Below are 57,671 nucleotides of genomic sequence, written 5' to 3' on the forward strand. Positions count from 1 at the left end.
ACCGCTCCCACGGCTCCCAGAGGAGCCCGGCGTCATCTCGGCAACGTCCCTGAACCCCTCCCCCTCGAACCCCAACCCCAGCCGATGACGCACCGTCTCCACGCCTGCTAGCGCCTCCACGACCTCCGCCCGCAGGGACTGGTGGGCGACGACTGCCGTTGGGGCTGCGTCCTGGAGGATGAACTGCATCTCCTGGGGGCGCAGGCGGATGTTGATGGGCAGAGCGATGGCCCCCGCGCGGATGGCGCCCAGGTAGCAGATGATCGAGTGCAGGCAGTTGGGCATGACCAGCGCCACGCGGTCGCCAGGCTGCACGCCCAGGTCCGCCAGCCCCGCTGCGAATGCGCGGATCATCGCGTCGAGTTCGCGATAGCTCGTCGGCTGGCCCTCGAAGATGACGGCCGTGCGGTCGGCAAAGAGCCGCACCGCGCGGTCCCACAGCTTGTTCAGGTTGTGGAGGCTCTGCAGGTCGTCCATGGGCCCTGCTATTCGCTGTCCGGGTAGGTGTGCGTGAACTCGCGGTAGCCCGTCATGTCGAACCAGTCGGTCGCGACGGCCCAGGGCGCGCCCACCTCGGCGTAGGTCTTGCCGGCGGCGTAACCGCGGTCCAGCCAGTCGCTGATGTCGTTCAGGCCGGTGAAGATGGACTTCTCGCGCGGCTCGCGGGTGACGAACTCGGGGGCCACCGTCACCGGCGCCCCGGCCGATTCCCACGCGCCGTTGAGCGCCAGCACGTACGGGCGGGCCATCGCCAGCGGGCCGTTCAGCTCCGCGTCCACGCCCTGCATGAAGCGGATGCAGTTGCGGAAGACCTCGTCATGCTCGCGGGTGCCGTCGTCGGGGATCACCTCCTGGGTGCCATCGGCCCAGGTCACGGTCGCGTCGCCGCTGATGGCCCAGTCCACGGCCCCCTGCTCGCCCTCGATGTGGCTCCACGGCCCCCGCGTCTTCCAGCCGGCCAGCGTCGTCAGGTACGTGACGTCCACGCCGCTGGCCGTCTTGACCGCCACGGCGCTGGTGTCCACGCTCTGGATCGGGTGGGCGTGGTACAGCTCGCCGCGCACGCTCAGCGGGTCGCTGGCATGGCCCCACTCGGACGAAGCCCAGTACAGCGCGTTGAACAGGTAGTGGGCCAGGGCGTTGCAGGTGGGGCCGTCCAGGCAGATCTTGCCCTCGTGCATGATCCGCCCGGCCCAGGCGTTGCGGGCGTAGTAGGCGTCGTCGCGGATCCACTCCGCCATGACATTGATCCGCCGGACCTGCCCGAGCTTCCCGTCGCAGATCAGCCGCTTGACGGCGCGGGTGGTGCACTTGGACTGGTTCTGGAAGCCCACGCAGCAGAAGTGGCCGGTGCGCCGCTCGGCCTCGATCATGGCATCAATCTGCTGGATGACGGGGGCCGGGGGCTTCTCCAGCAGCACGTCATAGCCGGCCTCGAGGGCCGCGATGGTCGTCTCCGCGTGGTCGGGGATGGCCACGGGGAGAGCCACAAGCTGCGTGTGGCCGTGTTCGGCCTGCAGCATCTCCGCATAGGAGTTGTAGACCTTCACCCCGCGGGCTTCGTACTCCGCCACCGCCGCGGCGTATACGTCCGGCCGGCGGATGACGGCACAGGTCTGCCGCGCCAGGCCCTCCTGCTCCATCTGGCGGATGGAGCGCGCGTGGCTGGCCGCGAAGTTGTTGGTTCCGACGAGACAGATGGTGATCGGCTCGGGCAAGAGAGTGTGCTCCTTTGATGACAGGCTAGCGCGGGGTGGGCCTGAGCTTGAGAGGACGTCGAGGGTGAGAGGCAGACCAGAACCATCCTCTTCATCCTTCCCTTCATCCTCGCCATCCTCTCCGTCGTTGCCGTTGCTTCAGACGCGCCCCCGCGTGCGCTCGTAGTTCAGGGCCGCTTCGCTGCGGATGTCGTAGGCGGGCTCACTGACGGCCAGCGTGCCTTCCCGCACCATCTCCACCAGGGGTGAGGTGAGCTTGTCGAAGGGCGGCTCGACAAGCTGGCGTAGGCGCGCCGACGCGTAGATGGCCATCATGATCTCTTCGGTGACGACGGCCCGCCGCCCGGAGTTGCGGTGCTCTGGTCCGCCCTCCATCCACGCGATGAGCTCCTCCAGCGGCGAGGGCTGGGGCAACAGCTCCAGGTCCTGCCAGCCCTTCTGCTCGTCGTTGAGCATGATCGCGTTGTGGAAGTCCGCCTTGATGACGCCCTCGGGGCCGCAGAGCTGATAGGACGTCTGGGCGCGCTCTTCGCCCAGCATGTCCACTTCCAGCACCAACTCGTGATTGCCCTCGAAGCGGATGATGGCGGCGGTCTTGTCTTCGGCAGGCAGGCCGCGCTCGTAGCGGTTGGTGGTGCGCTCGACCTGTGCGATGACCCCCGTCCAGGCCGGGTCACCCAGCATCCAGCGGAACAGGTCAATCCCGTGGCAGCCGTTGTTGAGCATCCCGCCGCCGGTGCGCCAGAACAGGGATAGGGGTGCGCCGATCGCCCCGTGAGCGATGGCCCGCCGCGCCGCCACATACGAGGGGGCGAAGCGAAGCTGGTGGTGCACCGCCAGCTTGGCCCCGTGGTCCTCGGCGGCCTGGACCATGTCGCGGGCCTGGCCCAGGTCCTGGCCCATCGGCTTCTCGGCCAGGATGCCGCGCACGCCCGCTTCGGCGGCGGCGATGCTGATCTCGGCATGGGTGCCGTGCCAGGTGCAGATGCTGAGAATGTCCGGCTGTTCGCGCGCCAACAGCTCCTCGTAGTCCTCGTAGCCGGCGGGGACATCGAACTGCTCGCGGAAGCCCCGCAGCTTCTCGGGGTCAATGTCGCAGGCGGCCACGATGCGCGTGGCGGGGTTCTCGACGTAGTACTTCGCATGGGTGCGGGAGATCCCGCCGGTGCCCACGAAGGCGACGCGATAGACGTCGGGCATGACTTCCTCCAACAACTGGACGTGGCACGCACATTCGCGACCGGCGCCGGCAATCCCTCCGCAGGCAGGAAAGGCCGTGCGAGTCACGGAACCATGGGCCGCAATGGACGACCGCAAGCGCCGGACAATCGTGGTTGTCGCCGCCCTGGCGCTGGGGCTGCCGGTGCTCTTCATGGGCCCGACACTGCTGCTGGGCCGCCCGCTGATCCGTGACGACGCCGCCCAGTACGTCTACCCTCAGTTCCACGCCTACGCCCAGGCCCTGCGGAGCGGCCATTTGTACCTGTGGGACACGCACCAGTACTGCGGCCTTCCGGCGCTGGCCACGGGCCAGAGCATGGGCCTGTACCCGCCGCACCTGCTGCTGTTCCGGGCGCTGCCCTGGCAGTGTGCCATACACATGGGCTACTGGCTGCACCTGGCCCTGGCCTTAGCCGGCTTCATGCTCGTGGCGCGACGGCTGGGGCTGTCCACCGCAGCGGCAGCTCCGGGGGCGTTGCTGTACACGTACAGCGGCTATCAGGCCGCCCACCTCGTGCACTACAACTTCGTGGCCGGAGTGGCACACCTGCCGCTGATGGTGTGGCTACTGGACCGGGCACTGGCCCGGGGGCGCTGGCGCGACTGGGGCCTGTTGGGGCTCGAGGCAGCCCTGGCCTTCCTGGTGGCCCATCCCCAAGTGTTTCTCATCAGTGCCTTCGCGTGTGTGCTGTGGCTGTGCCTGGCGCGGACCTCTCCGAGTAGCGCGGGCGGCCCGCCCGCGCGCGACGAGGGCCGGGCAGGCGAGGCCGCCTGCCCTACTCGCCGCACAGCTCGCCTGTGGGGCCTCCTCGCCGCCGGCGCGGTCTTCCTGCTGCTCATCATGCCCCAGCTTCTGCCGACGGTCGAGATGGCGCGGCTGAGTCGGGAGGCCTTTGCCCACACCTCCATCACCACGGCCGAGTTCGCAGAGAGCTACGGCTACGGGCAGCTTGACCTCATCCGGCTCATCCTGCCCAACCTCTTCGGGACAGTGGAGACAAGCGTCGTGGGCGGGGGACCGCAGTTCCACGAGACCTGCGCGTACGTCGGTGTCGCCGGGTTGCTGCTGGCGCTGGCGGGCCTGGTGCTGGGGAAGGGCAGGCGAGGCTGGTGGTTCTGTGTGGCGGCGGTGGCGCTCGGCGCGGTGCTCATGTGGTCCGGGAACCCGCTGTATGGGCTGACGGCCAAGCTGCCCTTCGTCAGCAGCTTCCGCGCGATGGGCCGGTGGGCGCCTATGCCGATCTTCGCCCTGGCGCTGCTGGGGGCCATGGCCTTCGAGAGTCTGCCCACCGCGACGCCGGAGCGGCGGCACGGGGCGCTGAAGCTGGTGGGACTGGTCGGGGGCCTGCTCACGCTGGCGCTGCTGGCGCTGTGGGTGACCTTCGGGGCCGAGAGCGGTGCTCTGACCCTCCCGGGCCACCCCGACAGGGCGATCCCCGTCGCGAACATGGCCGCGGCCATCTACAACTGGCTGGTCGGGTGGGAACCGGTCGTCCTGCTGGCGGGGCTGGTGCTGACGTGTGTAGGCCTGTGGGGGCGGATGCGGCCGCGCTGGCGGGCGGCCGTCCTGCTGGTGGCGGTGGGGTTGCCCCTGTGGCAGTTCTGGGGTCTGACCAACCACGCGGGGCCCAGGGACTACTACATCCTGAGACCTGACATCCCGTGCGTCAATCGTGTGACCACGCTGCCGCCGGCGCTGGTCCGGCCCGACGGTTGGCCCGAGAAGCAGGACCTGGACCCGGTCTACGGATGGCGCGACCTGCTCACCCCCGCCCTGGGCACGGTCTTCGGCGCCAGCTATGCCGAGGGCTACAAGCAGGGCCTCGTCACACCCTCGACGCTGCGCATGTGGACCGAGTACATCCGCTATGGCACACAGGCTTTCACAGGCGTCGTGGACACCACGGCCGAGACCATCGAGCGCGTTGGCACCCCCGCCGAGCGCATGAAGCGGTTCCACCGGCTGTGCGGGGTCGCCTCCATCGTGACCCCCGGCCGGATCAGTGACCCCGACCTGGTCCTGGTCAAGGACGGGCCCGTGCGGGTCTATCACTACGGTGACGACCGGCGTCTGGCCTGGCTGGTGGGGACGACTATCGTCGTCCCCGAGCCCGAGGAGCAGCTCCAGACGGTGAAGCTGCGTTCGTTCGACCCAATGAAGCAAGTTGTGCTGGACCGCGACGTACCGGGCGTGGGGCAGGAACTGCCCTTCATGAGCGCCGACGTCTACGGCCCACAGGGCGACTTCAGCACCACCAGCCCGCTCCCGGCCGTGCTGGTCGTCTCCCAGGCCTGGTATCCGGGCTGGAGGGCCTCGGTGGATGGGAAGCCCGCGCCGCTGCTGCGGGCAAACTACGCCTTCTGCGCCGTCCCGGTGCCGGCGGGCCAGCATCATGTGCGGCTCGTCTTCGCGCCGCCCCTGTGGCGGCTGGGCCTGCTGCTGGCGCTGGCAGGGCTGATTGTGTTCGTCCTGCTCGTGTGGCGCGGGGCGCCGCGAGGGGACGAGGGGGGCGCCCGGTGAACGTCAACGCAGGCGCCCTGGTCGCTGCGGTGGGCGTGGGCCTGTTCAGCCTCGCCCTGTCCGCCAACCTGGGCTTCTACACTACCACCGGCATGGTGGCGGTGCTGGTGACGGCCGTGGCCGTCATCGCCCTCTGCCTGCGCCGCGAACCCCTGCGCCTCGCCCTGCGCCCCTGGCAGGTCAGCACACTCCTCCTGGCGCCGTGCGTCGCCCTCGCGATCTACTTGTTGTCCCATGTGGCGTCAGCCACCGACCCCTGGCACACGATGGGGTACACGCTCCTGGGCTTCGTCACCGTGCTGGCGCTCCTGGCGGCCTGGCTCACCCGGCGGGGCGCCGCTGACGGGGCCACGGCGGCGCTGATCGGGCTGGGCTGCCTGCTGAGCGGTTGCAGCGCCCTGGCCCCGCAGTTGCGGTTCGGGGAGCCGGACGATCTGCACCTGACGCTGGTCACGGCCCTGGGGATGGCCTCGCTCCTGTCCGCCGCCGTCCTGACGTGGCTGAGCTTCCTGCTGCAGCCTTCGTACGAGCGCAGCCGGCGGGCCTGGATGGCGCGCTGGGGGGTGCTGCTGGTGTTGGGTGGGGGCGTGCGCGTCCTGGCGGTCACGGGATCGCCGGAGCCTGTCATTGATGTACACACCTGGCTGACCTACGCGCCCCGGTTCCTGCTGGCGGGCGAGAACCCCTACAGCGCCTCGTATCCGAGCCCCTATGGCACCGAGCGGGCCGCCCGCTTCCACATCCCCCAGCAGCCGGAGGCCCATCCGGCGTCGTACTCGCCCGGGGTGATCCTCAGCGGCATCCCGGCGGCGCTGCTCGGGTGCGACGCACGCTACACGAACATTGCGGCCGACCTGCTGGCGGCCCTGGCGCTGCTGTTGGTGGGGCGGAGGTGCCGCCGGCCGGATCTGGGGGTGCTGGCCTCGGGTCTGTACTTGTGCCTTCCGCGCGCTCCGTTCATGATCGAGCAGGCCTGGTATGAGCCGCAACTGGCGGCCTGCGCGGGGCTGTTCGCGTTGTGCCTGCCGCAACGGCCGTGGGCTGCCGCGCTGGCCCTGGGGGGGCTGCTGTCGCTGAAGCAGTATGTGGTCGTGCTGGCGCCGTCGCTGGCCGGCATGTGCCGCCGCCACTGGCGGGTGGCGCTGGGGGGGCTGGGTGTCGCTGGCCTGCTCTCGGCGCCGGTGATCCTGTGGGACGCGCGCGCCTTCTGGGAGATCGCGGTCCGGGCCCAGGTCGGCCGGGCCGTCGTAACCCACGCGCTCACCATCCCGGCCTTCCTGAGCAACGAGTTCGGCTGGACGCTGCCCCGGGTCGTGGTCTGGCCGGCGCTGGCCGTGCTGGTGGGACTGCTCGGGTGGCGAACACCGGCAGCGGGGCGAGGGCCGGGCGGGCTGTACCTGGCAGCGGCCCTGCTCGCGTTCAACGTGCTCGTGCAGGGGTTCCCAAACTACTACTACCTGGCAGAGTTCCTACTACTGCTGGGAGTGGTGCAGAGCGGGGGCGGCGAGGGCGAAGGCTCGACACTCACGCCGACGGGCGGGCCACCCGGGGCGTGAAGCGAACGGGGCTCCCGTGTGCGCGGGAGCCCCTGTCGTGTCAGCTATGCGGCGGCCTAGTGGCCGTCGCCGTGCGGGTCTATCTTCTCCAGCTTCTCCAGCTTCGCTTCCAGGTCTGCCGGCATCGTCTTCTCCGGGTGCTTGGAGTAGTAGTCCTTCAGCGCCATGGCAATGCCCTGCTCGCCCAGCACCGAGCAGTGCATCTTCACCGGCGGCAGGCCCCCCAACTCGTCCACCACCGTCTGGTTGTCTACCTGCAGGGCTTCCTGCAGCGTCATGCCCTTGACGAGTTCCGTCAGCATCGAGCTGACGGCGATGGCAGCCCCGCAGCCGAACGTCTGGAACTTGATGTCCTCGATGCGCTCGGTCTCGGGGTCAATCTTCATGGTGATGCGCATCATGTCCCCACACTTGGGGTTGCCCACATCACCGACGGCATCCGGGTTCTCAAGCTCGCCGACATTGCGCGGCTCGCGGAAATGCTCCAGGACCTTCTCTGAGTACACGCGTCCTCGTCCCTTCTCGGCCATGACGGCCGTGCTCTGGGGCGATTATAGCAGCAACGCGCCACCGGGGGCAATCGTTTGCATCATGACAGGTTACATGGTAACATGATCCCGTTCCGGAAGCACACTTGAGGAGGACTGCGCGATGAAGCATCTGCTGCCACTGGCAGTGATTGTGAGCCTCATCCTTGCCTGCTGTGTCACCGCCCATGCCAGCCAAGGCGCCGGACACGTGTATGTCGCCCTCAAGGCCATGGAACAGGCCCCTCCGGCCGTTCGCGCCATCATTGACTCCAACCCCAACGCCTACTTCGCCGGCGCCACCGGCCCCGACATCGCCCTGACGACCTGGCTGATCGCCGAGGCCTTCGGGTGGCACCACCCCGGTGTCGAAGCGCACTACGAGAAGACCGGCCAACTGATCGCGAACATGCTGCGGATCGCATCCACCTACCCGGAGGGCGCGGCGCGCAACCAGGGCCTGGCCTTCGCGCTCGGGTGGCTCACCCACTACTGTACGGACTGCGTGGTTCATCCGCTGGTCAATGAGTGCGGCGGCTCCTTCAGCGCCGGCTCCGAGCACCAGATCCGCCACAAGCAGCTCGAGGTCGTCGAGTGCGCCCACGTCTACGAGAAGAAGTACGGCGACCTCGACACCCAGTACAGCATCAGTTCCCTGGCTGTGCCGATTGACCTGATCCGAGCCGGTTTCTACGCCACCTACCCCGACAAGGTCGTCTACAGCCCCGAGCTGAACGCCATGCAGGGCGCCGGGTCGTTCGTGGCGGACCTCGCGAAGTCGTCCCTGCTGATGGCCCAGGCTACGTCCTGGCTCGTGAGCGCCTACCGCGGGGAATGGAACCCGGCGCGCGGACCGGTTTTCAGCACCGTGCTCAAGGGCTACACCCCTACGCCGGACGAGTACAAGGGCCTGATGAACCCCTTGCGCATTGACCGCGTCGAGCTGGAGGAACCGGACCGCGATGCCGGCGAGACCGAGGGCAAGCTGAAGGTCACCTACAGCATCACCGACCTGAAGCTCTACAAGCTCTTCTGCAACCAGTGGGACAGCCGCATCGGGCGGGCCGTCAGCAACGCGGTGAACCTGTTCAACGCCTATGCGTCCAACCCCGGGGGCTTCATGCCGCCCGACCGAAATCTGGACACGGGCGGGGCCGAGGGCTCCACCTTCGACCTGGCGCAGGAATGGCCAGGTCAGCCGGAGATCAACGAGGTGCTGGCCTTCGCCGACATCACCGGCCCTGAGAACCGCGATGTATCGCGCCTGGACAAGACCGGGCAGTGGTACCCCATCCCCTTCCGTCTGCCGGGCGTCGGCGGCGACAACATCGGCGCAATCAGCCAGGCGAAGGGCTGGAACAGCGGCGAGACCGGTACGGCCTTCCTGAAGATCCCCTTCGACTGCAGCAAGGTGGGCGACTACCATGCCAAGATCCGCCTGGCGTTCGCGCAGAAACCCTCGAAGCGGGTATTCGGTTGGCCGGAGCAGGGCCAGACCGTCGAGGCGACCTGGGAAGGCGACCTGCTGGGCGCCAAGCCAGAGCTGTCCATCCTGTTTCTGGTAGACACCAGTGGGAGCATGGACGGGAGCAAGATCGCCGCCGCTCGGGCGGCGGTGAAGGCCTCCGTGGATCAGACCAATGACGGCAAGACCGAGTGGTGCCTGGTGCGGTTCGGCGGCTGCAGCGTCAAGGTGATCTGCCGCTTCAGCATGGACGCGGCCAAGATCAAGGCTGCCGCTGACCTGCTGGGCGCCGGGGGAGACACCCCGCTGGTCTACGGCCGGGAGAAGGCGCTGGCGTACCTGACGGGCCGGGGCCAGGGCCAGCAGGGCCGTCTCGTGATCCTGTGCGATGGCCAGAACAATTGCACCGAGCACGGTGGCATCACCCAGCCGGAAGCCAGCGCCCAGCTCCAGAGACTCATGCAGGAAGTCCAGACCATGCCGCTGGGAGGTGGCCGCTGATGCGAGTGTGGGCCCTCATCGCTTGCAGCCTCATCCTGGCTGCGCCGCTGTTGGCGCAGGCTCAATACGACTTCGCGGCCGAGGCGGAGGAGCTGGCCGTGCCGGGCGAGACGGTCCAACAGGCCGCCGACAAGACCGCCCAGGTGCTGCGTAACTCGCGCATGAAGGTGAGCATCAGTACGGTCGGGTTCGACATCAGGGCCGGCTCCGAGGCTGAGAACTGGCTCAAGGACACGGCGCGCATCGGCGGCGGCGCGTACTTCACCGCCAGCGACAGCGGCCAACTGGCCCAGGCCCTCGGTAGCGCCGCCTCCGGCCGAACGGTCACGACAGTCGCCTCCAACGTGGTGATGCTGACCCAGCCGCGCGAGAACGACGTGGTCGGACCCAACATTGACATCATCGGCCGGGCCGACCCGACGCAGGTCGTCGTCATCTACACGATCGTGTACGACGCCGCGACCGGCGACAAGCTGCGCACCGTGCCGGGCATCCGCAACCGCCCCAAGGAGACCGGCGACTTCACCTTCCGCATCGCCACACCCCGGGTGAGCTTCGGGATGACGGACAACCCGCCGCCACTGCGGTACGAATTGCACGCGCACACCGTGCAGCCGGACGGGACCAAGGGGCCGGAGGTCATTGTGAACCTGTTCGCCCCGAAGACGAAGTAGGGCCCCATGCGCACCTACAATGCCACCGGCATCACTCTGGCTGTGCACAAGTATGGCGACACGGGACGTGTCGCCACTTTTCTTACCGAGGAGCACGGCAAGGTCGAGGCGGCGGCGCGGGGGGTGGGGAAGCCGGGGAGCAAGCTGGCGGCTGCCGTCGAGCCCCTGACGGTCTCGAAGCTGCAATTCGCCCAGGGCCGGGGGCTGGACCGTCTGGCCCAGGCGGAGGTCATGGAGGCCTACCTGCCGCTGCGTCACGATCTGCAGGGCCTGGCCCATGCCAGCTACCTGCTGGAGCTGACCGACCTGCTGACCGAGCCGGGGGACCCCGTGCCAGGTCTGTTTGCGGACCTGACGGCCGCTCTGGCGGCCATCGTCGCCGGGGATGATGCAGAGCTGCTCGCCCAGGCGTTCACGCTACGGCTGTTCGCCCGGCAAGGCATGGCCCCGGAGTTGCGGGAATGCGTGGAGTGCGGCGGCCCGCTGGAGGGGGAGGCGGGGTATGTACCGGCCCAGGGGGGCTTTGTGTGCCGCCGGTGCACGCCGGGCACGCAGGGGCGGCTGACCGTGTCGGGGCAGTCGCTGGGAGCGCTTCGGTCGCTGCTGACGATGCCGCTCAGTCACTTGAGGCGCCTGAGCCTGACCCCGGCCGCGCGGCGGGAGATGGGGCGGGTCATCCAGGCCCACACGGACTACCATGTGGGCGAGCAGCTCAAGAGCCGCAAGTTCCTCGACAAGCTACACCGGGCGTGAGGAGCCATGGACAACGCCGAGATCGCTCGTTTCCTGGCCGAAATCGCTGACCTGCTCAACATCGCGGGCGAGAACGTCTTCAAGGTCCGCAGCTACGAGCGCGCCGCGGAGACCGTGGCGGCCCTGCCCCAGCCGGTCGAGAAGCTGGCCGCCGACGGCGCTCTCACCGACATCCCCGGCATCGGCAAGAGCATTGCCGAGGTCATCACCGAAGTCGTCACCACCGGACAGTCCTCCTATCGCGAGCAGCTCCTCGAGCAGGCCCCCGAGGGCCTGCTGGAGATGCTGCACATCCCTGGCTTCGGCCCGCGCAAGGCGGGGCAGGTCTACCACGAGTTGGGAATCAGCAGCCTGGCGCAGCTGGAGACAGCCGCGCGAGAGGGCCAGTTGCGGGGGCTGAAGGGCTTTGGGGCCAAGACCGAGGAGAAGATACTGGAAGGCCTGGCGCAATTGCGGGCCGGGCAGGAGCGGGCGCTGTTGGGCGAGGCGCTGCCGTTGGCGGAGGCTCTCGTGGAGACGGTGCGGGCCCATCCGCTCGTGCGGCAGGCCGAGATGGCGGGCAGCTCACGCCGCCGCCGCGAGACCATCGGTGACCTGGACATCCTGGCCACCAGCGACCAGCCGGGGGAGGTCACGGTCTGGTTCGCCGCTGAGGGCGGCCTGGGCCATGTGGAGCTGGCTGGCGACACGAAGGTCAGTGGCCGCACCCCGTCGGGCCTGCAGGTGGACCTGCGGGTGGTACCGCCCGAGTGCTATGGTGCGGCCCTGCAGTACTTCACGGGCTCGATGCAGCACAATGTCCGCCTGCGCGAGCGTGCCCAGAAGCGCGGCCTGACCATCAGCGAGTACGGCGTCTTCGAGGGGGAAGCCGGCGCCAAGGGGCGGCAGGTGGCCGGCGACACCGAGGCGAGCGTCTACGCCGCTGTGGGGCTGCCGTGGGTGCCGCCCGAACTGCGCGAGGACCGGGGCGAGATCGCGGCGGCCGAGGAGGGTCGGCTGCCGGCGCTGATTGATCTGCCCGACATCCGTTGCGACCTGCACATGCACACCGACGCCAGCGACGGGCGCCTGACCCTGGCCGAACTGGCTCAGGCCGGCCGCGAGCATGGCTACAGCCACATCGCCGTCACCAACCACTCCGAGGCCCTGGTGATCGCCAACGGGCTGGACCGGGATCGCCTGCTGGCCCAGACTGACGACATACAGCAGCTCAATGCTCGCCTCCGGGGGTTCACTGTCCTGGCAGGCATCGAGGCCGATATCCTCGTGGACGGCTCGCTGGATGTGCCCGAGGCAGCCTGGTCGGGGCTCGATCTCGTGATTGGCGCCATCCACAGTGGCTTCAGCGGCGATGCGGACAAGATGACCCAGCGGATTGTCACAGCGATGGCGAGCGGTCGCATGGACATCCTGGCCCACCCGACCGGGCGTCTGCTCCTGGGGCGCAAGGGTTACGAGGTGCATGTGGAGAAGATCATCGAGGCGGCTGTGGCCCACCAGGTGGCTCTGGAGATCAACGCCAATCCGCACCGGTTGGACCTGTCGGACGTCAACGCCCGTCTGGCGGTCGAGCGGGGCGCGCTGCTGAGCATCAACACCGACGCTCACGCCGGCGAGGAGCTGCCCCTGATGCGGTATGGCGTGATGACGGCCCGGCGGGGCTGGATCGGGCCGGAAGCGGTCATCAATACCTGGCCCCTGGACGAGTTGCGCCGCTGGCTGCGGGAACGTCGCAGCCGCTGACGAAGTCATATCCCCACCAACTCCCGTGGATGGTCCCTATGCCACTGCTGCTGATCCTGCTGCTGGTCGTGCCCTCCGCCGTCGTGGCGGCCCCGAGGAAGCCGGCGCCGGTCAAACTGGTGAACCCGGGCTTCGATGACGAACTCAAGGGCTGGGACAACGTGGACGCGACCGCCATGGCGGGTGCTTTCAGCCCCGACAAGGAGGTCCAGCGCAACGGCAAGTCGGCACTGCATGTCAAGCCGCAGTCGCCCGACCAGTGGCCGTGGGTGAGCCAGAAGGTCGGTGGGCTGGAGCCGGGGGCGACGTACGTACTGAGCGTCTGGCACCAGGGCGCGACGCGGGTGGACGCTGGCAAGGCCGATGAGAGCAACACCTGCGCCGCCCTGAAGCTGGAGTTCCTCGACGAGGCCGGTAAGTCGCTCGGGGCGCGAGTAGCGCGCCAGCCCCTGAAGATGGCCATGTGGCAGTTTCTGGCCGCAGGTGGCCAGGCCCCCCCGACCACGTCCCAGGCAGTGATCAGCCTCCGCATCATGGGCGACCAGGAGGCCTGGTTCGACGATGTGGAGTTGACGCGCACCGAGGAGGCGCCCCGGCTCGCCCTGACCCCGCCGCGCCTGGCGCTGAACCCCAACGAAGCGGGCACCATCCATCTGCAGGTGACGGCAGCCGCAGATCTGCCCGAGAACGAGCAGGCGACTGTCGAGGTGTTAGGACCGAACGGGAAGGCCGTCAAGGGCGTGACGGGGCAACTGGCGCGGCAGGACACGCGGACCTTCGCGGGTGACCTGGCCGTGCCGGCGCTGACGGCCGGGACGCACACGGTGCGGGTGAAGGTGGGGAAGGAGACCGCCTCCGGCAGCCTGTTCGTCAGTCTAGCCGAGCGTCGCCCCACCGGCCTGAATGAGCGCGGGATACTGCTCGGGGGCGATGGGCAGCCGTTCTTCCCGATTGGCATGTACCACGCCGCCCTCGGTGACTACAAGGGTCTCGCCGAGCAGGGCTTCAACATGGTTCAGGGGATGGGAAGCCACACGGCGCGCCTGCAGCGGCTCTCGGTGCAGGAGGCCCAGGGCCGGAAGCTCGCCCTGCAGATCCCGCTGTACACCGGCGGCATGGTCGGAGCCAACCTGAAGTCCTCCCAGGAGAAGATGGCCTACTTCCGCAAGTCCACGACGGTGCTCGACTGGAAGATCGCCGATCAGCCCGACCAGCATCCTGAGACCGCCGATGAGGTCCCAGTGGTCTATGCTGCGCTCAAGGAGAAGGAGCCCCAGCACCCCCTGGCGCTGACGGTCGCTGACCCCGAGAGCTACCAGTACTGGGGGCACTTCTGTGATGGTCTGCAGGTTGTAGCCATGCCGCTGCCGGACCAGCCCCTGACGGTGGTGGCTGACCGGGTGAAGGCCGCCCGGCAAGCCCTGGCGCCCTGGCAGCACCTGTCCGTCCTGCTCCCGGCGGGGTACCGTGCCGGCGTCGTGGTGCAGCCGACGGCCGATCAGGCGCGGATGATGGTCTACCTGGCGGTGATCAACGGCGCCCGCGGGGTCTGGTGGTATGCTCTGCGCTCCCCGGGCTTCCGGCTGGCGGATACCGAGCTGTGGAAGAGCTTCAAGCGGCTGAATGAGGAGACGGCGGCCCTGGGCGCAGCGGTCGTCGGCGGGACGGAGACGGCCCTGCAGTCGGACAATGCCAGGATGCAGTCTGCGGCGTGGCGTATGGAGGACAAGGTGCAGATCGCAGTCGCAAACCCCGACAGCGGGCCGCAGACGGCGACGCTGAAGCTCGAGGGGGCCTGCGAGAAGGCCGAGATCGTCAAGGGGATCGGCCAGGCGGAGGTCAAGGACGGGGCGGTGCAGGTGATGCTGCGGCCGGGGCAGGCGGTGCTGATCGCGGTCAGCAAGGCCAAGTGAAGGCACTCACTGAACACTTTGACAACCGCTGCCGCGCACGGTATAATGCGGGTCCATTGGGCGGATAGCTCAGCTGGGAGAGCGCGTCCCTCGCACGGACGAGGCCGAGGGTTCGAATCCCTTTCCGTCCACCAGATGATTGCCCGGAACGCCCCTGTACGCAGGGGCGTTCTGCGACTCTTGGCGGCCGATGCACGGGTACCCGTTTTGACTCCCGTCTGCGGCTGTTGCTATAATCGCTCTGCCGCGCAACGTCGCGTACTTCCGCCGGTCTGAAGAGGAGGGCCCAGCGTGCCTCTGGACATCAAGGACATCATGAAGATCCTGCCGCACCGCTATCCGTTCCTGATGGTGGATCGGATCACTGAGCTGGTCTCCGGCCAGCGCGCGGTGGGCATCAAGAACGTGACGGCCAACGAGCCGCAGTTCACCGGCCACTGGCCGGAGAACCCGGTCATGCCGGGGGTGCTGATGCTGGAGGCCATGGCCCAGGTCGGGGGCATCTTCCTGCTGACGGAGGCGGACTCGACGGGCAAGACGGCCTTCTTCGCCGGAATGGACGCGGTCAAATTCCGCCGGCAGGTCGGCCCTGGCGACCAACTCGTCATCACTGCCGAACTCATCCGGCGCAAGGGGAACATGGGTAAGGTGGCAGTCGTGGCGCGGGTGGGCGACGAGGTGGCGGTCGAGGGCGAGTTCATGTTCGCGCTGGTAGACGCGGCGCCCGAGGCGCAGGAGGCCCCGTAAATGGCCATTCACCCCACCGCCATCGTGGACCCCAGGGCCGAGCTGGGGAAAGACGTGGAGGTCCTGCCGTACAGCATCATCGAGGCTGAGACGGTCATTGGGGACGGCTGCGTTCTGGGGCCGCACGCGGTGGTCAAGCGCTGGACGGAACTGGGGGCTAACTGCCACGTCAGCACCGGTGCCGTGTTGGGCGAGGACCCGCAGGACCGCAAGTACGAGGGGGAGCGGTCCTACCTGCGGATCGGGTCCGGCAACCAACTGCGTGAGTATGTGACGCTGCACCGCGCCAGTGGCGAAGAGGCAGCCACGGTCATGGGCGACAACAACATGTTCATGGCCTACTGCCACGCCGGCCACAACGTGCAGATCGGCAGCAACTGCTCCCTGGCCAACTGCGTACAGCTCTCGGGCCACACGGTCATTGAGGACAATGTCACGATCGGCGGCATGACCGGCTTCCACCAGTTCGTGATGGTGGGCAAGCTGGCCATGATCGGCGGGATGTCGCGCGTCAACCAGGATGTGCCGCCCTTCGCCATCGTCGAGGGCAACCCCGCCGAGGTGCGCGGCCTGAACGTCATCGGCCTGGAGCGCCGGGGCATCAGCACCGAGGACCGCACCGCACTGCGCCGGGCCTTCCGCCTGCTCTTCCGCTCCGAGTACAACCTCTCGGACGCGCTGGCGGCGGTGAAGGAGCAGGTGCCGGACAGCCCCGAGTTGTCGTACCTGTGCGATTTCCTGCGGCGGGTAAGCCAGGGGTCCATGGGCCGCCAGCTGAGCCACCGTTAGGCGAGAAGCCTGATGCCACCCCGGGAGATATTCTTCCTGGCCGCCGAGCCTTCAGCCGACTTGCATGTGTCGCTCCTGGCGACCGAACTGCTGCGTCGCGGCGACTACAGCCTCACCGGCGCCGGCGGGCCCCTCATGCGTCAGGCCGGCGTGCAGACCGACTTCGACAGCTCGGGCTGGGCGACGATCGGCCCCATCCAGGCCGTACGCAGGCTGCCGGAAGCCCTGGCAGTGCGGGGACGGCTCTTGCGGCTACTGCGTGAGCGCCGTCCAGACCTGCTCGTCCTGGTAGATTTCGGCGGGTTCAACATGCACATCGGGCGGCAGGTCCGCCGCTTCCCCTGGCACATGCCGATTCTGTACTATTTCCCGCCGAAGTCCTGGGACAAGTCCGAACGCGACCGCTCGCCGCTGGGACAGGTGGCCGACGTCGTCGCGACACCCTTCCGGTGGTCGGAGACGCTGCTGCGCCAGGACGGCATCGAGGCCCACTGGGTGGGGCACCCGGTCGTGGACCGGGTACAGCCCGTGGCCGACCAGGCGGGCCTGCGGCGGCAACTGGGGTTGCCGGCGGCGGCGCGTTACGTGGGGATGATGCCGGGCAGCCGGCGGCGGGAGCGGGCCCTGATGGGCCCAGAGATGATCGGCGCGGCGCTCCGGCTGCTGGCCGAGGGCGATACCCACTTCCTGTGGTCCCCCGGGCCGCCCGGGTCGGTGGATAGCGTATCCATCCCGCCGCCACTGCAGCCGCACCTGACCGTCGTCGAACGGAGTCTCGACCTGCTGCAGGCCGCGGACCTGACCCTCACCTCATTCGGGACAGCGACCCTGGAAGCGACCGCAGCGGAGGCACCCATCATCGGGATGTACCGCGGGACGCTCATCGAGTCCCTGATCTTCCCCCTGATGCGCGTGCCCACGAAGGTCTTTGCGATGCCCAATATCATTCTGGGATATGAAGCCGTACCCGAACTGATCCTGGGGGAAAGCAATGCGCGGTGCCTGGCTGACCGCGCCCGCGGGCTGCTCGCCGACCCACAGGCGTTGGCGCGGCTGAAGGAGCAACTGCGGCAGGCGCGACACGAACTGGGGCCGCCAGGCGCCACCGCGCGCACCGCCGACGTGGTGGAGGCCACCCTGGCGCGGATGGAGGCGAGGGTCTGATGCGCTCCCTGTGGCAGTTGCGCCGCTTCGCTCGGGGCCTTGTGCCGATCATCCTCATCGCCTTGCCCCTGATGGCGGGCGCGGCCTGGCTGAACGTCCGGGCGTTGAGCGCCACCAAGCCTGTGCTCGACGGCATCTTCCCCTCTTTGGCCACAACGCAGACCGCGCCGGCCCCCGGCAGCTCGACGGCCGGCGCCCCGGCGCAAACGGCGGCCGAGCGCCAGGCCGAGGCGATGGCGAAGGTGCGCTGGCACGCGCTGGTGTTCCTGATGCTCACGTTCGCGGCCTCGGTCTCGAACGCGGCTTCGCTGTACCTGGGTGACTTCATCGGCCAGCGGGTGTTGCGGCGGCTGCGGAACACCGTCTTCGCCCACCTGCAGACGCTCTCGATGTCCTTCTATGACCGGCGGCGTTCGGGGGAGCTGATATCGCGGGTCAACAATGACACCCTGGTGCTGCAGCGCGCACTGGGGACGGACATGTTCAAGATCGTCGTGTCCCCGCTGGTCATCATCTTCATGGTTTCACGGATGATCGCGCTCTCCCCGCTCCTGACCGGGGTGCTCGGGGTGGCCGTGCCCATCACGGCGCTGATGACCGGCTTCACCGCGCGCTATGCCAAGCGCTACGGCCGCCGCACCCAGATCAAGATGGCCGACCTGACCGCCACCACCCAGGAGAGCTTCGTGGCGATGCGGGTCATCAAGACCTTCGGGCTGGAGCCACAGTCCCAGTCCCGCTTCGAGCGTGAGACCACCGGGGTGCTCAAGGCGGAGATGAAGACGGCGCTGGTCAAGGCCGTCGGCATGCCCCCCGTGTTCATCATGGTCGGCCTGGTGACGGCAGTGGCGCTGGTGTTCGGCGGCGAGCAGATCGTGGCGGGCCGGGTGGCCCCCTCGACGCTCGTAATGTTCATGCTCTATCTGCAACTGGCGGCGGTGGAACTCACCTCCACCATCCGGCTCTACGTGCAACTGCAGAACGCCGAGGCCGCGGCGGAGCGCACGCTGGCGGTGCTGAACGAGAAGCAGGACGTGGAGGACGCTCCCGGCGCCCCGGACCTGGAGCAGGTCGAAGGCGCCATCACCTTCGAGCATGTGGACTTCTCTTACGACGGCGAGCATCCTGTCCTGACCGACTTCTGTCTGGACATCGCAGCGGGTGAGGTGGTGGCCCTGGCGGGCCCCAGTGGCGCCGGCAAGAGCACCGTGGCCAACCTGGTGCCTCGCCTGTACGACCCGCAGCGGGGGCGGGTGCTCATTGACGGCACGGATGTCAAGGCGGTACGCCAGCAGTCGCTGAAGCGCTTCATGGGGAGCGTGCCCCAGGAGACCATCCTGTTCGGGGCCTCCGTGCGCGAGAACATCGCCTACGGGCGTGAAGGCGCCACAGAAGAGGAGATCGTCGCCGCGGCCCAGGCCGCGTACGCCCATGACTTCATCCTGGAGTTGCCCGAGGGCTACGACACGCAGGTCGGGGAGCGCGGCACGCGCCTGTCGGGCGGTCAGCGCCAGCGCATCGCCATCGCTCGCGCCTTCCTGCGCGACCCGCGCATCCTGATCCTGGACGAGGCCACCTCGTCCCTGGACACCGAGAGCGAGGCGGCGGTGCACGCCGCCCTGGCCACGCTGCTGGAGGGCCGCACCGCCCTCATCATCGCCCACCGGCTCTCGACCATCCGCAACGCCGACCGGATCATCGTCATGGCCGAGGGGCGCATCGTGGAACAGGGCGGACACGATGAGCTACTGCAGCGCGACGGCCTGTACCGACGGCTCTATGAGTCCAAGGAGCTGCTCGGCAGCGGCGGCGACGACGAGGGAGCGGAAGAAGAACCCCTGCCAGGCCCGGCGCCGGAGCTGGACGACGAAGCCCTGATGGACGATCTGGCGTGAACTGAAACGCTGTGACCGAGTGCGCCATGGAAGAGATGCCCCGCCGGGAGCGGCCCCGTTCGCTGGACCTTGCCGCTTTCCTGTACAACCTGGCCATAACCCTCATCGTGCCCCTGCTGCTGCTGTGGGGGATCGTGCGGATGATCCGCGGCAAGTTCCGCGACGGCCTGCGCGACCGCCTGGGGTGGCTGCCGGCGACGGTCATCCAGCTCGGCGCGTCCGGCGACCCGGTCATCTGGGTGCACTGCGCCTCGGTGGGGGAGGTCAACGCCGCTGCCCCGGTCCTGCGCGAGCTACGGGTGCGGGTGCCGCTGGCGCACATCGTCCTGTCCACGATCACCGCGACCGCCCACGATTCAGCCCTCAAGCGCGACCTGGGCGTGGATGCCGTGTTCTACTTCCCGCTCGACGCGCCGCTGATCATGGACCGGGTGCTGGAGCGCATCAACCCCGTCGTGCTGGTGCTGGTGGAGACGGAGCTGTGGCCGAACCTGCTCGCCACCGCCCACCGCCGGGGGGTGCACACGGTGATTGTCAACGGGCGCATCTCTGACCGGGCCTACCCCCGCGATCGCGCCCTACTGCCCGTCTTCCGCTGGGCCCTGCGCAACGTGGACGTCATCGGCGCCCAGTCGGCCCTCGATGCCGAGCGGTTCATCGCCCTGGGCGCCGACCCCGCGATCGTCACCGTCGGCGGGAACTCCAAGTTCGACCAGATCCCGCCCCGCTTGCTGCCGGCCGAGGCCGCTCGCTGGCGGCAGGAGTTCGGCTTTGGCGAAGAGGACGAGGTGTTGCTGGCGGGCAGCACCCATGAGGGCGAGGAAGAGATCATCCTGTCGGCCTTCGACCACCTGCGGTTCTCGCACCGGCAGTTGCAGCTCATCATCGCGCCGCGCCATCCGGAGCGGGGCGACCGGGTGCACCAACTGGTGCGCGAGCACGGCTACGACGTGTACCGGCGCAGCCATGTGCTGCAGGCCCGCGAGGCGGGGGAGGAGATCGGGCCCACCGGGGATGCCGCGGTGCGCGTGGTCATCCTCGACACCATCGGCGAGCTGGCGTCCCTGTACGGCTGCGCCGACCTGGTCATTGTCGGCGGGAGCCTGGTGAAGGGCCTGGCCGGACACAACCTGCTCGAACCGATCGCGCAGGGCAAGCTGGCCCTGTTCGGTCGGTACATGTCAGACTTCCGCGACATCAGCGCCATTGCCGCGCGTGAGGGCTGCGGAGTGCAGGTGCAGACCGCCGAGGAGCTGCAGGAGCAGTGTGACCGCCTGCTGAATGCCCCGGAGGAGCGTGCCCGGGCCGCCGAACGGGGAGCCCTGATGCTGGAGAAGCACGCCGGCGCCTCCATTCGCTACGCCGAGGCCGTGGCGGCGCTGGTCGAAGGGGAAGAGGGGACACCGGCCGCACCCGCCGAGGCTGTCGCGCCGCCCGACGGTGCGACAGAGCCGGTGGCGGACGAAGTTCCCGCTGCCGAAGCCGCCCCCGACGCTCCCCCCACGCCCGACGACGCTCCGACGGTCGCCCCGGCCGACCTCCCCCCGGCGGAGCCGCAATGAGCGCGGAGCAGTGGTGGCAGAGCGTGGTCTCCGGCGCAGAGCCCGGCCTGGGGGGCGGGTTGGCGCGGGGAGCGCTCGCGGGGGCCTCGGGCCTGTACTGGCTGGGCCTGCAGGCGAACCTGGGGGTGTACCGCCTGGGCCTGCGGCAACCGACGCGGCCGGCGCTGCCGACCATCAGCGTCGGGAACCTCACGCTAGGCGGCACCGGCAAGAGCACCGCAGTGCGGTACCTGGCGCGTGAGTTGCAGCGGCGGGGCCTGCGGCCCGGAGTGGTGTTACGCGGGCACGGGCGGGCCGACAGCCGGGCGGCCGTGTTGGCCAGCGATGGACAGGGCCGCATGGCGCCGCTGGAACAGACGGGTGATGAAGCGGCGGAAGTCGCGCGGGCGCTGCCGGAGGCGCCGGTGGCCGTGGGCAAAGCGCGCGAGGCCGTGATTGCCCTGCTGGCCGAAGCGGGCGCGCAGGTGGCCCTCCTGGACGACGGCTACCAGTATTTCCGCATGGCGCGTGATCTGAACATCGCCCTGGTCAGTGCCCGCCTGGACTCGCGGACGGCCCGTCTCTTCCCTCGGGGGCTGCTGCGGGAGCCCTGGGGCCACCTGAACCGGGCGGACCAGGTATGGCTCACCCACGCCGACCAGGTGCCAGCCCACCAACTGGAGGCTGTGCGGGCGCTGGTCGCTCGCCATGCTCCGGGCAAGCCACTGGTGATCGCGCGGCACGAGGCCTCGGCCCTGGTGACTCTGGAGGGGGAGACGGCCCCGCTGGACCTGCCACAGGGGCAGGTGGTCCTGGCGGTGTCGGGCCTTGGTTGCCCTGAGAGTTTCGAGTATACTCTAGCGACGCTCGGCGCACGGGTCGTGCCGCTGCGCTTTGAGGATCATCACCGTTACGCGCCAGACGACTGGCCTGTGATACGCGAGGCGGCCGTGGCTGCCGGTGCGGCCATGGTCGTGACCACCGAGAAGGACGCCGTCAAGCTGCCGGCGGGGCCCCCTTTGCCGGTATGGGTCCTACGCAGCGAGATGCGCCTGGAGCGCGGCGCCGAAGTGGTCGCGGGGGCCCTCAATGAGCTGGCTGCACTGATCTCGGGGATATCGCATGAAGCATCCGCTCCGCCGCCGGCTTGAGCAGGGGGCCTGGGCCGTGGCGGCACGGGCCACCACCCGCCTCGTGGCGCGCCTGCCGCTGCGCTGGCTCCGGTGGGTGGCTGATGACTGGGCGCGTCTCACGCTGCTGTGCGCGCCGCGGCGCCGGCGCCTGGCCGAGGGGAACGTGGCTGCGAGCTTCCCCGACATGACGCCGGCGGAAGTGCGCCGCGTGGTGCGGCGCTCCGTCCGTTCTGTGAGCCGCACCATGATGGAGCTGTTCATGCTGCCCCGGCTGTCCCCCGAGGGTCTGGCGCGCCTGGTCGAGACGCCCGACCTGGGACCCGTGCGGGAGGCCTTCGCATCGGGCTGCGGGCTGATCCTGATCACCGCGCACTTCGGCAACTGGGAGTTCCTGGCGGCTCGTGTCGCCGACGAGATCGCGCCGATGACCGTCATCGCCCGCGATGCATCGCACCGGGGGACGGCCAGTCTGATCAACCAGGCCCGCGAGAGCCACCACCTGAACGTGATCGGCCGACGCGATACCCGCGAGATGCTACGGGTGCTGCAGGGCGGAGGGCTGCTGGGGATGCTGCCCGATCAGCACGCGGCCGAAGGTGGCGTCCGCATGGACTTCCTGGGGCGCCCGGCCTGGACGTTCACCGGCCCGGCGGTCCTGGCCGCGCGCAGCGGCGCCCGCATCTTCCCGGCGTTCTGTGTCCGCGAGGCCGATGGCCGGCTCAGGATTCTCCTGTCCCCGGAGATCAAGCTGGTGCATACCGACGACCGGGAGGCCGATGTGGTCGCCAACACACGGCGCATCAGCGATGCCATCGAGCGGGCCATCCGGGGGCATCCCGACAACTGGCTGTGGCTGCACAACCGCTGGAAGGAGCCCAGGCCACGCCCCACCCGCTAACCGAGATCTCGCCTGCGCCTCGCCCCACCCGGGGCGAGCCATCCGCACACCGGAGCTGTCATCGTAGCATGGTGTCCTGTCGCCCATTCTGTCTCCGCGTACTCCTCGCCGCTTGCAGCGCCTCCATGGTGCTGATCTCCGGCGCCGTCGCGGCCGGCACGCTCGGCCCGTACGAGCCGGAGAAGGGCTGCTACATCGGCGCGTACGTCGAGTTGGATAACAACGTCGCGGGGGAGATCAGCCAGTTCGAGCAGCTCACCGGCAAGAAGCATGCCACCTACTTCAAGTACGTCGGCTATGGCCAGCCGTTCCCGTACACCTGGGTGAAGGAGTTGCACGCCAAGCAGGCCGTGCCGCACATCGCCTGGGAGCCGAATGAGGGCCTCGCGGCGGTGAAGGACGATGACTACCTGCACGGCTGGGCGCAGGCCGCGGCCCATGCCGGAGGGCCCATCTTCCTGCGCTACGCCTCCGAGATGAACGGCAACTGGATGGCCTACTCGGGCGACTCCGACCTGTACAAGGCCAAGTGGCAGCTCGTGTACCGCGTCATGCACGAGGAGGCCCCGAATGTCGTCATGATCTGGTGCCCGTACGCCACGCCGCGCGCGACCATCCCCCTGTACTACCCCGGCGATGAGTACGTGGACTGGGTGGGGGTGAACCTCTACAGCGTCTACCACGCCGACGGCGACCCCGCCAAGCCCCCCAGCGACGACCCACGCGACCTGCTGCGCTATGTCTACGATCTGTTCGCCTACCGCAAGCCCATCGCCGTCTGCGAGTATGCGGCGACGCACTACTGCGTGGCGACCAAGACGCCGGTGGTGGACTTCTGCCTCGACAACATGACCAAGCTCTATGCGGCGTTGGTGGCGCAGTTCCCGCGCGTGCGCATGATCAACTGGTTCTCGGTCAACACCGAGGAGAACGGCCTGGCCCACAACAACTACAGCGTCACGGACAACCCACAGGTGCTGCAGGCGTACGCGCAGCTCATCGGCGGGGACCACTTCCTGACGCGCGTGCCGGATGGCCTGCTCGCCCCGACACCGGTTGCCGTCACGCCCACACCCGTGCCGGTGGGGCCAGGGGAGCCCGTCACGCCGCCCACCGCGCCCACGCGCCCGGTGGCGCCGACCGGTCCCGTGGCCACGAGCGTACCGCTGGCCGGGACGAAGCTGGGCGCGGCAGCGGCCGGAGCGGTAGGGGTCGTGGTACAGGGGTGTTCACCGGCCGCGCTGACGGGTGAGGTGGAGGTCGTGGCAGACATCGGGCGGCTGCTCGAGGCCGACAACGCGATGTTCTACGTGGATGACGCCTTCGTCGCAATGACGAACGTCGCCCCGTTCCGGTTCAACCTCAACGCCGCGAATCTGGAACCCGGGGAGCACCGGATCAGGATCGTCGTCGCCAACGCCGCTGATCGCACCATCGGCACGGCGGAGGCGGCGGTGGTTGTGCCCAAGTAAGGCGGCCCCCCGAACGGCGTCCTACCCCCCGGCCCCCTCCGGAGACGCTGCGCGTCTCACAGGGAGGGGGAGTGAACGGCGTCCTACCCCCCGACCCCCTCCCTGAAGGGAGGGGGAGTGCATGGCGGCCTATCCCTCGGTTCCCTCCAGAATCGTCTCCACACAGGCCACTGCGTTCTCGGTCGGCACGTCGGGCAGGATGGGCTTCGTCGGGCTGATGATGAAGCCGCCGCCCTGGCCGATCTCCTGCTTCAGCCTCCTGATCTCGGTGCGGATGCCCTCCGGTGTCCCGCGCGGGAGCAGCCCCTGGGTGCCGATGCCCCCCTCGAAGGTGATGTGCTTCCCATACTCGCGCTTCATGGCATAGATGTCCTGCGCCTCCGGCTGGAACGGGTTGAAGATATCCACCCCGATCTCGATCAGGTCCTCGATGATCGGCGAGTTGTCCCCGCAGGAGTGGATGAACACGTACTTGCCCAGCTCGTGCGCCCGGCCGTACATGATCCTCAGGCGGGGCTTGAGGACCTCACGGAACCACCTGGTCCCCATGATGAGGCCGTGCTGGGCGCCGAAGTCGTCGCCGAAGTAGATGGCATCCACCTCGGGGATGGCCCCGAAAGCCTCGATCATCGGCAGGTGCCACTCCATCAGCCGGTCCATGAGCTCACCGACGAAGCGCGGCTCGGCGGCCAGGTCCATCAGGAAGCCCTCCATCCCGCGCAGCGCCCAGGCGCGCTCGAAGAAGGTCATGCCCGACCCGGCGCGGTAGAACCGCCGCTGGGGCGAGGCGGCGTTGGCCTGGGCGGACTCCCAGGCGGCCGCGACCACCTCATCGGTCAGTAGGTGCGGGATCTCGTAGCCGTCCAGCGTCGGCTCGGGCAGCGGGACCTGCGTCGTGTGGAAGATGTTCCTGGTGTGCCACACGCAGCCCCAGGCGTCGCGGTAACCGGTTCCGTCCTCCAGCGTCACGCGCCCGTCGGGCACGCCGTAGCCGGCGGTGTGGCCGACAATGCGCGCCCGCCAGTCCTGGTTGCCGTAGTGCTGGTCAAGACGCTCGGCCACCTCAGGGTCAATGGGGATCTCATAGGGCGTGAAGTCGGGCTGCTCGTGGCGCAGGGCCATCAGGACGCGATCGCGTGGGGTCATGGTGTCCTCCGTGGGGTGGGTGCGGAGTGCTTCGCCGCTGCGCGGTTCAGGCCCTGCCGCGCGGCGGGTCGCCCGGGCACTGCGGGGCACAGAGATCGCTCGCGATCTCAGGAGGCTTGTGCCCCCGCGCGCATGTCGCAGAGCGAACGGCTGGGGCGGGGTACAAGCCCCCGCCCTACAGTCGGCGCCTAGGCGTAAAGCTCCTCGGCCGCGTTCCAGAAGAAGTCCTCGATCTGCTGCTCGCTGGCGCCGATCTGGTTGCGCAGCAGGTCGAGGTCCTTGCGGATGTGTACCGGGGCGGAGCCGGCCAGGCTGGCCGGGTGGGTGTCCGTGCCGTACATGAGGCGGTTGCAGCCGGCGAAGATGACGGCCTTGCGCAGCGCCTCCTCGCGCCAGGCATCGGGCGTGCCCCGCGAGCAGTCAATCCACATGCCGCTGCCGTCCCGCCGATGGGCGGCCGCGGAGCGGAAGTGCCCGAACACGGCCAGGCATTCATCGGTCCAGGGCCAACTGATGTGGGCGAGCGCGAACTTGAGGCCGGGGTAGTTGATGAGGGCCTCGTACAGCACCGGTCGGCAGAAGCGCGAACTGTCACCGAACGCGTACAGGATGCCCGAGTGGAAGTGCAACGGCTTGCCCAGCTCGCGCATTCGCTCGTAGACGGGGGCCATGAAGTCGTCGCCGGCAGACCAGTGGTTCGGGATCATCTTGACCCCGTGCAGGCACTTGTCCACGAGGGCGTAGTCGAGTAGATCGAGGACGCCCTCGGTGCGCGGGTCGGCCCAGAACATGCCATAGATGCGGTCCGGGTCGGCGGCCTGCAGCCCGGCGACGTGGTCGATGGCCGCCCGGCAATCGGCCGCCGCGGGCAGCGGGCATAGCTCGCGGATCTGGCCCGGGTGCTGGCTGAACAGCGTGATGCGCGTGAGGCCCGCGGCGTCCATGGCCTGCAGGACGTCGTCGGGGCGCTCGCTCCCGCCGTACGAGTGGACATGGCAATCCCAGATCTTCATGGTGGCTCCTTGGCGTGCAGAGGCAGCGGGTAGTTGATAGTTGATAGTTGTCAGTCGGTAGTTGGTGGCGATGGGCGCCGGTTCATCCGTAGTGCGGGCTTCCAGCCCGCCATCCCACGTTCCCATGCCCTACGGCCAGAACGAATACGTAGTTGTCCCCGTGAACAAGCCGTAGAGTATCCAGAGCGAGCCGCTGACCACGTCGGCGAGGATGAGGCCGAAGGCGGCCGCGCGCAGGGCCCGCATCGCCTTCCCGCCGGCATAGCGTAGCGCTACCGTCTTGGCGATCCAGGCGATCATCATCGGGCACCACATGTGCGCCATGTACCAGGTGGTGGAGAGCGCAAAGCCCGCCGGGTGCAGCGGCCAGCCGATCCAGCGCGTGCGTAGGAGCATCAGCCCGAAGTACACCCCGAAGCCAATCAGACTGGCCCAGATGCGATTCAGGTGGAAGGGCTCGTTGCGGTTCAGCCAGCCGGTGAGCTGGTTCCACGACTCCTGGCACGATCCCGGCATCCACCGGGCCCAGTTCATCCCCAGGCCATGGTGGTAGCCCAGGGCCAGCGTCATGAAGAACGACAGCGCGACGGCCACGGGGATCATCGCGAGTGTGGCCAGCAGCAGACGGCGCTGGCTGCTGCCGGTGTGCTTGGCCAGGTAAAGCGCCTCGAACTGCAACGGGAAGGGGATGTTGCGCATTCCCCGCGTGAAGCCGAAGAAGAGGGAGAGCGAGGTGAGGTTCTGCACGCCCAGAAGGCGCGGGCCCAGGATGTTGCCCTGCATGACGGTGGGCCCCAGGCGCTCCAGTTCGTGCGTCGGGAGGCCCATCTCCGCCCGGATGCGGCCGATGATGGCCGTCATGATGTAGTACTGCACGAAGAAGGCGATGGCCACGGCCCAGGACATGCGGATGGACATGCCGATGGCAATGGCGGCGACCATCCCCGCCAGGAAGAGCAGGGCGGAGGCGCGATACGGCAGGGCCTCGCCGGAGTCGTCTTCGGCGTCCGCCGTTGCCGTTCCCCCTCCCCTCCGCGCTCGCAAGCGAGCGCAGGAGGGGGTAGGGGGTAGGCTGCCGTCCCCTGCTGGCTTGCCTGCAGACGAGTGTACGGCGTCCCCCCGCTGCCCCCCCCTGAAGGGGGGGGTAGAGGCGCGGCCCAGCAGTACCCTCCGCCACACCCCCGCCCACGTCCGCCGCCCGGCCCACAGCGAGAAGCCCAGGATCGCCAGGTAGCCCCCGAACGACTGCTCCTTCATGTACGGGAACTCGCGGATGTTCGTGAAGCCGAACGCAGTGGTCGCGACTGCCTCCACCTTCCAGAACAGGTAGAAGACCCACAGCGATAGGCTCAGCTCGCTGGGGAGGAGCAGACCCAGCCCGATCACCCACGGGTAGAAGCACATCCACCACCAGCCGACCGCACTCCAGGGGCGGCCGGGGAAGAACTTCTGCAGGTTGAACGTCTGGCTCTGGTTGATCTTGATGGCGGCTTGCGGCAGCGAGGGGTAGAACTCGTGCAGACCGTTGAGCAGGTTGATGGCGACGACGACCGAGGCGGCGATCCAGAAGGCCGGATGGCGGAAGCCGCTGAAGGTCGGCTGGGACATCTCCAGCGGGAGCTGGACGATGGGGAAGCTCATCCGCTCCTGCTCGACCCAGCGCTTGCGCAGGAGCACCGCCAGCCCTGCCGGCGCCGCCCACATGCACGTGTACAGCAGCCACCAGCGGAACACGGGCCCCAGCCAGGGCTGCCAGTTGCGTTGTTCCAGGATGGAGTGGCCGCCGTCCCACAGGCGGTTGAGGGCCGGCATGTCGTTGACGGTCATCGAGAGCGGCAACTCGCGGAAGAAGAGCTGCTCCCAGTGGTTGACTTCGGTCGCGAAGTACGCCGGGCCCTGCATGGTGGAGAAGGTCGTCTTCATCGTGTCCAGGCCACCGGCGGTGGTCGCTACGGACAGGAGGATGAAGAACGCGATCAGCTCAGCGGGGGAGAACGCCAGCTTCGGCGCCCACTTCAGCAGCGCCGCGTTGATGAGCCGGAAGACGAAGAGCAGGAAGACGACGTTCCAGAACAGCGCGACGACCGTCGGGTCCTCCACGCCGCGGGGGCCGAGCAGGTAGGCCATGAAGTAGGCGTTCAGCGGCGCCACCAGGAAAGCGATGATGATGACGCGCCAGGAGATGCCACGGGCGAGACTCGGGGCAGAGACATGCGCGGGACCGGCGGATGGCCGGCCCCCGGGGTGCTCCGTGTGTTGACCGAGCGGCGGCTGCAAAGACATACTCCCTTCCGTCTGGCAGGACCTCAGGTCAGGTGGTTGGTACTGACTCGCGGAAGCTCGCGTCCTAGTAGGCGGCGGGCCCCGCCGGCAGTCGTGGGGCCCGTCGCACACGTGATACCGCAGGCGGTCTCGGCGACACCCACAACCTGTCTGCGTCAGTGCGCGGCCTCATGCAGGTTCGTACCAGGCCAGAGCCTCACCCGCGCGTAGCCGATCGTGTTCCTGGTGCCGGCGCGCGTCCCCAGCATGTCCAGCACGGCCGACGGCGCCGCCCCGCCGCGTGGGGTAGCCGTGAAGAACCCCGTCAAGGGGTGCTGCAGGAACATCTTGACCGGCTCGCCCACCGACCCGTCGGCGCTGATCTCCCGGACCCAGTTCGTATAGACGCGCTCCGCGGCCGGCGGGTAGTCGAACGTGCAGTATACCACGAAGAGCCGACCACCGGGGGCGATGTGGAAACGCGGCTTGGCTTCCGGCACCAGCGGTCCCGAGCCCTCGCCGCCCTGCAGCAGCGGCGTCTTGAGCACCACGCGCCCGTCGCGCACCTGCGCGTACATGATCGAGTTGGGGCGGACTTTCATGTCGGGGAAGTGCTGGTTGCGCAGCCGTATGTCCACCGGCCCCTCGAACCATAGCACATGCGCCGTGCCCTTGTCATCCACCCACAGGTCGCCGGGGAAGAGCCAACCGCCGGTCGCCATCGTGTTGCTGATCTCGACCCACTCAGCGAACGGCTCAGAGGTGACATCCGGCGTCCAGGTGTAGAACAGCCGCCGCCAGCGGTTGCCCCACTGCCGCCCCATGAGGGCCTTATCGGCCACGGGGTCCTTGACGCGGTCCCAGTTGTCGAAGGCCGCCCCGCCGCACAGGTGGACGGCATTGTAGCGCAGGACGACATCGGGGTAGTTCACGCGGCAGCGCGTGGCGCCGTAAGGCTCCACGTCGCCCAGCCGCAGCGCGGGCCACTGGAGGAAACCGGACTTGATGGTACTCCCCGCCCGGTTCAGGAGCGCCCACTGCGAGCCCTCGTAGCCGACGTTCTGCAGCAGGATAGCCTGGCCCGTATCGCCGTCGGCGCTGAACGTGCGGTACGAGTGCTCGGTGAAGGCCGGCTGGCCCTCCCACGTGGGCAGGATCGTGCGCGGCGCCGCCTGCGGGTTGCGGGTCGAGAACTCCAGTATCTCCGGCCGCGCCGGGCCGCCGCCCTGGTGTTGCGGGTCAGCGACGAGGGTGGGGTTGGCGGACATCAGCAACCGCCCGTCGCGGAAGCCGGCGAGCGGGCACGGCTCGCGGGTGCGGTCCTGCGGGTCCGCCTGCAGCAGCTTCCAGCCGCCCGCCGCGTCACGCCGGAACAGCAGCCAGCGCACGTTGTTGAGCGGCTTGGCCTGGGGCAGCGTCTCCAGGCCGCTGGCGAAGAGGTCATCGCCGGCGCGGGCCAGGCACGTGCAGCCCCAGCACCACATCGGGTCCGCCCCGTTGTCAGCGGGAACGAAGGAGTAGACTTCCTCCTCGGCCTCGACCACAGGGGTGAGGGACTCCGCGGAGGCGACCGACAGACAGCAGCCCAGCAGCAGCAGGATGAGGCAGGGCATGGTCATGGAAACGCTCCGTCAGGAGATGAGATGAGCCTTGCGGGTGGTGCGGTAGACCTGCGCCCCCCAGTCCAGGTCCTCGGCGAAGAGCACGCTGCCCCCGCTGCGCGGGTGGCCGCCGGCCTTGACGAAGCTCACCAGCGCCCGCTGCAGCCCCGTCTGCGGCTCCGCTGTCTGCCACCTGGGCTGCCAGTCACCGAACAGGTCGAAGGTCCGCTGCCAGTGCTGACGGTCATCGGCGCCCTCGACCGGGTGCAGGTACCACTCGCGCAAGAAGGCGCAGATGTTGCCCGGGGTGGGGTCCAGTTGCTCGAACTGCGGGTCCAGCAGCCACGAATGGCAGGTGAACGCGCGGGTGACGATCTCGGGGAAATGGTCGCGATAGAGCGCCACCGCCTGCCGGAACGCCGCCCCGCACTCCTCGGGCCCCATCCGCCCCTTGGACGGGATATGGACCGTGATGACCGGGTCGCCCTGGCGCAGCACCTCGTACCACTCGTCTGTGTCCAGCGTCACCGTCTGGCCCAGGACATGCCCCCACGGCGACACGGGGTGGCCGGTCACGGCCTCCGGCGTCTCGACCAGTCGCGACTTCCACAGGCCCTCGCGCACCAGCCCTCCGTCAGCGCTGGCGAACTGGCCGTCCGGACGTAGCAGGAGGCCCTCCTCGGCGAGCGCAATGACCTGGCCGGCGCCAGCCTGCCGGAACCAGCGGAAGGGGTGGCCGTAGGAGCCAGGGAGGAACTCCAGCCGCGCCAGCTTGAACAGCCGCCCGCGCAGGTGATGCTGCAGCCAGCCGATCGTGTAGAGACCGTACGCGCCCTCCCACGTGTGGTAGTCCGTGGCCCACGTCTCCAGGTCCGACAGCGTCTCGATGGTGTCCTCGACGGCCACACCGCGCGCCCCGTTGATCTGCAGCAGGTGCGGGACGCCCCCGAGGACGACGAGGCCGTAGAGCAGTGCGTTGGCAGGATGGGCGTCCAGCGGTGGGGCAGGCCACTTGCCGGCCTGCACGTCCAGCCCCGATAGCGACAGGAGCCAGTGCAGATGCCACGCCAGGCGCTGCAGAGCCACATCCTGCGCCACCACCGCGGCGCACTCGCCGAGGGCGACGGTCAGCTCAGGAGCGATGCGCAGCGTCGCGCACATCTCCGCGACGTAGCCGGGCTGCAGGAAGAAGACGTTGCCCGGCTCGAAGGAGCGGGCCGACTGGGGCCAGGAGTTGCGCCAGACGTCAGGGGCTTCGAGGCCCGCGACGGCGCAGACGGCGGTGGGGTTGCGGAGGTCAAGAGACATGACTGGTGTCCTGTGTCCAGTGGTTAGGTACCGTATTGGGCGGCATGGCAGCGGGTGGATGGAGGGGCCGGCTATCAGCCGGCCCGCCGTGCGCCGCTCCCGTTGGTGTGTAGCATCCGCCTCGAACGACGGGCCGGCTAGTAGCCGGCCCCTCCGACGGCAACGGCATGCCGGCTGGAAGCCGGCGCTCCTACGGCTCAGATGTGCAGCCCGCCCCACAGCCGCGGCAGGCGCTGCTCGACGCGGAGCAGCCCTGAGCGGCGCGAACGGCTATCGCCACGCCACTACCTTCGCCACGAGGTCGCTCACGGGGACGCAGGGCGGCGACCATAGGTGGGAGTCGTTTGAGTCGTTGCGGTTGTCTCCGAGCGCTGCCACCGTGCCAGGCGGAACCGTGACCTCACCGCTGGCGGGCCAGGTGTAGGCCATGGGTTCCTTGATGTAGGGCTCGTCCACGGCCTGGCCGCTGCGCCACAGCCTGCCGCCACTCACCTTCAAGCGGTCACCGGGGACGCCGACGATGCGCTTGAGGAAGGGGCGAGGCGACTCGTCCGCTTTCCGCACGATGACAACATCGCCAAACTGCGGCGGATGGACCACGTAGTAGCCGCGCACGGTGATTACAGTCTGCCCTGCCCTGTACGTCGGCTCCATCGTCGCCGAGCTGACCCGGTATGAGGCCAAGCACGGCAGCGCGAACGCCGGGCGCCGCGAGACCAGAGCGGCCCCGCCGACCAGGCACGCGACGATGAACAGGCACACCACGACGGCCAGAAGGGCGTACCTGTCGCGTGGTCGGCGCGCCCGCCGCACATTCGCAGGCCCCGAACCGCCCGCGCTTCCCGCCATCTCCTCGTCCCCCGGTTCCCGAATTCCGACTCACGACTCCGGCCGTTCAGATATGCAGCCCGCCCCACAGCCGCGGCAGACGCTGGTCCACCGGGAGTAGCTCCACGCAGTGCCAGTGGGGTTCGGTCTGGTACCAGTACGCGGTGCTGCTGTAGTCGTGGGCCATGTTGTTCGCGTGGCCGTGCTCGATGTTGAACAGCAAGCTCTCCCGGAACGGGATCGGGTCCTGGATGTGGTAGCGGTACTGGCTGTGCTTGCCCGTGTAGTCGGCGTTGGTCTTGAAGTGGTAGCCGTAGTACGGGGTGCAGAAGACTTCCTTGAGGCGGTTGTAGTTCCACGCGCCGCAGAAGTAGTCCTCGGTGCCTGTGCCGTGCAGCGACGGCGGCCACTGCTCGCCGTCAATGAAGAACATGTCGTCGCCCTCGCCCCACCAGCCGGGCGTCTGGGCGTCAATGTCCAGGTGGCAGCCGACGTAGTGGCCCCGGCCCTTCGCCTCCAGGATCACGTAGTTGGTCTCGCCACCGATGTTCTGCCCCTCGGGCAGTTCCTCGGCCACACACTGCTCCCGTCGCCACTGGGCGTGGAAGCGGCCCATGTCCTCGGGCGCGCTGTCGTAGCTCTCGTAGTCCACGTAGAAGTAGTACACCGTGTCCTTCGTCTCGCACTCACTTGTGACCTCGATGCGCGCCCCGCTGGCGAAGGGCATGGGGAAGAAGCAGTTGAACGCGCGGTCCATCATCGAGAGCGCGGCGGACGAGAAGTACGTGGTGGCGGCGTGGCCGAGGCCGAAGAAGTCGCCGACGGGGCACTCGACCGACGGCCGGTCCTCGCCATCCCAGTACATGCGCAGAACGAGCTTGCGCAGATAGTCGCGCTCGCCGCAGGAGATCGTGGTCCACAGGTGGGTGAGGCAGCCGGGGCCGGCGATGTCCGCCAGCACGCGGGTCTGCCCGGGCTCGATGGTCCAGTAGTCCTTGTTGCCGCCGGTCTGGTCCCACGAGGAGGACCGCAGGGCCTTGTAGTCGCGCAGACGCGCGAGATCGCGGAGTGAGCTGCCAATCATGTGGGGCCTCCAGTGGTCATGGCGGGCTGTGGGAGCGGTCACCGACCGCGACCGCGGACGCGTCGGTCGCGGTCGGTGACCGCTCCCACATGGACTCGCGACCCACTACAACTCCAGGCAATACGGCTCGTGTGCTTCACTCATCGCCAGCAGTTCCAGGCAGCGGGTCGTGAACTTGATGATCCCCATGTTCGGGTCGTCCACGCCGCTGTAGTACTGCTGCATGGCCGGGACGTTGTCCCACAGGAGCTGGCGGCAGTGCGCGCAGTCCACCGCCTCCGCCGTGCCCGAGAGGGTCGCCACCTGCCAGTCGTCCTCCTTGGAGAAGAGCAACTGGGCGTGGGGGTTCTGGGCGATCTGCGCCATCTTGCGCGAGCTCTTGCCGCACGCCAGGTAGAACGTCCAGGGCGCGTCCGGGTCTTCGACGACGGCGCCCATCCAGCGCATCTGTGGCTTGCCCTCGGCGTCCACGGTGGCGAGCACATGTACATTGTGCACCGCCGCCATGACCTGCCGTACGCGATCGGGTATGTCAGACATCGTGTCCACCTCGTTTCATGTTGTGGGTCGGCATTTCGCCGGGTGCCACGGCCAGCCCTGCTGGCCATGTTCCCAGTGCTTGCACGGCGATCGGGCCTCGCCGTGGCACCCGCCGCCTCCGTCCGCTTCCACCTGCGCACTGATGTGGTCGGCAGCAGGTAGCGTCCGGACCTCGGCCTCACTTCACCCGCGGGATCTCGATGCTGTCTCCAAGGCCGTACTGCCAGAGCCGCACCGTCTTGCCCCCGTACAGCTTCTCGAGGTCGGCCTTGCTGAGGCTGTCCTGCAGCAGAATCTGACTCTTTGTGTCGCGCACGGCGCCCCTGACCTGCCGCGCGTCCTTGCCCTCCCCGAGCCAACTCCCGGCATAGAAGTCGTTCGTGACCAGGCACTTGCCCTGCGCGTCATAGCGCCCATTGGCGAAGTTCAGGAACGAGCCGATCCAGAGCATTCCCTCGGCGGCGCTGACGACGGGGCCCTCGCCCAGGTGGGCGGTCTGGTCGAGCTTCAGGCGCAGCAGCTTGCCCTCCGGCTTCGCCTCAACGAGGCGGAACATGCCGCTGCGGCGGTCATTGAAGACGCGCGCATAGCGGCCCACCACGAAGTCGGCCTGCTGCGCCGCCGGGGCCTCGACAGTGATCTCGTTCGTCTCGTAGTCAGTCGCCACAATCTTGCCAGTCGCGTAGCCCGGGCCCTCGCCCGCCGCCGTCTCCCCGATCCGCACCTGCTTGACGGTCTTGCCGCCGGCCACGGTCGTGAAGCTCACGCCGAGGGGGCGGTGGGCGCTGGTGCGCGTCGTCGTGTCGGGCGTGGCGACGACGAGGGTGTCCACGGCGCCGTCGCGGGTCACCTCCAGTGTCAGCGGCTGCTGCGACACGAGCCGCACGGCCTGTACGACCGGCGTCTTCTGGTAGGCGTCGAGTACGCTCAGGAAGTGATCGGGCTTCGCCCCGAGGGACTGGCGGCGCACCAGCAGGTAGTCCAGCCCCCAGTCCGCCGGACGGGCCGGCGAGCGGCCGCTGCCCATGATGACCTCGGCCGGGCCGCCGACCGGGACGACACGCAGGCTGAACTGGTCGCCCTCGGGCAGGCCGTAGTCCCAGTGCCAGGTCTGCGGCTCGGCGAGTGGCGCGCGGCGGACCTTCGTCAGGTAGCACGGGAAGTTGCGCGTCTTCTCGCGGCCCCAGCGGTCGGTGTAGGTCGCGGCATGGGCCACGTCGGGGCCGGCCAGCGTGCCCCGCTCCTGGGCCTGCCAGTTCAGCGGCGGGGCCTGCAGGGGCGTCAGCGGCCCGTGCCAGCTCTGGTCGTGCTGCGAGCCGCCGTTGACGGCGAACAGGTCCACGACGTAGAAGCGCTCGGGGTCGAGTTCCACGAGCACACAGGTGCGCTCGTAGAGGTTGACGTCCCTGGCGGGCTGCGCCTTGCTCCCCTCTCCCGCTGGGAGAGGGGTAGGGGGTGAGGGGAACACATGCGGCGGGTACGGATCGTGCCGTGCCGTGACGACGTGGATGCCATCCTGCTCAGCGAAGAGGTTGCACTGCCCGCCGATGTCCGTGGGGGGCTGGGTCTCATCCACGCTCACGGTGTTGTGGGACATGATGCCGCTGTCCCAGTCGCGGTAGTCCCAGGTGTACGGGTAGCCCAGATCGGGCAGCAGGGTGACGCCCCGCGCGAACAGCTCGAGGTTCAGGTTGTCGAACTGGCGATGGCCGGGGATGCCGCTGTAGTTCAGCGACAGCGCCCGCTCCTGCCCCGGCGTCTGGCCGGTCTCGACCAGCGCCCAGCCGTAGGCGTCAAGGAGGCGGTCGCGGAGCGGAATCTGCGACTCCGGTGTGGCCAGCGCGGCCTTCAGCTCGTCTTCGGGATAGGGCTCGAACAGCTCGCCGCTGTGGAAGCGCCCGTCGGGGGCGGTGCAGGCTCGGGCGATGCGCGGGTCGTGGAAGCGCTCGAAGCCATACAGGTTCGGCGTGGTGACATACGAGTTGTACGCTGGCTTGCGGCGCTCGGTGGGCTGGATGTTGCCGCAGTCGCCGATGGAGGGCAAGAACGTGTGGAATATCTCCAGGTCAATGTAGTAGTCGAACAGGGCCTTGCCCTTCGGGTTGCCGAACAAGTCGGGATACTTCTCCTGCGGGAAGCGGTCGGGGTGACGGCGGCGGATCTCCTCCATCAGCCGGTTGACGCGGATGAAGTCGAACTTGATGCTGCTGTAGTTAGGGCTCTCGAAGCTGCCGCCGTCGCGCAGCAGGCCGTTGAGGATCACGTACGCCGCCCGGCCGTCGCCGTGGAAGGCGTAGTCCACCATGTCCTGGGAGTTGGGGTGTGTGTCGCTGTAGTCGTCCATGACGAGCGCGCAGGCCATCGCCGCGGCCTGGTGGAAGCCCTCATTGCCGTGGATGAAGCCATTGAGGATGCCCTGCATGCCGACTCGCAGCAGGTTCTCCTCGATGTAGCGCCTCAGGTCCTGGCCGCTCTCGACCGGCATGCCCTTGGTCTTGAGGAAGGCGATCATCTCTGGGTCCTGGTCCATGTAGTTCCACAGCCCGTCGTAGGCGTAGGCGGTGGCTTCCAGGCAGAAGGTCTCCCAGATCAGGTCGGTGATCATCCCCCCCGTCTTCCAGGTGTAGTGCGGGTCGCGACCGCCGTACGGGCCGAAGTAGAGCCGGTCCTTGCGATCGGTGAAGTTGGGGTACTCGCTGGCCAGCCGCGCCAGCAGAATGCAGCCCTTGCGCGCGTAGCGCTTGTCGCCCGTGAGCACCCACGCCTGTGACAGTGACCGCAGGCAGGGGATCGTGTTGTTCCCGTACGCCATGTGGGCGTACTCGATCAGGAACTGGAAGGTCTTGTCGCCGACCTTGCAGCCGCTCCCGTCGTCGGGGAAGTCACCCGAGGTCATGTCCCCGTTCATGTAGTCGTTGGAGGGATACCACTCGCCGCCGGCCCGGCAGCGGACCTTGTACGGGTGGTGGATGGGGTCCGTGGTCCAGGCAGTCCAGGCGCTGTACTTGCGCACCTCCGTGCCGTGCACCGGGCACATGGCGCGCGTGTTGTGGTTGGGGAGCACGCGCGGGATCTTCGTGGTCGGCTGCATCAGCCAGATGAAGTCATCGGTCTGGGCGACGCAGTCGGCCGCCGAGCCGTAGTCCCGGCCGATGTAGTAGTCATTCCGGTCGCCCTTCTGCATCCGCTCCAGCAGCTTGCTCCCCCAGTCCCGCGTGGCGTTCTGCTGGCCCACGGCGAGGCGCTGGGGCGTGTAGTATGTCGGGCCATCCTTGGCGCTGACGAGTGACATCGCGACCAGACCTCCGAGCACGGCAGCAAGTGCGCGCATGGCGGACCTCCTGGAACATCGCCACAGTGTTCCCCGCCGTGGGGACGCCCTCCTGTTTGGGGCGAGGCAGGTAGAGAGACACTGGCGGCGGAACCCCACGGGGAGGAGCGTGAGACCGATGCGACGATGGCTGCTGCCGACGGCTGTGGTTGCCTCCGTGTTCAGTGGTCTGTCGTGCAAGCCGGCGGCCCAGCCGACCGGCGCCGACGACAACCGCATTCTGGCCTTGGCGCTGACCCACAAGTACGAGGATGGCGGCTACACCGTCGTCAACGGGGAGACGGGGACCGGCGTCACAGCGACAAACGACCCGAAGGAACTCGAGCAGACGAAGCAGTACGTCATCAAGCAGCTGAGGCTTCCTGGCGTGGACGTCGGGAAGCTGATGGACGCCTTTGCCGCCAAGAACCGGCGGGCAGTGAAGCTGACGTTGCCCTCGGCGCCCGAGCAGGGCTACCTCATAGACACCGAAGGCGAATACGGCAAGTACTTCCAGCAGGACGGCGGCGGCTGGGAGCGCTGGTACAAGGAGCACCCGAAGGCGCACGGCAGCACGACGGTATCGCTCCCTGTGTGGGACAAGGAGAGCGGGACCGTTCTGCTCTACATGGGGACGCAGTCACATTGGCTGGCCGGGGCAGGGCACCTGATCGCGTACAAGTACGACGGCACGACGCTGCAGGAGATCGCGCGCGTCATGCTGTGGATCTCATAGGGAGCCGCCTGCCGGGTGGACACACTGCTCGCCCTTGATCTGGGTACTTCGGGCTGTCGGGCCGCGCTCTTCGGCCTCGACGGGCGCTGCCTGGCGCGGCGTCACGCCGAGTACGGCCTGCTGTCGCCTGAGCCCGGGGCGGCCGAGCAGGACCCGGAGGTCTGGTGGCAATCACTGGTCTCATGCGTCCGGGGGGCCCAGCAGGAGGCGCCTGAGGCGTACGTCCTGGCCCTGGGGGTCAGCGCCCAGGGGCACTCGTGGGCGCCCGTAGACGCACGCCTGCGGCCCCTGCGGCGGGCCCTGACATGGCTCGACGCCCGGGCCGGGGAGCAGGCGCGGGGGCTACTGGAGCGACATGGCGCCGACTTCTGGGGGCGGCTGGCCGGGAAGCTGCCCGGCCAGTGGCACATGCTGCCCCAGTTGCTGTGGCTGCGCGAGCGCGATCCGGACAGCCTCGCCGGGGCGTGGCGCTTGCTGTGCGCCCATGACTTCCTGATGGCCCGCCTGACCGGCGAGGTCGTCACTGACTACACCAATGCCGCAACGACGCTGCTCTTTGACATCGCAGGCGGGACGTGGGCCGAGGCGTTGCTCGGCGAGTACGCCGTGGACGCCGGGCTGTTGCCGGAAGTGCGACCGGCGGGGAGCCTCGCCGGGGGCCTGACAGAAGCGGCTGCGGCGGAACTGGGCTTGCCCGCAGGGACGCCTGTGGCTGTCGGCGCGCAGGACCAGAAGTGCGCCGCCCTGGCGGCTGGCCTGGCGCCGGGGACGGCGACGGCGTCGCTGGGCACCGCCACGGCGATCATCGCTCGGGCCGAGGCCCCGCGCTTCTCGCCCGAGCATGGCGGCATACCGTGCTTCCCCTATCTGGCGCGGGGGCAGTGGGTGCTGGAGGCGCCGCTGGCGACGACCGGAGGGGCGCTGCGGTGGTTGCGCGACACACTGCAGTCGCCTGTGGGAGGGGTCACCGACCCCGACCGGTCGGGGTCGGTGACCCCTCCCACAAGCGACTCAGAGGTCCTGGGTGGCTATGGACAGATGATCGCTGCCGCGGAGGCCGTGCCGCCCGGCGCTGAGGGTGTGCTCTTCTTCCCGTATCTCGCCGGCGCGGGAGCGCCGTTCTGGCGCGGCGACAGCCGTGGGGCCTTCTGCGGCCTGACGCTCGGGAGCGGCCCCGGCCACATGACCCGGGCGGTGCTGGAGGCCGCGGCCTACGATATCGCGGCGAACCTGGAGCACATCCGGGCGTTGGGGTGCGCAGTCGAGCGCCTGGTGCTGTTCGGGGGCGGGGCGCGCAGCGCGCTGTGGCCGGAGATCATCGCCGCGGTCTGCGATGTCCCCGTGCTCGCCGGGGCGGACAGCGAGGCCGCTAGCCGCGGGGCGGCGATGCTCGCCGGAATGGCCCTCGGCGTGGACACGGCTTCGCTGAGGCTGGCCGTGGCGCCGGTGCAGACGCGCGAGGACTGGCGTGCGACATACCGACCGCTGCGGTCGGCCTTCGATCAGGCCCGCGAGGCGTACTTCGCCTTCGACGGGCGTCTGCGGGGCGTGACATGAAGATCCTGGCCATCTCTGACGTCCACCTCGACCCCGATAAGCCCGCGCCATGTCAGGACTTCATCGCCCGGGTGCAGGATGAGGAGCCGGACGTGCTGGTGGTCGCGGGGGACCTGGCGGTCGGGAAGTCCGCTGTCTATGAGACGCTCCTGGCCAGTTGCGACTTCTTCACCGGCCCGAAGCTGTTCGTGCCCGGCAACCATGACCTGTGGCAGCTCCACAGCAAGCGCGCCACGTGGCGACGATACGAGGAGGAGTTGCCGGACGCCGTCGCGACCGTGGGATGGCAGTGCCTCGACATGGGCCCGGTGCTGCTCGACGATGTCGCCTTCGTGGGGTGCATGGGCTGGTACGACTACTCGCTGCGGCAGACGACCAGCCCGTCGGCGGAGTTGCGCGTGGCGCCCGCGCAGGTGACCGCGCCGGGGCGCAGCATGAAGACCAGCAACGCTCGCGCGAACCTGCGCTGGGAGGAATTGACGCCCGATGACTACGCCTCCAAGGCCCTGCAGGTCGGCGAGGACAACGTCATGGAGGCGGTGGTGTGGAACGACGCGTTCTACACCGACTGGGGGCGCAGCGACGGGGAGATGACCGACTACTTCTGCGACAAGCTGCGGACGCAGGCGCGGCAGGTCGCGCGCCGCGCCAGGAAGCTCGTTGTCGTCACTCACTTTGTGCCCTTCGCCGAGACGCTGCAGGACTACAGCGAGGTGGCGCCGGCATACGCCCGGGCCTTCGCAGGCAGCGTGAAGCTCGGTCAGACGATCCAGAAGCTGCCAAACGTCGTCGCCGCCGTCTTCGGCCATTGGCACCGCGGCGGTCAGTGGCGCCTGGGGAACCTCCGGGCCTACAACGTGTCCGCCAAGAACGGTGCGGGCGACGGGACACTCGTACAGATCTAGTAGGGAGGCACTATGCTGCAGATTGGTTTCGCTGAACAGGACATTACCCCCCCGCCGGGCCCGCGCATCGCCGGGCACTTCCGGGACCAGGCCGTGGAGACCGTCCACGACCCGCTGTTCGCCCGCGCGATGGCCATTACCGGGAGCGGGCCGTCGGGCGAGGAACTGACCTTCGTCCTCATCACCTGTGATGTGCTCTCCCTGCGGCGTAGCACCGTTCTCGGCGCTCGCCAGCGCATTGAGGAAGCCACCGGTGTGCCGGGCACGCGGATCACCATCAGCGCCACCCACACCCACACCGGCCCCGCCGCTGCCCGCATCTTCTGCATGGACCCCGACCCGGACTACGTGCAGTCGCTCGCAGGGCACATCGCCGCCGCCGGCATCGCGGCCCTGCAGCGCCGGCAGCCGGGCACGCTGACCGTGGCCTACGGCTTCGAGGGCAAACTGACCCAGCAGCGCCGCTTCATCATGCGCGACGGCACGGCCCGGATGCACCCCCCCAAGGGCGGCAAGGACATCCTGTACCAGGAAGGGCCGGTGGACCCGGAGATCGCGGTACTGTGGGGCGAGGACGCCACGGGTGCGCCGCTGGGCTGTTGGGTGAACTTCGCCTGCCATGTCAACACCGTGGGTGGCACCAACCCCATCTCCGCCGACTACCCCGGCTACCTGGCCGCGGCGATGAAGGCCCGGCAGCACGAGGGCTTTGTCACGCTGTTTGGCAACGGCTGCTGCGGGAACCTGTGCGCCATTGATGTGTATGACCCCGACCGGGACGACCGGGGGCACGAATGGGCTCGCACAATGGGCGAGCGGCTGGCCGACGACGTGCTGCGGGCGCTGGCCGACGGGGAGAAGCTGGCCGACCCCGTGCTCGATCACCGCAGCACCGTCATTCCCATGCCCATGCGCCACGTCCCCGAGGAGCTGCTGGCGTGGGCGCGCGACTTCCTCGCCGCCGCCGACGAGAACACCTCGTTCACGGAGCGCTGCTATGCGCAGATGGCGCTCGAGATGATGGAGATGCAGCGCACGGAGCCGCTCGTGAGTGCCGAGGTGGACGCCTTCCGCCTCGGCGACTACGGCCTCGTCACGCTGCCGGGCGAGATCTTCACCGAGTTTGGCCTGGACATCAAGCTCAAGTCCCCGGCGAAGCGCACCTTTGTGGTGGAACTGGCGAACGGGATCGTGGGTTATGTACCGACAAAGCGCGCCTTCGAGGGCGGGGGCTATGAGCAGCGCACCGCGACCTCCTCGAAGCTCGATCCGGTGGCCGGGGAGATGATGGTGGCGGTGGGCCGGGCGCTGCTGGAGTCCATGTTCCGGTAGTATGGTGTACCGTGATTTGCTGTCACACCCCGAAAGGTGACACCCGCATGAGACTGACTGTCCGCTGTCTGCTGCTGGTTGTGCTCTGTGCCTCCGTCACGCTGGCCCAGCCGCTGTTCGACTACGTGGCGGCGCCGGATGCCGCCTACAAGTGGGAGAAGGTCAGCGAGGCCGATGGCGCGATGGGCTGCAAGATCATCACGCTCAGCCTGACCTCGCAGGTCTGGCAGGGGATCACCTGGACCCACCAACTGGTCATCGTGCAGCCGCCGAAGCTGGACAACTGCCAGACCGCGGTGATGCTCATCAACGGCGGGAAGATGGGCGACAAGGAGCTGGCGATGCTGGCCATGCTGGCTGCGACTGTCTCCGGGCCCATCGTCTATCTGGGCGACATCCCCAACCAGCCCCTGTTCAACAACCTGCGCGAGGACGCGCTGATCGCCTATACCTTCACGCGCTACCTGGCGACCCACGACGCGACCTGGCCGCTGCTGTACCCGATGGTCAAGTCGGCAGTGCGGGCCATGGATGCGGTGCAGGAGTACACGCAGCAGAACTGGCCGCAACGGGTGGAGAAGTTCGTGACCACGGGCGCCTCCAAGCGCGGCTGGACCACGTGGTTCACCGGCGAGGTAGACCCGCAGCGCGTCGCCGGCATCGCCCCGATCATCTACAACAACCTCGACATGCCCGCCCAGATGGCGCTGCAGAAGTCCTCGTACGGCGTGTACAGCAGCCAGATTGACGACTACACCGCGCTGGGGCTGCCCGACCTGCTGCAGACCGAGGAGGGGCGGGCCTTCGGGGCCATGGTGGACCCCTTCACCTACCGCGACAGGCTGACGATGCCCAAGCTGCTGATCCACGGCACCAATGACCCGTACTGGGTGCTGGACTCCGCGAACATCTACTGGGACAAGCTGCCGGGGCCCAAGTGGGTGCTGAACCAGCCCAACATCGGCCACGGGATTGACTTCATACGGTTCCTGCCCGCCGAGGGCGCGTTCTACCTGTGCTGCGCGGGCCGGCAGCAGTTCCCTGAACTCAACTGGCACTTCCAGCGCGACGCCGGCAGCCTGAAGCTAGGGGTCATCACGGACATCGCCCCCAAGCGTGTGGCGCAGTGGACGGCAACAGCCCCGACACGCGACTTCCGCCCCTCGAAGTGGGAGAGCAAGGTGCTGGAGCAGGCCGGTGGGCAGTGGCTCGCCGAGGTAGCGAAGCCACAGACCGGCTACGCGGCGCTGTTTGTCGAGGTCGTGTACGACATGGCGGGGCGCGAGGTGCCGCTGAGCACGGGGATCGAGATCATCGGGCCGTAGGGGCCATGAGAGGGCACACATGCGCGCGATTGCTCTGCTGGGGATCGTCCTGGCCGTCACTCCTGCCTGCGCCCACTGGGAGACGGACAACCCGGCCTTCGCGTGGGCTACGCCGGGGCAGGTGCGGTGGCTCATTGACTACTCCAAGATGGAGCAGCCGCATGTCGAGCTGATGCTCGACGCGGGCTTCACCTTCCTGCAGGGCGGCGGCTTCGCGCCCGAGGCCCTCGGGGCCGTCAAGGCGCGCCCTGGCGCGCACTCCATGCAGTACATCTGCAGCCGCACGATCTACCACGAGTTGCTCTTCCCCAAGTATCCCGAACTGAAGGACGCCGCGATCCTCAACCCCGACGGCTCCTACAAGATCATCTACAACAACCCGAAGCGCTATGCGGGGTGCTGGAACCGTCCGGCGTGGCTGGCGTACATCAAGCGCCTGATGGACGACATCAAGGCCCGGGGCGTGGACACGATCTTCTTCGACAACCCCATGACCTGGGCGTGTTGCTGCCCGACGTGCCAGGAGCTGTTCGCGCACTTTGCCCTCGAGAAGACTGGCCAGCCGCTGAAGCTCGGGCAGTTCGGCAAGCCGAGTGAGTTGGAGAACTGGTTCACGCTCGACACGGCGGTGCGCTTCTGGACGCAGATCCGCGACTACGCCCACAGCCAGGGCATGTTCATCGTCGCCAACAACATGACGTACTGGCTCATCAACCAGGGCCTCACGGATGGGGTCTTCTCCGAGGGCAATGGGCACGCGCCCTTCCAACAGGACATCGCGGCCTACAAGATCGGGCTGGCGGTGTCGCACGGCAAGCCCACCGGCATCCTCGACTATGTCCCGCTGAAGGTCATGCAGGCTCGCGGCAAGACGGCCTTCAACGCCTCTACGGGCTCGGGGGAGAAGTGGACCGGCGCGCCGATCGCCGAGGAGTTCCAGGTGGCGTTGGCGCAGGGAGCCGCGTGCGGCGGCAACTACATCGCTAACTTCTCGCTGGAACTGGGCCGACGCATCGAGCAGATGACCGTGCCCGAGGACCGGAAGATCGTGGAGGGGCTGAAGCTGTACAACGGCTTCCTGCAGGCGCACCCGGAGGTCTATGCGAAGGCGCAGCCCGGCTCCCCGGTGGCCGTGCTCTTCAGCCTCACCGCCGGTCCGCGTGAGGGCGAGATCCTGGGCCACAAGCGCGGTGCCTTCAACAGCATCCTGTGGGCACTGCAACAGCAGGGGGTGCCGGCCGAGGTGATCGTCGAGGACGACCTGCAGCCGGCGCGTCTGGCGGGCCTGAAGACGGTCATCCTCAGCGACGTGACCGTCCTGGAGCCCGAAGCGGCCCGCGGGCTGGCGGGTTTCGCCAAGGCCGGTGGCACGGTGATCGTCGCCGGCGCGACGAGGGTGCGCGGGAAGTACGAGCCCTCGACGCAGGCCCGTCCCCTCTCCAGCGTCTTCCCCGGGAGCCGCGAACTGAGCCTGTCGGTCTACCTGCCCGCCGACTTCAGCACCGATGCGGGCTATGTCGCCCAGCCGCCATGGCTGAAGGTGGACAAGGAGGTCGGCAACGCCACCGCGATGTTCCGTGGCGCGCCGGGGAAGTACCGCCTGGTGCTCTCGTACTTCGACGAGAGCGACGGGCAGGGCAGCTTCGAGCTGCTCGTGGACGGCAAGCAGGTCGGGCAGTGGCAGAACACGGCCGATGACGACACGACCCACACGCACACCGCCACGGGCGTGGCGCTCAAGACCGGCTCGCAGATCACGGTAGTGGGCCATTCGGGGGGCGGCGAGTACGGTCGCTTCGAGCGACTCGTGGTGATGGGCGAGACCGACGGCGGGAACATCGTCGAGATGAAGGTGGGGAAGGGGAAGCTAGTGCAGGCACTGACGCCGCTGCCGCAGTTGGTGGCAGAGGACCTGGAGAAGCTGTGTGCTCCGCTCCGCCGACTGCTGCCCGTTCGCGTAGGTGCGGACGTCCCGGACGCGCCAGCTTCGCGCAAGCGCCTCCTGAACCTCACGCGCGGCACCGACGGCGCCCTGTGCGCCCACATCGTCAACTACGACTTTCGCTACGACGACAAGCTCGCGCTGCAGAGCATCGAGCCGACGCCGGCCATGACGCTGCAGGCGCCCGGCGTCAAGCAGGCGACGCTGCTCACGCCGGAAGCAGCGCCCCAGGTGCTGCCGACCAGGAACGGCCAGATCACGGTGCCAGCGATCCGCATCTACGGTGTCGTCGTCATGCGCTAGGGGTCTGTAGGACGGGGGCTTGTACCCCGCCCAGCCGTTCGGCGATCGCTGCTCGGGGCGGGGTACAAGCCCCCGCCCTACAGCCCCGGCCCCTCACCTCAGCCACAACACCGCCGTCTCGCCCGGCCCCAGGCGCACCGTGATCGTGCTGCCTTCGCGATTGGTCTGCACCGGGACCGGGCAGCCGCCGGGCACCAGCACATCTATCGCTTCCTTGACCGGCTTGCGTGAGTAGACGTGGGGCGTCACGGGGTAGTCCACGCTGCGGTTCAGCAGGAAGAGATAGCGCTCCCCGTCCTCCGTCACCCGCAGCAGGCCGCCGGTCACTTCCGCCCCCGACGCCGCCTCCACCCACTTCGGGAAGTCCATGTAGTCCTCGAGCCCCGCGAGGGACGGGATGAGCCACGCATGGCCCTGGCCCGTCGCGATGTCCTTGCCGCCACGCCGCAGGTCAGTGGTCGTGTGGTCGGCGCCCAGCGTCTTCGTCAGCAGGCCGCACGGCCGCGCCAGTTCGTCGTAGGTCCCGTTCTCGCCGATGAGGATGAGCAGCTTGCCTCTGGCCTGCGCGAAGTCCACCAGTTGCTGCTGCAGGCGGGCGGCCATGTACTTGCCCGCCGGGACGATGACGACATTGAAGTCGCTCAGCTTCGCGCGGCCGTCGAGGACGTACTCCTCGGGCAGCAGCTCGTAGCGGATGCCCCACCGGAACAGGGCGGCGTGGATGCTGAGAATCTGCGCGTAGGCGTTGGCATCCGGCCGCTCATTGCGCATCGTGGCCGAAGGCTGCAGCACCAGCGCGTGCGCCGGGGCGATGCGGCTGTGGGTCAGCACCCAGTCGAGCTGCTCCATCTTCCGCTTCGCCACCGCCAGGCCCGGCGCGCAGTAGCGCACCGTCGTCAGGTCATACTGCGGGTTGAACCAGTTGCCGTTGTACTGGAAGAGATACGAGCCGGCGGTGTAGGCGTACCACTTCATCTGCAGCGTCCGCCCCCACATGCAGCAGTCGCTGATGTGCTTCTCCAGCCCCCGGCGCTGGGCGCGCTCGTCCCACACCCGGTCCCGCTCCTCCTGGCAGCCCCAGAAGTCCTCCATGTAGCCGAGGCCCTTGTTCGCGTAGCGGTTGAGACTGCTCAGATAGACGTGTCCGAGCTGCATCTGCGGCGCGCCGCGGTGGTAGGAGAGCACGTCGCAGGTCTCGAAGAGGCGCGCCCCGTTGATCTGGTTGAGCAGCCCGCTGTGCCGCGCCACGACGGGCTTGTCCGGGTCGGCGGCCTTGAGGCTGTCGTAGATGAGCTTCAGGTACCCCAGGTAGGCTTCATCGCGGAAGGCCTCGAACTCGGCGACCAGCGGCGTGATCTCTTTGCGCCCCAGGTACGCATCGGGTGGCGGCTGGATGGCCGCGAAGTCGGCGTAGTTGGCGCCCCACTCCTGGTTCAGAGCCGCGATCGTCTGGTACTTGCCCTGCAGGTACTGCCGGAAGGCCACCTCGCCTTGCGGGCCGTAGCCGGTCTCGCGCACGCCCTTGTCGGTGGTGAAGGTCGGGTACGCCTCCTGGTCCACCTCGTGGAAGAGCACCCGCGGCTCGCGCTTGCAGAAGGTCGCGTACTGCGTCAGGTAGTCCTTGATGTACGCCCGCACCGCCGGGTGCAGCCAGTTGAGGCTGTGATTGCCCCCGCTGCTCTTGCCCTGCAGGCCGTCCTGGGAGAGCTTGAAGAAGTCCGGCTCGCCCTTGTGCTGGTCGAGCAGCCACTGGGGCGCGTACAGGTACTCGTGCAGCCCGAAGCTCAGATAGCCGAAGGTGCCGGCATAGCCCAGTCTGGTGAGGTTGTCACAGGCCTCGGTGACATTGCTGAAGTCCACGTCGGCGGGGGTGTGGACCTTGGGCGATCCGGGGGCGGCACTGTGGAACTCCAGGTCGAAGGGCTTCTCCCAGGCGCTGAACTGCGCGGGGCTCCAGCACCCGAACAACAGGCGGTTCATGCGCCCGTTCGGCTCGATGGCGCGGACGGACCGCTCCTGCCTCCCGAAGTGCCTGGGCAAGTTCACCTTGGCCGGGCGCAGGCTCGCAAGCTGTGCCTCGAGGTCCTTCTTCAGAGCCGCGAGTGTCCCGGAGAGTCTATCCGCGCTCGTGCTGAAGGCGGCATTGTCCGCCTCGGTCTTGCTCTTGAAGGCGGCGATGTAGGCGCCGTACGTCGTGTTGAGTTGCTGGTCGCTGGCCTCGAAGCGCTGCCGCAGGTCGGCCGTCTGCGTCGGCTTGCCGACGTAGTAGGCACACCGCTCCACATCGCGGAGCAGGCTCTCGACGAAGGCGGACTCGAACACCAGGGCGTTGTAGCGGGTCGCCATCTGGAAGATCGTGTCATTGTCCGCCTGGTGCTTGGCGTAACGGCTGAGCGGCCCGCCGCCGATCTCCACCCCGATGGTCTGGTTGGTCCACACGTCCGCCTTCAGCTCGGAGGGCGAGCCCAGCTTCTCCAGGATCACGTTGTCGAACCACACGCGCCCGACGGCGTACTCGACCGAGAGCAGGAGCTGGGCCTGCGTGCCATCGTCAGGAGTGACGACGAGGCCGGCCCGCTGTACCCACTCCCCCAGCCGCGTGGTCTTCACCTGCGCGGGGTAGCTGCGGTTCTTGATGACCCCGCTCTTGGGGTCGCGCCAGTTAATGACCATGCCGATGGCGCTGTCAGGCACGGCGGGGTCGTGGCGGATGTGGACGCCCAGTCGGTACACCGTCTTGGGCTCCAACGCCAGCAGCGGCGCGCACGCGAAGGCGCGGTCGCCACTGCGCACTGCCGTGATGCGCAGCGACTGGCGCCCGTGCTGGGCCGCGGTGGCGTCCAGTTCGTACTTGGACTGCGAATCGTCGGGCCACTGGGTCCAGCCCAACGCCGGCTCCTCGAAGTCCTGGTTGGCGAACCGGGCCGGCCCCTGGGCGAGCGCGCAGGCGGCGGCAAGAAGAACGACGGCCATGGGGAAGCAGAGGCGCATGGGGTATCCCTCCGTGACGGGTTGCCGGATTGGGGACAGCCAGGATGTGACCGGCTCAGGCATCAGAGGTGGGCAGCAGCCCGGCCAGTGTGTCCAGCAGCTTGGTGAGGCTGAAGGGTTTCTGCAGCACTGCTCCGGCGCCTAGATCGGCCATTTCCTGGCGAAGCTGCGGATCCAGCTTGCCGGTGATGACGACCGTGGGCAGCGGGGCCGCAAGCGCGCGGGCCTGCCGCACGATGGCGACGCCACCGGCGCCGGGCATCATCAAGTCGGTGACCACCACGTCGAAGTCGCCCTCCCGCAGGGCCCCCATGGCCTCCTCGGTGGAGCGGGCCGGGGTCACGGTGTGGCCGAGCTGCGTGAGGGCCGTGGCGACGGCCTTGCGGACATCCGTCTCATCCTCGGCGAGCAGTATGCGGGCAGGCCGCGCCCTGGCCGCCGTCATGGGCGCCGGGGTCTCGGCCGCGGCGGCGTTCTCGTCGAGGAGGGGCAGCCGCACCACAAACGTCGTCCCCTGGTGTGGCTCGCTGCGGACGTCCATCTGTCCACCGTGCGCCGTCACGATCCCGTGTGACACTGACAGCCCCAGCCCGGTACCGTGCGGCTCGACGCCCGGCTCAGCCCGCTTGGTGGTGAAGAACGGCTCGAAGACGCGGGCGAGGTGCTCGGGCGCGATGCCCGTGCCGGTGTCGCTGACGCTGATCACGAGGCTCCGCGGGGCCTCAGGGATGGGGGCGGTCGCGATGCTCAGGCGTCGGCGCCCCAGCGGCACCCCCGCCCCGGACATCGCCTGGACGCCATTGATGATCAGGTTGAGCAGGACCTGTTCGAGCTGTCCCGGATCGCCGTGCACCCGTGCCCCGGGCAGCCGATTGTCGCGCTCCACCGTCACCTGGGCGTTCTCGCACTGGCGCCGTGAGACCGCGAGGGCGCGCTCGATGATGTCTTCGACGGCCACTGGTTCGCGTCGCGGCTCGCGTGGCCGGGCGAAGGCCATCAGGTCGGCACAGGTGGCGCCGCCCCGGCGGGCCGAGCGCAGGACCACTTCCCTGAGTTCGCGGGACTCCTGGGGATCGCTCGGGTCGGCCATCTCGGCCTGCAGCAGCATCGCCGCCAGCAGGTTGTTGAACTCGTGGGCGACCCCGGCGGCAAGTTGCCCCGCCGCCGCGAGCCGCTGCGCATGCTCCATCTGCTTGCGGGTGGTGATGTCCGTCGCCAGGGCGATCACGACATCCTGGTTGAGGTAGGTGCCCTTGTACAGATGCACATCGCACGGAAACAGATCACCGCTGGCGCGGCGTCCCCAGAACTCGAACTCCTGCAGCTCGCCGAGGAAGGCGCACTGGATCTTCTGGCTGATGTCCGCGAGGTCGTTCTTGCCGGGCGCCGCGATGGCCTCGAGGGTCTTGCCGACGAAAAAGTCACGCGGGTATCCGAACATCGCCTCGGCGCCGTAGTTGGTGTCGAGGAAGCGCCCCTCGCGGTCCTGAATGTAGATGGCCTCATCCACGGCGTTGAACAGCTCGTGGTAGCTGACCTCGGTGGCGCGAAGGGCCTCCTGGGCGTGCTCCTGGGGCGTAATGTCGCTGATGAACAGCAGGCGGCTGGGCGGGCGCCTGCGGTGGCGCTGCAGGAGGAAGAGACGCAGCTCGTACGTCCGCTCGTTCCCGGCCGTCCCCATGTTCTCCTTGAGCCGGTGGACGCCCTCATCATCGCAGTAGGCGCGCACCTGCGGCCAGCAGGGGAGAACGTGTTCCACCGGCCAGCCCAGTACCGCGGCCACCTCCCGGTCCAGGATGCGCTGAGCGGCGGCGTTGAAGTCCACGATGCGCTCGTACTCGTCCACGACGACCACACCGTCGCTGATGGCCTCGAACACGGCGTCGCGAGCCACGGGAGCCAGGTCCAGCAGCTTCATGCGGAACAGCGCCCAGGCCAAGGCCAGGCCGCTGATGGTGAAGGCGGCCGGAGTGCAGTCTACGCCGGGCAAAGGCCCAAGGCGCAGCAGGTAGCAGACATTGGTGACCCACGGGGCCAGGGCGGCCGCCAGGACGACGTGGCCCTGGGCGCGCTGGCGCGGCCCGGCCCGCACGACGGTATGGATGATGATCCCCAGGGCGATCAGGATCAGCGCGTACGAGTAGGTGACGTGCAGCCAGTACGCCGGCCCGGGGCTGGGGGTGACGGTGACGAGGCCGCCCAGGTCGGTGAGGCGCACCGCCGCGTAGTACAGCAGGTGCAGCTCGTTGGTGGCGACCAGCACGACGGTGAGCGCGGGCACGACGAACAGCGCGGCGAGGCGCCGCTGTGTCAGCCAGTCGGTGCGGTTCGCATAGTGGAGGGCGAAGATGAGGAACGTCACCGGCACGGTGGCGATACCGAGGTACTCGACCTTGACCCACTGCATCGCCACCGTGAGGCTATGGCTGGCCATCTCGGCGGCCACGCCCAGCGACCAGACGGCGACGCTGAGCATGAGGGCTTCGAGCGCGCCGGCCATGGGCATCTGGCGCCGGCGCCAGGCATAGTGGGCGGCCAGAATGGCCGCCAGGCCTGGCGCCAGGATGATGATCGGATAGGCGTACGGCGGCATGGGCGTCTCTCAGGCCTGGAGAACCCGACTGAGCTGCGCGAAGACCTTCTGGAAGGCCGCCACGTACTGCTCCATCACGTTCAGGTCGTTCGGCGCGTACAGGTTGCGGATGAGCGCGTACTCATCGAGCCAGCGGCGCGTCTCGGGCAGCGGCAGGTTCGCGTAGCTGATGTCCTGGCGGGTGTGCGGGCAGCTCCACGGACAGCCCTTGCCATAGCCGTCCTTGCTCTGGAACAGCACCATGTCCGGCAAGGCGATGCCCCACCACTGCCGCACATCCACGCCCTCGGCGTTCAGCGCCGCGGAGACCTTCTCTCGGAACTGCCGGGCCGGCATGTCCACCCCCACCTGCTCGGGCTTGAAGCGGATCGGGTAGTTGTAGAAGACGTGCTCGCACCCCTCCGGCTCCGCCGGCGGCTCGACCCCCGGGATCTCCGCCAGGTGCTGAGTAAGGTATCGGCCATTGGCCTGGAAGACTTCAGTGTAGTAGTCGAGTTTCGCCAGTTGCGCGCGCGCCAGAGCCGCCGGCAGGCCGGCGGTGCGGTACATCCAGCCCATCCCGTGGGCGTTCATGTCGCGCGTGCCGTCCGGCTCGTGGACCTCGCCGAACTGCCACAGCCGGGCCGCCTTCTGGAACACCTCCGGGTCATCGGTGCTCATCAGGCCGCCCTCACCGGCGGAGAAGTTCTTGTTCTGGTTGAGGCTGAAGGCGGCCGCTGCGCCCATGCTGCCGACCTTGCGGCCCTTGTACGTCGCCCCGTGGCTCTGGCAGCAGTCCTCGATGATGCTCAGCCCGTGCTTGGCGCAGACATCCAGGATCGGGTCCATGTCCGCCGCCAGACCGTGCAGGTGGGGCACGATGACTGCCTTCGTGTGGTCGCTGAGGGCCGGCTCGATGAGCTTGGGGTCCAGGCTGATCGTCACCGGGTCGATGTCAATGAAGATGGGGATGGCGTTGTGGTGCAGGACGCACGTGGCGGTGGAGGTCCAGCTAAAGGCGGAGGTGATGACTTCGTCGCCCGGCTCGATGCCCACGGCGGCCACGGCCATGTGCAGGGCGGCCGTGCCGCTGTTGGTGGCCAGGGAGTACTGGCAGCCCTGCCAGGCGTTCCATTCCTCCAGGAGCGCCGCGACTTCGGGCGACCCGGCAGTCAGGGAATCATGCTCCAGCGCCCGCAGCACCGCGGCGCGGTCCGTGTCGTCAATGACCGGCCACTTGCGGCACACGAGGTCGGTCGGAACGGCGGGAGTCCCGCCGAAAAGCGCGAGTTCGTCTGACATGTGAAGCCTCCCATCCAAAGGTGGGTATATCCAACACCGATCACGGGATTATGTCAAGCTGCCACATGTGCTATGATGGCCCGTACGGCCCCGGAGAGCCGTCTCAGCATGGACCCAGCACTCGACGCCAAGATCAAGCTCGCCCCGCACGAGCCGGGAGCCTACATCTTCCGCGATGAGGAGGGCCGGCCGATCTACGTCGGCAAGGCCGGCGACCTGCGCGATCGCCTCGTGCAGCACACGCGAGGTGACAACCCGGCGGGCTGGGCCGTCGTCATGCACGAGCGCGCCCGGGACGTCGAGTGGATCGTCACCCGCTCGGAGACCGAGGCCCTGCTGCTTGAGGCCAACCTCATCAAGGAGCACAAGCCTCCCTACAACATCCGGCTGGCTGACGACAAGAGCTACCCGTACCTGAAGATCACACAGGAGCCCTTCCCGCGCTTGCTGGTGATACGCGACCTGCCCCGGGACGCCCAGGTCCACATCCCCGGCGGGCGCGGCAAGGTCCGCCGCGGCTTCCACGACCCCAAGCGCCACGAGGTGTACGGCGTTGGTGACGGGCTGGTTTTCGGCCCGTATCCCACGGCCGCGGTCATGTGGAAGATGCGTGACATCGCCGGGCAGGTCTTCGGCCTGCGTCATTGCCGCAAGACCCTCGACCCGTCCAGGCCCCTGCGCCCGTGCCTGAACTTCCACATCAAGCGCTGCGTCGGGCCCTGCCGTGGGGAGATCACGCCTGAGGAGTACGACCGGATCGTCGAGCAGGTGGTGATGCTGCTGGACGGGCGGACCGACACGGTGCGGCAGGAGTTCGAGGAGCGGATGAAGCAGGCCGCGGCGGAGCTGGACTTCGAGCGGGCTGCGACCTACCGCGACCGGATCAAGACGCTGGAGGCCGCCTCTGAAGACCAGTTGGTCAACGCCGCCGAGGAGCGCGATCAGGACGTGCTGGCCGTGGCCCTGGAGGGCGATTTCGGGGTCGTGGACCTGTTCCCCGTCCGTGCCGGACGGATGCTGGGCCCCGAGCACTTCAGCTTCTCGCATGTGCGGGGCCGCTTGCCCTCCGAGGTCATCGAGGCGGCGATGATGGTGCACTACAGCCAGCACGTGACCCCACCCCGCGCCATTTTGCTGCCTGAGCCGCTGCCGGAAGCGGCCGCCTGGGAAGCGATGCTGTCGGACTTGCGCGAGGGCAAGGTGGAGTTGCTGGTCCCCCGGCGCGGTGAGAAGCGCCGGCTGGTGGAGCTGGCCGAGAAGAACGCGCAGGTGAACCTGGCCCAGGTCCTGGAGGAACGGGGCCGCAAGCGCGAGGAGAACCTGGCGGCGCTCAACGACCTGGCCGAGGTGCTGGAGATGGCCGCCCGGCCCGCGCGCATCGAGTGTTACGACATCTCCAACCTGCAAGGCCAGGACGCCGTGGGCTCCATGGTGGTCTTCACCGACGGACTGCCAGACAAGCGGCGCTACCGGCGCTTCAAGATCCACCTGGAGGGCAAGCCGGACGACTACGCGATGATGGCCGAGATGGTGCAGCGGCGGCTGCGGCGGGGCATGCTCGGGGACGAGAAGTTCCTGCCTCTGCCCGACCTGCTGCTGGTGGACGGCGGGAAGGGGCAGGTGAGCACCATCGCTGCGGTCTTGGAGGAGGAGGGCGCTGCAGGGATGACGCTGGCGGGGCTGGCCAAGCGCGAGGAGGAAGTCTTCGTGCCGGGGCAGTCCGACCCCGTGGACATGACGGAGCACCCGCGCGGGCGCTTTCTGCTCCAGCGCGTCCGCGACGAGGCGCACCGCTTCGCCCACAGCTACCATGAGGGCCTGCGGAGCCGCACCATCACGCGCTCGCAGCTCGACATGGTACCCGGCATCGGCCCCACGCGCCGCGCGGCCCTGTTCCGCGCCTTCCCCTCACTGCAGGCCATGAGCGAGGCCTCGGTCGAAGAGCTGGCGGCGGTGGAGGGCATGAACCGCAAGGCGGCGCAGACGCTGCACGAGTTCCTGCTGGACGCCGCGCACGAGGCCAGGCCGTTGCCGGGGCAGGAGGAGTAGACCGCACGGCTCAGGCAGGAACCCCTCTGCGCCACGTGGAACTCCCCCTCACACTCCCCACCCGAGGTGCCCCATGCTTCGTCTCCTCTCGGCCGTCCTGTTGCTCGCTCTCGCGCTGGGCCTGGCCCAGGCTGCTCCGAACATCTATCCCGACCCCTCCTTCGAGGCCTCCGGCGTCGCGGGCGTGTCCCGGACGGGAGAGCGCGCGGCGTACCTCAAGGTGGGGCCGCGCGATCACTGGAGCGCCTTCGGCAACGGGGCGGTCACCGTCGAGCCCTTTGCGCGCTACAGGGTCGCGGTGTGGGTGAAGGCCAGACTCGGCAAAGGCGGGTACTCGGCCCCCTTCTGCTACAGTTGGGACAGCTATGAGTGGGCCTTCTGTTCGTCCCGGCCTGCTCCCGCCACGGACGAGTGGAAACAGTCGGAGCTGACTTTCGTCACCCCGAACAGCACCATGTACGTGCACCCTCTGGCCTACATCGAGGCCGAAAACTGCGAGGGCTGGGCCGACGACATCGTCGTGGAGAAGATCGCCGAGCCGGCACAGGTCATGGCCGAGATCGCGGCCAAGACGAAACGGACCGACGACGAGACACGCCTGCTGGGACGCTGGCTGGTTGTGCAGGGGGACCTCGCGGGGGCTGCGAAGCTCATGGAGCAGGCCACGGGCCTCATCCACGCCGACCTCGCGACGGTCCTCGCCCGCGCCACTACGGACCCGACCCGGCGGCGCCCCTACGTCGTGCAGGTCGTGGCCTACGGCGGGCCGACCTACGCCAAGGGCTATGAGGTCTTCACCGAGATCACGGCCGACATGCCGGGCGAGCGCCGGGGCATCGCCCTGGAGGCGTTGAAGCTGAACCCGAAGGACCAGCGGGTGGGCCGCTCGGCGCAGATGATCCTGTCGGCCAACCAGGCCACTGACCCGCTGGCGAGCACCGGCGAAGGCCTGGAGCAGGTGCGGCAGTCCCAGGCCGCCCTCCAGGCGGCGCTGCAGGACCTGCCGGCGGACTCCCCGGCCCGGGCAGAGCTGCAGAAGGCCGCAGCGAAGCTGGGCGAACAGGAGGCTCTCTTGCAGAAGCGCGCTTCCGAACTCGGCAGTTGCACCATCCGCCTGGGCGGCAAGACCCTCGATCCGCAGACCGCCGCCATCGTGATCCCGGACGACCCGACCGCGCAGGAGTGCTACGCCGCGCGCGACCTCCGCTATCATCTCGAACTTGTGACCGGCAAGCTGTTTGCCATCGCCCCGGAGAAGGACGCCAAGCAGGGCCTGTACGTGGGCAAGACGCGCAAGGCGCTCGCGGCGGGCGTCAAGTTCGACACGCTGGGGCTGGAGGGCATACAGCTCAAGAGCGCCGGCTCGTCGCTCATTCTCGCCGGCAACCAGCGGGGCGTGCTGTACGCGGTCTACACCTTCCTGGAAGACAACCTCGGGTGCCGGTGGTTCACGCCGGACTGCTCGACGTGGCCGAAGACCGGCACGATCAAGGTAGGCAAGCTGGACCGCCGGTACATTCCGCCGCTGGAGTTCCGCGCGGGCGACTACCCATGCGCCCGGCCGGGCGACTTCGGCGTGCGCTGCCGCCTGAACGGCAACAACCACCAGATGACCGTGGAGCAAGGCGGGCGCAAGGGCGTTCACAGCCTCGCCCACACCTTCCAGAGCCTGTGCCCGCCCGAGAAGTACTACGCCACCCACCCCGAGTACTTCTCGCTGATCGGCGGCAAGCGTCAGTCAGGCTATGCGCAGCTCTGTCTGACCAACCCCGAAGTGCTGAAGATCTGCATCGCGGGCGTGCGGCAGTGGATCAAGCAGCACCCGGACATGAAGGTCTTCTCCGTCTCTCAGAATGACACCCACTACCCGTGCGAATGCGACAACTGCAAGCGCATCGTCGAGGAAGAGGGGAGCCAGGCCGGCCCGGTCGTCCGCTTCTGCAACGCCATCGCCGACGACATCAAGGACGAGTACCCGGACGTGGCGATCGAGACGCTGGCCTACCAGTACACGCGGAAGCCGCCGAAGATCACGAAGCCCCGCCCGAATGTCATCATCTGCCTGTGCAGCATCGAGTGCTGCTTCATCCACCCGCTCGGCGATGACCCGTTCAACAAGACCTTTGCCGACGACATCCGCGGCTGGAGCAAGATCTGCGACCGGCTGTGGATCTGGGACTACGTCATCAACTACGCCCACTCCATCTGCCCGTTCCCGAACCTGGAGGTCCTCAAGCCCAACATCAACTTCTTCATGGGCAACGGGGTGAAGGGCATCTACGAGGAGTCGTGCTACTACACAAAGGGCTCGGAGTTGCAGGAGCTCCGCAACTACATCATCGCCAAGACGCTGTGGGACCCGAAGTACGACACGCAGAAGGCGATTGACGAGTTCTGCGCGGCGTACTACGGCGCCGCCGCGCCGCAGGTGCTGGCGTACCTGAAGCTCATCCACGAGTCGGTGCAGCAGGTGCCTAAGCTGCACGTGCAGATCTACACCCACCCGAAGGTCTACGTCTTCCCGGATGTCATCAGCCGGGCCAACGTGCTGTTCGACGAGGCTGAGGGGGCGGTGGCGAGCGACCCCGTGCTGCTGCAGCGCGTGCAGGTCGCGCGGCTGCCGATCATGTACGCCCAGATCGTCCTGGGCACCTCCGGCTCGTTCGTGGAACGCGACGGCAAACTGGTGCAGACCGAGGGGCAGGATGTCAGCAGCCTGCTCGACCGCTTCGGTCAGATCGGCCATGCCGCCGGCGTGACGAAGGTGCGGGAGGGCGGCGGCAGCTCCGACCTGGACGGCTGGCTGGCGTCCGTGCCCCGCCAGCCCCGGGAGCTGCAGATCGTCACACTCCGCAACAGCCAGCTCAAGGTGGACCTGATCCCGGCGCTGGGCGGACGCATCTGGCGGATGACCTACCTGCCCGACCAGCGGGCGCTCATCCGCGTGGCGGGGACGCCGGAGGCCCTGTCGCCCGCCGAGGGCGGCTACGAGGAGTACAGCCAGGGCGACTATCGCTCCGCCGGCTGGAGCGAGAGCTACATGGCCAGCGACAAGACCGACCGGTCGGTGACGCTCAAGGGCGTCCTGCGGAACGGGCTGGCCCTGCAGCGGAAGCTCGAACTGGCCCCCGACGGAGCGGTGCTGACGATCACCTCGACCCTCACCAACGGCAGCGCCCAGCCGGTCGCAGCCTGTCTGCGCAGCCACCCGGAGTTCGCGGTCAGCTCGACCGAGCAGTGCTCCGTTCGCGTGCTGAAGGCCGACGGCAAGACGGTGACGATCAAGCTGGCGAACCCGTCAGACCCCAAGGCCGAGCGCGACCAGTGGCTGCGC

38 protein-coding genes, 1 tRNA gene and 2 pseudogenes (1 of these 41 running past the window's edge) are annotated in these 57,671 nt (G+C 68.4%); 24 read left to right on the forward strand and 17 right to left on the reverse strand.

Annotated elements, in window-relative coordinates; genetic code table 11:
- The 3 genes from LLH23_13190 to LLH23_13200 all read right to left on the reverse strand — a co-directional run.
- A partial coding sequence (locus LLH23_13190) for an AMP-binding protein (protein MCE5239427.1) occupies positions 1–477 on the reverse strand: 477 nt, incomplete at its 3' end.
- 8 nt (positions 478–485) lie between these two features.
- Positions 486–1,718: a Gfo/Idh/MocA family oxidoreductase gene (locus LLH23_13195; protein ID MCE5239428.1), complete on the reverse strand. Its 1,233-nt coding sequence runs from the start codon at positions 1,716–1,718 to the stop codon at positions 486–488.
- A gap of 138 nt (positions 1,719–1,856) precedes the next feature.
- Positions 1,857–2,918, reverse strand: coding sequence for a Gfo/Idh/MocA family oxidoreductase (locus LLH23_13200; GenBank protein ID MCE5239429.1), 1,062 nt, complete (start codon positions 2,916–2,918; stop codon positions 1,857–1,859).
- A gap of 76 nt (positions 2,919–2,994) precedes the next feature.
- On the opposite strand from LLH23_13200, the gene LLH23_13205 reads away from it, so the two are divergent.
- On the forward strand, positions 2,995–5,460 hold the full coding sequence (locus tag LLH23_13205; GenBank protein ID MCE5239430.1) for a YfhO family protein: 2,466 nt from the start codon (positions 2,995–2,997) through the stop codon (positions 5,458–5,460).
- The gene (locus LLH23_13210; GenBank protein MCE5239431.1) at positions 5,457–7,016 is read left to right on the forward strand and encodes a hypothetical protein; all 1,560 of its coding nucleotides are present in this window, start codon (positions 5,457–5,459) and stop codon (positions 7,014–7,016) included. Before LLH23_13205 ends, LLH23_13210 begins: the two co-directional genes overlap by 4 nt.
- Positions 7,017–7,072: 56 nt before the next feature.
- Here LLH23_13210 and LLH23_13215 read toward each other — a convergent pair whose 3' ends face one another.
- The gene (locus LLH23_13215; protein MCE5239432.1) at positions 7,073–7,522 is read right to left on the reverse strand and encodes an iron-sulfur cluster assembly scaffold protein; all 450 of its coding nucleotides are present in this window, start codon (positions 7,520–7,522) and stop codon (positions 7,073–7,075) included.
- 145 nt (positions 7,523–7,667) lie between these two features.
- Between LLH23_13215 and LLH23_13220 the strand changes: the two genes are divergently transcribed.
- From LLH23_13220 to LLH23_13285, 14 genes and pseudogenes are all read left to right on the forward strand, one after another.
- Positions 7,668–9,509, forward strand: coding sequence for a VWA domain-containing protein (locus LLH23_13220; GenBank protein MCE5239433.1), 1,842 nt, complete (start codon positions 7,668–7,670; stop codon positions 9,507–9,509).
- Positions 9,509–10,183, forward strand: coding sequence for a hypothetical protein (locus tag LLH23_13225; GenBank protein MCE5239434.1), 675 nt, complete (start codon positions 9,509–9,511; stop codon positions 10,181–10,183). The genes LLH23_13220 and LLH23_13225 overlap by 1 nt, the downstream gene beginning before the upstream one ends.
- A gap of 6 nt (positions 10,184–10,189) precedes the next feature.
- On the forward strand, positions 10,190–10,936 hold the full coding sequence (gene recO / locus LLH23_13230; protein MCE5239435.1) for a DNA repair protein RecO: 747 nt from the start codon (positions 10,190–10,192) through the stop codon (positions 10,934–10,936).
- Between the two features lie 6 nt (positions 10,937–10,942).
- On the forward strand, positions 10,943–12,679 hold the full coding sequence (polX, locus tag LLH23_13235; GenBank protein ID MCE5239436.1) for a DNA polymerase/3'-5' exonuclease PolX: 1,737 nt from the start codon (positions 10,943–10,945) through the stop codon (positions 12,677–12,679).
- Between the two features lie 38 nt (positions 12,680–12,717).
- The gene (locus tag LLH23_13240) at positions 12,718–14,592 is read left to right on the forward strand and encodes a hypothetical protein (protein MCE5239437.1); all 1,875 of its coding nucleotides are present in this window, start codon (positions 12,718–12,720) and stop codon (positions 14,590–14,592) included.
- A 58-nt stretch (positions 14,593–14,650) separates the two neighbouring features.
- Positions 14,651–14,726 (forward strand) — tRNA-Ala (locus tag LLH23_13245).
- Between the two features lie 157 nt (positions 14,727–14,883).
- Positions 14,884–15,339, forward strand: a complete 456-nt coding sequence (gene fabZ / locus LLH23_13250) for a 3-hydroxyacyl-ACP dehydratase FabZ (GenBank protein ID MCE5239438.1) — start codon at positions 14,884–14,886, stop codon at positions 15,337–15,339.
- Positions 15,340–16,128, forward strand: coding sequence for an acyl-ACP--UDP-N-acetylglucosamine O-acyltransferase (gene lpxA / locus LLH23_13255; GenBank protein MCE5239439.1), 789 nt, complete (start codon positions 15,340–15,342; stop codon positions 16,126–16,128).
- A gap of 12 nt (positions 16,129–16,140) precedes the next feature.
- The gene (locus LLH23_13260; GenBank protein MCE5239440.1) at positions 16,141–17,292 is read left to right on the forward strand and encodes a hypothetical protein; all 1,152 of its coding nucleotides are present in this window, start codon (positions 16,141–16,143) and stop codon (positions 17,290–17,292) included.
- Positions 17,292–19,187: an ABC transporter ATP-binding protein/permease gene (locus LLH23_13265; GenBank protein ID MCE5239441.1), complete on the forward strand. Its 1,896-nt coding sequence runs from the start codon at positions 17,292–17,294 to the stop codon at positions 19,185–19,187. The genes LLH23_13260 and LLH23_13265 overlap by 1 nt, the downstream gene beginning before the upstream one ends.
- A gap of 26 nt (positions 19,188–19,213) precedes the next feature.
- A complete protein-coding gene (locus LLH23_13270; GenBank protein ID MCE5239442.1) occupies positions 19,214–20,749 on the forward strand; it encodes a 3-deoxy-D-manno-octulosonic acid transferase in 1,536 nt (511 codons plus the stop codon).
- Positions 20,746–21,879 (forward strand): tetraacyldisaccharide 4'-kinase, encoded by a 1,134-nt coding sequence (gene lpxK / locus LLH23_13275; GenBank protein ID MCE5239443.1) that lies wholly within the window; start codon positions 20,746–20,748, stop codon positions 21,877–21,879. The genes LLH23_13270 and lpxK overlap by 4 nt, the downstream gene beginning before the upstream one ends.
- On the forward strand, positions 21,851–22,759 hold the full coding sequence (locus LLH23_13280) for a lysophospholipid acyltransferase family protein (protein ID MCE5239444.1): 909 nt from the start codon (positions 21,851–21,853) through the stop codon (positions 22,757–22,759). Before lpxK ends, LLH23_13280 begins: the two co-directional genes overlap by 29 nt.
- A 125-nt stretch (positions 22,760–22,884) precedes the next feature.
- A pseudogene (locus tag LLH23_13285) lies at positions 22,885–23,436 on the forward strand (glycoside hydrolase family 26 protein).
- A 350-nt stretch (positions 23,437–23,786) separates the two neighbouring features.
- Here the strand turns inward: LLH23_13285 and LLH23_13290 are convergent.
- From LLH23_13290 to LLH23_13335, 10 genes and pseudogenes are all read right to left on the reverse strand, one after another.
- Positions 23,787–23,930: pseudogene (locus tag LLH23_13290) on the reverse strand (collagen-like protein).
- A 430-nt stretch (positions 23,931–24,360) separates the two neighbouring features.
- A complete protein-coding gene (locus LLH23_13295) occupies positions 24,361–25,377 on the reverse strand; it encodes a hypothetical protein (GenBank protein MCE5239445.1) in 1,017 nt (338 codons plus the stop codon).
- Between the two features lie 188 nt (positions 25,378–25,565).
- Positions 25,566–26,390, reverse strand: coding sequence for an amidohydrolase (locus tag LLH23_13300; protein MCE5239446.1), 825 nt, complete (start codon positions 26,388–26,390; stop codon positions 25,566–25,568).
- A 129-nt stretch (positions 26,391–26,519) separates the two neighbouring features.
- Entirely contained in the window at positions 26,520–28,673 is a 2,154-nt protein-coding gene (locus LLH23_13305) for a hypothetical protein (protein ID MCE5239447.1), read from the reverse strand.
- 155 nt (positions 28,674–28,828) lie between these two features.
- Positions 28,829–30,271, reverse strand: a complete 1,443-nt coding sequence (locus LLH23_13310) for a hypothetical protein (protein ID MCE5239448.1) — start codon at positions 30,269–30,271, stop codon at positions 28,829–28,831.
- 12 nt (positions 30,272–30,283) lie between these two features.
- Positions 30,284–31,561, reverse strand: a complete 1,278-nt coding sequence (locus LLH23_13315; GenBank protein ID MCE5239449.1) for an acyltransferase domain-containing protein — start codon at positions 31,559–31,561, stop codon at positions 30,284–30,286.
- Between the two features lie 270 nt (positions 31,562–31,831).
- Positions 31,832–32,410: a signal peptidase I gene (lepB, locus tag LLH23_13320; protein ID MCE5239450.1), complete on the reverse strand. Its 579-nt coding sequence runs from the start codon at positions 32,408–32,410 to the stop codon at positions 31,832–31,834.
- A gap of 46 nt (positions 32,411–32,456) precedes the next feature.
- Complete coding sequence (locus tag LLH23_13325) at positions 32,457–33,473, reverse strand: DUF2961 domain-containing protein (protein MCE5239451.1); 1,017 nt, start codon at positions 33,471–33,473, stop codon at positions 32,457–32,459.
- Positions 33,474–33,578: 105 nt separating this feature from the next.
- Positions 33,579–34,013, reverse strand: a complete 435-nt coding sequence (locus tag LLH23_13330; GenBank protein ID MCE5239452.1) for a pyridoxamine 5'-phosphate oxidase family protein — start codon at positions 34,011–34,013, stop codon at positions 33,579–33,581.
- A gap of 178 nt (positions 34,014–34,191) precedes the next feature.
- On the reverse strand, positions 34,192–37,344 hold the full coding sequence (locus LLH23_13335) for a heparinase II/III-family protein (GenBank protein ID MCE5239453.1): 3,153 nt from the start codon (positions 37,342–37,344) through the stop codon (positions 34,192–34,194).
- A 118-nt stretch (positions 37,345–37,462) separates the two neighbouring features.
- Here LLH23_13335 and LLH23_13340 point away from each other — a divergent pair, with 118 nt between their 5' ends.
- From LLH23_13340 to LLH23_13365, 6 genes are read left to right on the forward strand one after another with little or no spacing between them, the layout of a single operon-like run.
- Entirely contained in the window at positions 37,463–38,059 is a 597-nt protein-coding gene (locus LLH23_13340; protein ID MCE5239454.1) for a hypothetical protein, read from the forward strand.
- Between the two features lie 15 nt (positions 38,060–38,074).
- Positions 38,075–39,616: a hypothetical protein gene (locus LLH23_13345; protein ID MCE5239455.1), complete on the forward strand. Its 1,542-nt coding sequence runs from the start codon at positions 38,075–38,077 to the stop codon at positions 39,614–39,616.
- Positions 39,613–40,521, forward strand: coding sequence for a metallophosphoesterase (locus LLH23_13350; GenBank protein MCE5239456.1), 909 nt, complete (start codon positions 39,613–39,615; stop codon positions 40,519–40,521). The genes LLH23_13345 and LLH23_13350 overlap by 4 nt, the downstream gene beginning before the upstream one ends.
- A 12-nt stretch (positions 40,522–40,533) precedes the next feature.
- Positions 40,534–41,853, forward strand: a complete 1,320-nt coding sequence (locus LLH23_13355) for a hypothetical protein (GenBank protein ID MCE5239457.1) — start codon at positions 40,534–40,536, stop codon at positions 41,851–41,853.
- Positions 41,854–41,900: 47 nt separating this feature from the next.
- Positions 41,901–43,178, forward strand: coding sequence for a PhoPQ-activated pathogenicity-related family protein (locus LLH23_13360; GenBank protein ID MCE5239458.1), 1,278 nt, complete (start codon positions 41,901–41,903; stop codon positions 43,176–43,178).
- A gap of 19 nt (positions 43,179–43,197) precedes the next feature.
- Positions 43,198–45,423: a hypothetical protein gene (locus tag LLH23_13365; protein MCE5239459.1), complete on the forward strand. Its 2,226-nt coding sequence runs from the start codon at positions 43,198–43,200 to the stop codon at positions 45,421–45,423.
- 93 nt (positions 45,424–45,516) lie between these two features.
- Here the strand turns inward: LLH23_13365 and LLH23_13370 are convergent, their stop codons facing one another.
- From LLH23_13370 to LLH23_13380, 3 genes are read right to left on the reverse strand one after another with little or no spacing between them, the layout of a single operon-like run.
- Positions 45,517–48,414 (reverse strand): beta-galactosidase, encoded by a 2,898-nt coding sequence (locus LLH23_13370; protein ID MCE5239460.1) that lies wholly within the window; start codon positions 48,412–48,414, stop codon positions 45,517–45,519.
- A gap of 55 nt (positions 48,415–48,469) precedes the next feature.
- Positions 48,470–51,007 (reverse strand): PAS domain S-box protein, encoded by a 2,538-nt coding sequence (locus LLH23_13375; GenBank protein MCE5239461.1) that lies wholly within the window; start codon positions 51,005–51,007, stop codon positions 48,470–48,472.
- A 9-nt stretch (positions 51,008–51,016) separates the two neighbouring features.
- Positions 51,017–52,288, reverse strand: coding sequence for a DegT/DnrJ/EryC1/StrS family aminotransferase (locus LLH23_13380; GenBank protein ID MCE5239462.1), 1,272 nt, complete (start codon positions 52,286–52,288; stop codon positions 51,017–51,019).
- A gap of 108 nt (positions 52,289–52,396) precedes the next feature.
- On the opposite strand from LLH23_13380, the gene uvrC reads away from it, so the two are divergent.
- Complete coding sequence (gene uvrC, locus LLH23_13385; protein MCE5239463.1) at positions 52,397–54,337, forward strand: excinuclease ABC subunit UvrC; 1,941 nt, start codon at positions 52,397–52,399, stop codon at positions 54,335–54,337.
- A 73-nt stretch (positions 54,338–54,410) separates the two neighbouring features.
- On the forward strand, positions 54,411–57,671 hold the 5' portion of the coding sequence (locus tag LLH23_13390; GenBank protein ID MCE5239464.1) for a DUF4838 domain-containing protein. Its footprint extends 213 nt past the window's final position; 3,261 of the gene's 3,474 nt are visible here — the first part of the coding sequence; the start codon lies at positions 54,411–54,413; its stop codon lies off the right edge, out of view.

It is taken from the genome of bacterium, assembly GCA_021372615.1.
GTDB lineage: Bacteria > Armatimonadota > Zipacnadia > Zipacnadales > UBA11051 > JAJFUB01.

What these genes read in the sequence shown, in the direction of transcription:
- LLH23_13200 (MCE5239429.1), bottom strand. Translation starts at nt 2,918, where the DNA reads ATGCCCGACGTCTATCGCGTCGCCTTCGTGGGCACCGGCGGGATCTCC.
- LLH23_13220 (MCE5239433.1), top strand. Translation starts at nt 7,668, where the DNA reads ATGAAGCATCTGCTGCCACTGGCAGTGATTGTGAGCCTCATCCTTGCC.
- LLH23_13225 (MCE5239434.1), top strand. Translation starts at nt 9,509, where the DNA reads ATGCGAGTGTGGGCCCTCATCGCTTGCAGCCTCATCCTGGCTGCGCCG.
- recO (MCE5239435.1), top strand. Translation starts at nt 10,190, where the DNA reads ATGCGCACCTACAATGCCACCGGCATCACTCTGGCTGTGCACAAGTAT.
- polX (MCE5239436.1), top strand. Translation starts at nt 10,943, where the DNA reads ATGGACAACGCCGAGATCGCTCGTTTCCTGGCCGAAATCGCTGACCTG.
- LLH23_13240 (MCE5239437.1), top strand. Translation starts at nt 12,718, where the DNA reads ATGCCACTGCTGCTGATCCTGCTGCTGGTCGTGCCCTCCGCCGTCGTG.
- lpxA (MCE5239439.1), top strand. Translation starts at nt 15,340, where the DNA reads ATGGCCATTCACCCCACCGCCATCGTGGACCCCAGGGCCGAGCTGGGG.
- LLH23_13260 (MCE5239440.1), top strand. Translation starts at nt 16,141, where the DNA reads ATGCCACCCCGGGAGATATTCTTCCTGGCCGCCGAGCCTTCAGCCGAC.
- LLH23_13265 (MCE5239441.1), top strand. Translation starts at nt 17,292, where the DNA reads ATGCGCTCCCTGTGGCAGTTGCGCCGCTTCGCTCGGGGCCTTGTGCCG.
- LLH23_13270 (MCE5239442.1), top strand. Translation starts at nt 19,214, where the DNA reads ATGGAAGAGATGCCCCGCCGGGAGCGGCCCCGTTCGCTGGACCTTGCC.
- lpxK (MCE5239443.1), top strand. Translation starts at nt 20,746, where the DNA reads ATGAGCGCGGAGCAGTGGTGGCAGAGCGTGGTCTCCGGCGCAGAGCCC.
- LLH23_13280 (MCE5239444.1), top strand. Translation starts at nt 21,851, where the DNA reads ATGAAGCATCCGCTCCGCCGCCGGCTTGAGCAGGGGGCCTGGGCCGTG.
- LLH23_13295 (MCE5239445.1), bottom strand. Translation starts at nt 25,377, where the DNA reads ATGACCCCACGCGATCGCGTCCTGATGGCCCTGCGCCACGAGCAGCCC.
- LLH23_13300 (MCE5239446.1), bottom strand. Translation starts at nt 26,390, where the DNA reads ATGAAGATCTGGGATTGCCATGTCCACTCGTACGGCGGGAGCGAGCGC.
- LLH23_13305 (MCE5239447.1), bottom strand. Translation starts at nt 28,673, where the DNA reads ATGTCTTTGCAGCCGCCGCTCGGTCAACACACGGAGCACCCCGGGGGC.
- LLH23_13310 (MCE5239448.1), bottom strand. Translation starts at nt 30,271, where the DNA reads ATGACCATGCCCTGCCTCATCCTGCTGCTGCTGGGCTGCTGTCTGTCG.
- LLH23_13315 (MCE5239449.1), bottom strand. Translation starts at nt 31,561, where the DNA reads ATGTCTCTTGACCTCCGCAACCCCACCGCCGTCTGCGCCGTCGCGGGC.
- lepB (MCE5239450.1), bottom strand. Translation starts at nt 32,410, where the DNA reads ATGGCGGGAAGCGCGGGCGGTTCGGGGCCTGCGAATGTGCGGCGGGCG.
- LLH23_13325 (MCE5239451.1), bottom strand. Translation starts at nt 33,473, where the DNA reads ATGATTGGCAGCTCACTCCGCGATCTCGCGCGTCTGCGCGACTACAAG.
- LLH23_13330 (MCE5239452.1), bottom strand. Translation starts at nt 34,013, where the DNA reads ATGTCTGACATACCCGATCGCGTACGGCAGGTCATGGCGGCGGTGCAC.
- LLH23_13335 (MCE5239453.1), bottom strand. Translation starts at nt 37,344, where the DNA reads ATGCGCGCACTTGCTGCCGTGCTCGGAGGTCTGGTCGCGATGTCACTC.
- LLH23_13340 (MCE5239454.1), top strand. Translation starts at nt 37,463, where the DNA reads ATGCGACGATGGCTGCTGCCGACGGCTGTGGTTGCCTCCGTGTTCAGT.
- LLH23_13350 (MCE5239456.1), top strand. Translation starts at nt 39,613, where the DNA reads ATGAAGATCCTGGCCATCTCTGACGTCCACCTCGACCCCGATAAGCCC.
- LLH23_13355 (MCE5239457.1), top strand. Translation starts at nt 40,534, where the DNA reads ATGCTGCAGATTGGTTTCGCTGAACAGGACATTACCCCCCCGCCGGGC.
- LLH23_13360 (MCE5239458.1), top strand. Translation starts at nt 41,901, where the DNA reads ATGAGACTGACTGTCCGCTGTCTGCTGCTGGTTGTGCTCTGTGCCTCC.
- LLH23_13365 (MCE5239459.1), top strand. Translation starts at nt 43,198, where the DNA reads ATGCGCGCGATTGCTCTGCTGGGGATCGTCCTGGCCGTCACTCCTGCC.
- LLH23_13370 (MCE5239460.1), bottom strand. Translation starts at nt 48,414, where the DNA reads ATGCGCCTCTGCTTCCCCATGGCCGTCGTTCTTCTTGCCGCCGCCTGC.
- LLH23_13375 (MCE5239461.1), bottom strand. Translation starts at nt 51,007, where the DNA reads ATGCCGCCGTACGCCTATCCGATCATCATCCTGGCGCCAGGCCTGGCG.
- LLH23_13380 (MCE5239462.1), bottom strand. Translation starts at nt 52,288, where the DNA reads ATGTCAGACGAACTCGCGCTTTTCGGCGGGACTCCCGCCGTTCCGACC.
- uvrC (MCE5239463.1), top strand. Translation starts at nt 52,397, where the DNA reads ATGGACCCAGCACTCGACGCCAAGATCAAGCTCGCCCCGCACGAGCCG.